Here is a 57,671-nt window from a genome sequence, read left to right as displayed (position 1 = left end):
TCCAAGTAAAGCTTTAGATCTTTCTTCAATGCTGTTTAGACCTCTCCCTTTTCTAATAGAAATCTTGTCAAATCCACATCCATCATCTTCTACTGTCATAGATATTTCATTGTTTTTTGTGATCATCATTACTTTTACTTCTGTACAATGACTATATTTTAAAGCATTATTTAATGCTTCTTTAAAAGAGAGATAAAAAACTTTCTTGGCATCCTGATTTAAGATTAAGTCTTTTTTCATATTCTGTTCCTGGAAACTAAACATCACTTGTTTTGCTTCACATAATTTTCTTCCGGTTGAATTTATCTTATCTATCAATTGACCCATGCTTTCTTCATTATTGTGCATTGTCCATACAATATCGCGCAGAGATTCTGTTGCTTCTTTGGCATTTTTATTTATTGTCTCCAACAAAGATTTTATTTGGTCATCTTGTTTTGCTTTTTTTATCGCAAAATCGGAATAAAACCCTATACTTGTAATAGTAGAGGCAATGTCATCATGCAAGTCATTGGCAACTTTATTCTTTAGATTCTGTATCCTAATAAGTTCGTTTATCTTAATTTTATAATAAGCATAAAACAAGCTCAGAAGAAATAAAAGCACTATTGTTTTAAACCACCAGGTCTGCATATAGTGTTTGTTGATTCTAAACTTTAAATTTTCTTTTGCCATCAAATACTCTCCTTTGTTGTTGATGGTTCTCAAAGAAAATGTATATTCACCCGGTTGCAGGGCTCTCAATTGAATAGGCTGTAATGATTGTAATACATGCCAACCCGTGTCTTGTTTATTCCATGTTAGTTGATACTCTAATTTCATAGATTGCATGGGGTCCCAATTCAGAAGTGAGGGAGTTATTTCAATATTATTTTCCTGATATCCAAATTGTAGGGGTCCCTTATAATTATTTGGCGAAATCCATCGGTTGTTCACAAACAAATCCGAAATAAATGCTTGATATAATATGGTGTTAGAGGCCAGTGAATCTGGATGAAATAATAGAATTCCATTTTTTACACCTGTGAGAATTGATCCATCCTCCATGACAACCAGCTGAGATGTCCCGTCAGTAAAATCTATACCATAGTGAGCATCAAACGAAGATAGCCTGTTATTATACGAATCAAAAATAAATAACTGCTGACTGTTTCTAAGGATGAGCTTTCCCTTCGGCAATGTCTCAAAATCCAAAAAAATGGTAGATACAATAGGTTCTTCTTTCGAAAAATTTAGAACCGCATGATCCTTAGTAAAACACCAAAGTCCATTTGGTCTGGTGATCATCCACAAATTTCCATTTTCATCTCTTTTAATGCGGAATATCAGTGAAGAGCTAGAAATTGAATCATGAGAAATATCTAATACAGCTGATTTTTGTTTTGAGACAAGATTAAATTGATAAATGACAGAACTATGATCACAGATAAGTAAGTTCTCATTTTCTAATATAATGTCTGTGATATCAGATGCCTTATGAAGTGTATCTTGTTTTATTATTTCAAATTTATCATAGTCAAAATCAAGTCTCAATAATCCCACGTCAAAAACGCCGCAATATATTTTTCCTTTTGAATCTACAATCATGGAGGTAAAGAAGAGTTTCCGTTTAGAAAAATATTTTGACATATCAAAAACAAAACACTGTGTTCTGGTATCAAATAGTACCAGGCGTGTGGCAGAATATATCCATAGAAATCTCTGATATGGAATAATTTTACTAGAGTATTCCATATCAACAGCGGATGGACATGTCATTTCATACAACTTAGCAGTTGGAACTTGATAGCAATAGAATGACCCTTTCTGTTTACATGCAAAATATATATTCTGATGGAGAGAGTCTTTATAGATTGCTGTAATATTTTTTTCCTTAAGATCAATATGCAACTTTTGAATACATTGGAATCTGGGATCCAATTTCCACATTCCATTCAATCCGCCAAGCCACATTACTTCATCATCTCCCTTAAAAATATTAAAAATCATCCAGTTTGGATTGTGTTCATCGTGACTTACAAAATCATTTAATAAAGTGCTTTTATGGTTGTCTAGATTGTATTCAATTAAGCCTACAGAGCTTGCGACCCAAAGTTTCCTGTCTCCAAATGGAAGAATAGACCATCTTTTATGATCATCAGATAATACATTGGATAGTGGACTTGCTTTATGGTATTCCCATTGCTTTGTGTCAAGATGATAAATTGCAAATCCATCTCCGGTAGTATTAAGAAATACAGATTTCTTATCTTGACAATATAAATCAGAAAATTCTATAGGTGAATTCCAATTAATGTTCTTGTGATAATGCGAAAATTGTTTGGTTATTTTATGATAACTATACAAACCAACATTACTGCAAATCCATATTTCATCCTTACTTTTATTTTTGATGGTATTAACACAATTATACTTTCTCACATCAAGATTATTTTCTATAATATACTGCTTCCACCCTATAGAAATAAATGTATCTTGACTCTCATCATAGTACAATGGGTCTCTATTGTCAAGACCTACCCAAATAGTTTTATCAGAATCTTCAAATATATGATTGGTTACAGATGTAGATAGTTCTGGATAATTTGCTGGAAGAAAATGTTTGAATGTGTCTTGAATCGGATCTAATACACTAATTCCATCCGCAGTCGCAATCCATACTTTATTTTTATAACTTATACAAAGGTCATTTATTATAGGGGAAACGGGATTTTTATCACTCTTTCTATAAGAATATTGTTTATAGTTTTGACCATCATATCTAAACAATCCGCCCTCGGTTCCTACCCATAAGTAAGAATTTGATTGCTGCACTATAGATTTAATTTTATGCTTTGAAAAAGCGAGGTTAACTTTCTGAAAATTGTAAGAGATTTGGGTATTGGTTTGGCAGAATAGTTTTTTGCCTATGATCAATAGTATGCATATAATTATTCTTACAACAAAACTATTAAAATGGTACACAGTGCAAGGTAGAAAAATTTTGCAAATTGAGGAACTTATATTTAGTTTGGCATTAATCCATTTATCCAATTTATTTCTTTGAGTGGCTTGGACGGATTACCCTGCATTCTGTATGGGCCATTTTCTACTAGAAGAGAAGGAGAAATTGAATCAAAATGGGTATACAATCCTGCCAGTAATCACTTTATCAAGTTTCGCATATCTTATGAAGCCAATTTGATATTGGTTTTTAGGTATTTATTATCAAAATCAGGACTTGATAACTTTTCTTCTAAAATGCCATAAATGTCGATCTCCAAAATCTAAATTAAGATATCAAGTGATTGTTCTAACATCCAATATATTCTGTCCATAATATGTGAGGAATTGATATTTCTGACAATCTTCCGAAATTGTCGTCTATTGGATTGATATTTATTCAGGGGCTTAGTGCTACTTAATATATTGTATGTAATTATAAGGTTCGTAGTATCTGCTATATTTGCATCAAAATCTACGCTTTGGGATCCACCCAATTTTAAGTGTTGCTTAGACTTTTTGTTAAACTTTTCAATACTCCAGCGGAATTTATAAATATTAAATGCTTTTACAGCATCAATAGAGCAATAAGTTGTTATGAGCATTTGATACTAGGCCGACTTGGGTGATTTATAGAAAAAGATCTTAACAGGTATATTATAAAGATTTATACCACCAACAGTAATTCCACATTTTTTGATTCCTTCATTAAGCATTGTTAGGTATCATTTTGTGAATCAGATGGTTAGCCTTGTAAAACTTGTCATTCAATTCAAATTGTGGTTTTCATAATTTGGCCAGGCCTATATAGTGCAAGCCTTGATTTTTATATAACAGCATGGATTAATTCTACACAAGTAAATCAATTGTCAGATGATAAGTAATTCGCTGATATACTTCGCTTTTATGGAGCCTTTTGTATTTGTATAGCCAAACTGATTTTGGTCTTTATCAACTCCTATTTCTTATGATATCTGTGCTAGAGTACACTCTTTAATTCCTATATTATTTCCTTTGTAGGACCTTACTTAACCCGCGACGCTTGATTATAATTAATATACCTTATTTATGGGATTGTGGGGAATTTTGTTTAGTATGATCTTTGTGCTATTAATTAAAAATATTAAATTGTAATTATGAAAAATTTATTAGTTTCTTTTCTTTTCTTATTATCTAATCTTTTTGCAATTGAAAATTATGCAGGTGATCTTAGGTTTAAATCGATCAAACCTATTACTGAAAATACCAATTATGCTATCACAAGTATGAGTTATAATGTCAGCATAGAAAACATTGGTACGGCAGTCGGATCCTTTGTAATATATGGCTATATTTCTAAAACACAAAACACGAGTGACGGAATTCCTGTTTATTCTAGAACGATAAACTCTATGGCACAAAATTCAAATTATTCTGATGTCATAACTCTAGATATTCCATGCAACCAAAAAGCTGGAGCTTATTATTTACTGATTAAAATAGATGCAAATAATCAAATCACCGAGACCAACGAATCCAATAATCTTTATAATCAAGCATTTAAGTTGCATCCCACCCTTAAAGTAGATAAAATGATCCATAGAATTAGTGGGGCGAGTCAATACATTAGTTTAGTAATGAATTCTGATAGTGCAGTGACCTTAACCAAATCCGTTAGCTGGATTCAATTTCCAAATGGACAAAATTCGCAGACTTTTAATTTTTGTCAATCGATCAATATAGGGATCAGTTCGTATATAAGTAAGAGATCTGCAGAGATAGTAATGAAAAGAGGAAATATTACCAAAAAAATGACTATATATCAAGATGGTAGTCTTGCTCCTTGTTTTTCTTCAGTTAATGATCTGACATATTCGTCAACTTCAGATGCAATTACTGTTCAATTTAGCAATTTAAATCAAGATATAAAAATAGAATATAGGCCACATTGGTCATCCGAATGGAAGTCTATGATAGTGAATTCTAGCCCTGCTGTTTTATCTAATCTTGCACAAGGTTCTCAATACTTCTTGAGATTATCTGCAAAGTGTCCAAACAGTCAATCTTATGGTAACCTAAAGTATATTACTGTGGCAACGAAGGTGGGTTATCAGAAACACAAATCCATGGTGTATACAGAACCACATGCAAGTCTTACAAGGGATGTCAATACATGGTATTTGGGGACCAGTATAGAGCCCGTTACTACAAATACAATAGGAAGTGCTGATCTATTTTTCAAGTATAAATGTGTTAATTTTCCGGGCTACATGGAAGTCAATACAATAAGTGGTGAAGTGACGGATGCCGTAATGGAAATCTATGAGGAGACAGCAAGTGGTTTAACTCTTGTAAAAACGATAGATGACGGATTATTTGGTAGTAAAATGCCTTACGTAAAACTAGTCACGCCAGAATACAAAGCAAATATAAATTATGTGGTTCGGATTTGGAGTAAAGGTCAGCCGGGTGGATTTCAAATAAAACAAACAGCAGTTTTGCCTTTGCAAGATAATGCAGATTCAAGATCAAACAGCATGGATTTAATTGAAGAAAAAAACGTCCACCTAGATTATTGTACCAATCCTGTAGAAAACCTCCTCAGCATTTCATTTTCGTCAACTTACCAAGACTTTATTCCATTGAAAATAATTTCATTGAATGGCGATTTATTATGGCAAGAAACACTGCAAATGATAAAAGGTGAAAATCGAGCAGAAGTAGATGTGTCTAGTTTAGCTTCGGGAATTTACTTAGTGAGAATAGGGGACAAGACTAAGAAATTTATAAAGTCCTAGAAAAACATGCTATTGTTTCATCCACTCCTCAAAATTGTGCTCAAATGATAGTTGTTGAGGGGTGGTAGGAACAATATCCCTCGTTTATGGTATTGCAGGGGAGAAGTATTCAAAAGACCTTTGTGTAGAAAAATAAATTAAAAAAATGAAAAACTTATTTGTATTCTTCTTATTTATAATGGGACTTGCTTTAAAGTCTCAATCTTTTGTAGTTGGATTTGATATTCTAAAGAAAGTAGAATGTGAAGGTGCCAGCAATGGATCAATCAAAGCTAAACCTATCAATGTTTCAGGGTCATTTATTTCTTACACTTACAAATGGGAAAACAATGAAACAACACAAACTCTATCTAATCTTGTCCCGGGTTTTTATAAAGTCACTGTTACAGGAATAAGGATTGCCCAGCCATATACTGTAGTCAAAACTGGGATTTGTTACTTGCAATACACTCCAAAAATTGCTTTTACTACTAATGTTACCAAAACATGTGGATATAATATGGATGGATCTGTTAAGATAAATTCAAGTGGTGGTAAAGCACCATACAAATACAATTGGAGAATTGTAACACCCGTAGGTGATGATTACATAGGTACAACCAATCCGGCTATTGTGCCACATGGTACTTTTAGTTTTACTATTACAGATGACGATGGATGTTTAAGAGTAGGATCCACTTATGTAGGAATGAGACCTGGGATTGTTCCAAAACCTGACATAGATAATGTTAAATGTAATGGAGATAGTACTGGGAATATAAGCTTAACAATATCTCCATTTGGAGTATATAAATATTTATGGTCTAATGGAAAAAATACTCCAAATCTTACAAATATTCCTGCAGGAAATTATAAAGCCACATTAACTGCTATCTCCGGAGAAGCTGCCGGTTGCGCTATTACTACTGATGAATATATTGTGAAACAAGAAACAAAACTCCTTATTAATACTTTTTCAATATCCGATGCAAGTTGTTTCGACAAGTCAGATGGCCATATTGCTTCATATGGTTCTGGAGGTAAGCCTCCGTTTAGTTATTTGTGGAATAACGGAATTACCACTTCATCAAATCTAAATATACCTTCCGGTACATATTCGGTTACTTTAACAGATAGTTATGGATGTAAAGAGAGTAAGAGTTATACAATAGCTGCACCACCAGAGTTTAAAGTAAAATTAGTCAAAATAGATCACCGCAATGGAAATTCAGGGGGTAATATTGATGTAACAAATACAAATGGATTTACTCCAATAGGCTATACTTGGAATGACTCTAATTTAAATATAGTTGGTACTCACGAAGACATATTCAATCAAAAAGCAGGCAAGTATAGAATTTCTATGAGGGATAGTAAAAATTGCGGGGCAACACAGACTTATGAAATCCTCCAATTTACAGCAATTGATAAAACTCTACTCGAAAAAATAAGGGCATTTTATTCTTATTCAGATCAAAAAGTGCATATAAAATATAATGATCAAATAGAAATAAGTAACATTAGTCTCTATAATCTCCAAGGAAATCAAATCATGAATATATCTTATCCCCATCGAGATCAAGAACTTGATCTGGCACATTTGCCTATGGGAATATATGTCTTGCAACTGGAAACAGAACTAGGACATGCGTCGATTAAAATAAATAAAATAGACATAAATTAATGAGTAGTTAGTTTGTGTAAAAGAATGGGTTTGTTCAGGATAATAAGTTGAATACCATTTTTATTAGTGAGGATTAAAAGCATTGTTACAAACTTTGCTGCAATGCTCATCTTAAATAGAATGAAAATAAATTAATACATTTGCTGATAATTTATAGATAATGATCAAAGTTGCATTGTTTGAAGATAACAGACATCTGCGAGAGAGTATCCAGCTGGTGATCAATGATGGTGATAGCATGTGCTGTGTTGGTGCATATCCAGATTGTTCCAATCTAATGAAAGACATTTTGAAGTCTAATCCAGATGTAATCCTCATGGATATTGAGATGCCTGGAATAAACGGAATTGAAGCAAGTAAAATTATCTCATCACAATTTCCACATATCAAAATCTTGATTCAAACAGTCTTTGAAGATGCAGATAGAATTTTTCAGGCAATAAAAGCCGGAGCAGCAGGATATATGCTCAAGAGTTCCAATTCAGATACTATCATTAGTTTTATAAAAGATATTATGGATGGGGGCGCCCCTATGAGTCCGCTAGTGGCAAGAAAAGTACTCACTATGATCAAGTCCCCTTGCAGTGGATCAACTACAGCATCCAATTTTTCTTTGACAGAACGTGAGAAGGAAATACTGCAACTATTGGTAGAGGGTGAATCTTATAAGATCGTTGCTGATAGACTTTATATTAGTTTTTTTACCGTACAAACCCATATAAAACATATTTACGAAAAACTTCATGTAAACTCCAAAACTGAAGCCGTCACCAAGGCATTAAAAGAAAATTTGGTATAGTGTATTTTATAAAAATCAACCATGAAAAGATTAATATTGTATTTTCTAATTTTCCCTTTTATTTTACTTGCGCAAGTAGATCAGTTTAAATCCATCGGAATTGGTGGTGGCGGTGCTTTGTTTTTTCCATCATTGAATCCAAATAACGAACATGAAGTGTACATCTCTTGTGACCTGTCAAGCATGTATCACAGCGATCAGGATGGATTGAACTGGAAGCTCATCGACCATCGACAGATTCAAGGAGGAAACTACAGTAAAGTTTGTTTTACCAAGGAGGATCTCATCAGATATGCGATCTCGTACAAGCCTGATGGATATGAAGACAGAGCAGCACCGGTCAAATCCGTAGATGGAGGAAAAACCTGGCATAAATGCCCGGGAAATCCAGATCCTTATGAATTTTTGGACGCCATTTATTCCAATTACGACTCACCTCAACAAATTGTCATTTCTCAAAAATCCCAAATGTATATTTCGCAAGACGGAGGGGATCATTTTAAGCTCATCTATACCTCAAAAAAAGCGGATTTGGGACTACAGTCAGGAGGCGCATTTTTCGATGGAAATAATATTTACATTGCTACTCTTGACGGTATCGTCAGGTCAACGGATGGAGGAAATTCATTCTCTCTTTGGACTACCACAGGGATTCCGGCAGGAACCGGAATTGTATCGTTTTGTGGAGCAAAATCAGGAAGTACGATGCGATTTTTTGCTCTTGCAGGAAAGTTGAACTTGCTCGATGGCGAAGATTATAACGATCTTTTTGTATTTGACAATTTAGTGAGTGCCGTACTATCAATGGACAATGCATCTGGGAATTGGACCCAAATGAATTCAGGGATACAGTTTGCAAATCATCATGGAAAATTTATCTCAATGGCAGAGAATGACATCAATACAGTTTACATTGGTGGCTTGCAGTACGCCAACGGGGATTCTCAGAATCGTCATCCCATGATTTTAAAAACTTCAAATGCTGGACAATTGTGGACTAGCGTATTGAAAACATTGAATAATGAAAACATTCAAACGGCATATAGCGGGGATCGTGGAGACAAGGGTTGGTGGTTTGGTGAGTTTGTATTGGGGATGTCGGTGCACCCTCGCAATCCGGAGATATGTTATTTTTCAGATCTGGGCTTTGTCCATGCTACATTTGATGGCGGTAGCTTATGGAAACAACTGTATGTGAATCCCTCTCAAAGCAATCCACAGAATACACTGATCAATAAAGGAACTTACTATGCCAGCAATGGGGATCTCAATCAGGTATCCGCCTGGCAGACATACTGGGCAGATGAAAATACGGTATGGACCTGTCAGTCAGATATTAATGGTACGCGGTCTATTGATGGAGGGAATAACTGGTCTTTTGATTATACCGGCCATACGGACAATTCGTCTTACAGAATGGTCAGTTCAAATGACAAGAAAACCTTGTACATGGCCACTTCCAGCGTGCATGATTTGTATCAAAGCACTTACCTCACTGACGGCTTGCTGGATCGGGCTTCAAACACAGGTGAGGTCAAGTTCAGCAAAGACAAAGGGAAGACCTGGACTGCTATGACGCAGTTTAGCGATGTGGTAGCAACGGTTGCGGCGCATCCCAAAGAAGACAACACTCTCTATGCTGCTCGTGTCAACAGCAACGTCGGAATCGGAGGAATTTGGCAAACAAAAAATGCAAATCTTGGAGTTTCTGCAACATGGACAAAACTTCCCGATCCTCCTCGCACAGAAGGCCATCCCTATAATATTGTAGTGCTCAACGACGGTAAAATTTTGGTCAGCTATTCCGGTCATCGGGATCCGGCTTTTACAGCCAGCAGTGGTGTTTTTCTATATGACCCTTCGACAAATTCCTGGTCAGACAGATCGCATCCGGGAATGTATTACTGGACTAAAGATGTGATTGTTGACCCACATGATCCAAGCCAGAATACTTGGTATGCCGGAGTTTTTGCAGGTTGGGGAGTGTCCGCATCAAAAGGTGTAGGAGGACTCTATAAGACAAAAGACCGGGGATTGAACTGGACACGTATTTTCGACCACGAACGTGTGGAGTCCGCTGCGATATCTCCTGTAAATCCTAATGAAATGTATGTGAGTACTGAAACCGGAGGACTTTTTTATACTGCGGAGTTGAATCAATCGACGCCGGTATTTACATTGACCGATTATCCACATCGCCATCCTATGCGGTTGTTTTTTCATCCCTATAAAACGGGAGAATTGTGGATCACGAGTTTTGGTCAGGGAGTAATGATTGGAACGAAGAAAGCGCCGAATGCTGTAATTCAAAAACCGGAAATTTCTCCGATTCAAATTTTCCCGAATCCAGGAGGAGCATCCATATTAGTTATCACAAAAGATAAGCCGGGTCGAATTCAAATCATCAATGCATTGGGTGAGGAAATGAAGATTGACACTATATCCAAAGATGAGAATCATTTTCAATTGGATGTCGAAAAATTGACTCCCGGTCTCTATTGGATACAATGTGGAAAGCAATGCCAAGCTTGGATAAAGAAGTAAGAGCTGAAAACAAAGTTTCTAAATTCAGCGGAATAAAAAATCATTCCTAAATCAATTTGTAAAGTGGTTAAAACTTTATCTGAACTTTATTTATTGTCTATTTGATTCTTATTGCGATCCCCTTCTGTGAAATCTGATTCAATACAATGTGAACGATTGAAATACTGAATTCATCAATATTCGATATTTTTAAGTCAAATTTTCGCATATGAAGTTTCAGCTCCTGTTGTTCGTCTTTGCATTGAATTTGGGAGGAGGTTTAGTTCGTGCTCAAGTGGAATGTGTTTTTTTACCAACAGAACAGGAAGATAAATCTCCTGAGTTGCTGGAAAAACACCTCGAATTTGAAAAACTGTGGCAATTGGGGGCAAATGATGAGTCTCAAAGACGTGCGGTTGAGTTCATACCCGTAGTTATACATATTATACATGATCAAGGGATAGGCGACATATCCGATGCACAAGTACTCAAAGCAATTGATTTTCTCAACCAAGGATTTTCTAATCAAGGAGAATATTATCATAAAGCAGGAACTCCTGTGGAGATCCAATTTTGTCTTGCAGAGCAAGATCCTCAAGGACAACCTACTTCAGGGATAACGCGGACTAACTCTTCACTTTCTACCCTTATTGCTGAGGAACAAGATGCGAAGTTGAAAAACCTGATCCATTGGGATGCCAGTTGCTATGCAAATGTGTATATCGTCAATGAAATAATTTCTTCAATATCTGGTAGAGGTGTTCTAGGTTATGCCAACGGCCCAATACTTCATGGGAGTCCTTTAGATGGGCTTGTTGTCGAGTCAGCTCTGACAGGTAGAAACCCTGAAAACACATCTACATTGATCCATGAGATGGGACATTATCTCGGCTTGCTTCACACTTTTGAAGGAGGCTGTAAAAACGATGACTGTATGGTGGACGGTGACAAGGTTTGTGATACTCCTCCGGATGCCTCAACAGCACCGGTAGATTGTAACCAAAATGTCAATACATGCACTACAGATACCCGATCTGGGTTCACCCAAGATCAACCCGATCAAGTGATCAACTTTATGGATTATGGTAGTGGACTGTGTAAAATAGTATTTACCCAAGGTCAAAAAAGTCGTATGAAGCTAAGTCTAAGTAATCTTAGAAAAAGTCTTCTTTTTTGTTCTTCTTGTCTAGATCCATGCCCAAATCCTGTGGATGTCAGAATAGTGTATGATAGTTTAAATTCAGCAGTATCCATTCCATTTCACTTAAGATCTAATACTTCTCAAGGAGCATACCAATGGGAGTGGTATGATAATGGAATTTTGATTAGTAGTACCGCTGACTTTTTTTATCCATTCTATCAGGAAGGTAAACATACGATCAAACTTGTGGTAAAAGGTAATGATGCAAAATGCATATTTAAGGACTCGATAATGATCAACGTTAATTGTAACATTGATTTTATTCATAATCTTCGTGATACATTTTGTATTCCATTAAACAGCATTCTTCCACTATATATCATGAGTCAAGATCCAGGGCACACGACAACATGGTATATTGATGGCAATGTAGCTTTTATTGGAGATCAATTTAATTGGCAAAACACTAAAATTGGAACTCATAAAATTCATGTTGTTGTAGAAAATAAAGACTGCAAGAAAAGCACCAATAAATTTATTTACACTGTTGGCTGCATAGAAATTTGTGGCAATCTCATGGATGATGATGGAGATGAATTAATAGATGGTTTTGATCCTGACTGCTGTGATGAGATCAATGACTTTTATTTTGATCCTTGTGATGAATCATGTCCTCGCCAACTCAAGAACTCATTTGCTTCGATTAAAACAAAATGGAGGACAGATACTTCATATAATTGGTTTGAAACAAATATTCCATACGCAGGAGATATTGACAATGACGGCAATATTGAAATAATAGGATGTACTCAATATATTGATGCAAATGGTCAAAAATACAGTAATAATGTGATTGTATTAGATGGTAAAACAGGAACTAGAGAAGCATTAATCCCAATCACAGGAGGTACTTTCGCAAGAAGTATTGGCATAGCAGATGTAGATCAAAATGGTTATGGAGACATATTTAGCTCCATTGGTTTTCTGGAAAGAATAGAGTACCTAGGAAATTCAAACTATGTAAGAAAGTATCGGGTTCCAATAGCAACATATAGTCAACAACCAAGCTTTGCCGATTTTAACCAGGATGGAGTTCCTGAGATATATATTAACAATGCAATATGGAATGCAGTGACTGGTGTAAAATATATTGATCAGGATTTAAATAAAAATTTGGGCAAATCTCCAATTACAGTAGGAAATTCTGGATCAATTGCCGTGGATATATTACCCGATAATATGTGCCCAACATGTGATGGCCTTGAGCTTGTCACTGCCAACCAAGTATATGCGGTTGATTTGAATATCAACACCCCACAACTTTCAAATCTGACTCTGGTACAAGAAGTTCCAAATGAAAAAGATGGATATTCCGCTATTGCGGATTTCGATTTAGATGGTGACCAAGATGCATTTGTAATTAGTACTCCACCTGGTATTAATATTCGAGGTCAAGTGAGTTTTTATGTGTGGGATGTCCAAACCAATAATGTGATTTCTCCGCGAGGCAGTGTGTATAGTTTTTTAGGTTCCTTTGCAACCCCTGCAATAGGGTATCTGAATACTGACAATAGCCCTGATGTGGTGTTTAACACTAGAGATTCAATTTATGCATTTGCTTATAGTGCTAATCAATGGAGTAGAATATTTCAGATCGCCAATATGGATATGTCTGGAATGGCAGGTCTCTCGGTTTATGATTTTAATGGCGACGGCAGAGACGAAGTATTGATTAGAAATGAACAGTTTTTTTGGATATTGAATGGTGAGACAGGTGCAATAATTTTTAGTTACCCCTGTCCAACAGGTACAGGATATGAGTATCCAACCGTAGCAGATATTGACGGAGATTTGGAGGCAGAACTATTGTTTAGTTGCGATGGTCAGCTGATTTGTTTGGAAGCTGCCCCCGGATCTTGGACCTTTACAAGACCCGTATGGAATCAACTCATCTATAACAATGTTAATGTAAATGATGATCTCACCATTCCTCAATATCAACAAAAAAGCCATTTGCCTCAGAATCATAATAAATTTCTGAATCAATATTCTTATCTTCAAAAAAGCGGATCAGACATTGCATTTATCAATAGTTCCACAAAATGTAGTGCTGACTCTTTAATCCTTCACGTTTCCATATGCAATCAAGGACCATCCAATGTAAATGACAGTTTATATATTTCAGTATTTGACCAAAATCCATTTAGCACTTCATGCAATTTGATTGCAAGAATCAATTCTGGATTTATTCAATTAGGAAAAGACAGTTGTAAAGAGATCATCTTACAATTAATTAAACCCCTTGCGAATCAAGTTTTTTTAGTATTGAATACACAATTATTCTCAGTGACACCATTTCCACCAAACGATTTGGATGCTTATTTTGTGATTAATGAATGTAATTATAGAAACAATCTATTTGTGATCCAAACTCCTCAAGATCCAATAATTGATCTTGGGCCTGATAAACAAATCTGTGATTTTGAAAGTGTGAGACTTGTTGCTTCGCCTGAGTTTAGCTCATATAAATGGATTGATGGATCAATTGATAGTATTTTTACTGTGTTGGCTCCGGGAACTTATTGGGTAGAGGTACAGGATCAATGTGGTAATGTAGTAAGAGATTCAATTACCTTTACTCTACTCGTCGCTAGTAAAATAGAATTGGGTCATGATATTGAAGTATGCAAAGGGGATAGCCTAACATTTACTGTGCAATTTCAACAATTATTATGGAAGGGGAATTTTGACTTGAATTGTGATACATGCAATACAATTCACTTCTTGCCGGATAGTTCTGGCAAGCTAGAAATTTACGGAAAATATAATGATCATTGTTACTCTTACGATTCAATTAATATTTTCGTAAAGGAAAAGCACAAAATAAAGAAATTTGATTTTTTATGTCGTGGAGAATCTATTTCAATCAATGGTGTCAACATCGATCGTGACAGTATGCTTATCTATTCTTATGGTATTGGTGGTGCATGTGATACTATTGTAGAACATTTTATTAGCATCGACACAAGTCGCCTAGATTTGGGAAATGACAAATTTATTTGTCCTGGAAATTCTGTTCAATTATCTGTAAATTTAGCGGGAAATGTAAAATGGCGCAATTCGCCAGATTTGTCTTGTCTGAATTGTCCTAATCCTTTTGTTAGCCCCACACGTTTTCCTGAAAGTTTTTTCGTTACTGTAACCACTGATTCGATGTGTATTTTCCATGATAGTATCCTTTTGCTTGAACTTCCGACATCTTTTACCAAGTTGGATAAAACTATCTGTGAAGGGGACTCTATTCGTATTGGCAAACAATGGATAAAAAATCAAGGAATATACGCAGATAGTCTTCAAAATACATACTCTTGTGATTCAATTGTCGAATATCAGATTCGATATGATAATTCAAAATTGGAATTACCTGATTTTCTACCAATTTGTGAGGGAGATAGTATATCTTTCCAGTTAACTGGATTTTTAGATTACAATTGGGAAAATTCTGCAGACATTAGATGTGATACTTGCGCTCAAGTATTGATTAAACCTAGTAATACAAAAAATCAGTATATCCTTAATGCACTGACCCAATCCCAGTGTTGGGTTGTGGATACTTTAACATTAGATGTTCTATCAGCCTATCAAAAAAGAGATACGTTCCATGCTTGCAATGGTGACTCCGTTTTTTGGTTTGGAAAATGGAGAAAACCAGGACAGGTATACTTACATTCTATAAAAAGCCAGTTATCCTGTGATTCCTTGTATTACCTGCATCTTATTACATTTCCACTGGCTCCTGTAGATTTAGGTGGAGACAAAAAGCAATGTAAAGGTGATATTCTCAATTTTTCTGCAACTGGAAGTAATAATAGAATTTGGCAATCTAATGTAAAATTGGCATGTGATACCTGTTTAGACCTTAAAATCATTTGCGAGCAAAATCAATGGTTACAATTAAGCGCTTGGGATATGAACAATTGCCTGACCAATGATAGTATTTGGATAGAAGTTAAACCAAGTTTTCATGATTTTCGTGAAGTATTCTTGTGTTCAGGAGATAGTATAAAAATCGGAATGCAATGGATTAAAGAACCTTTAACTTATACTGAGTCACTAGAATCAGTGGATAATTGTGATAGTCTTTTAATTACTCATTTAATATTTTATACTTCAATTCTACCGAAAATTCCGGATACAATTTACGCAATTGAAGGAGAGAGTTTGAAACTAAATTACCTCTCCGAAAATGAAGTTTCTCAGGTTTTGTGGACTTCGGATTTAAGCTTATCCTGCGATAATTGTATTCATACTGAGCTTGTAGCAGATCGTCCGGGGATGATCCATCTAGTTGTACAAGATAAAAATGGGTGTGAACAAGAATTCGATTTGGTTGTGCTCATAAAGCAAGAAAATTTTCAGGTTTTTATTCCAAATGTCTTTTCACCAAATGGCGACCAACTCAATGATTTTTTAGATATATATTCAGAGTCTGAGGATATTTTTATTAACCATATCCAAATTTTTGACAGATGGGGTGAACTGGTTTACGAGACTAAGGAGAAGAAATTTTCAGATTATATTCCTTGGGATGGAACTTTCAGATCGAAGGATTGTCCGGTTGCAGTTTATGTACTGGATGCTGTGTTCACTTTAAAATCAGGGAAAAAGTTAAAACGAACAACTGATATTCAATTGATAAGATAAATTCTTGAAATAAATTAAAGCAAAATCAAGTATATTTGGAGATACTATCCATAGCTATTGATTTTTAGTTCAACAGCTATGGATAGATGTAGAATTTACTTTCAGAAATCGGGGTTAAAGTTTGACTAGTTTGAATATCTTTTTGTCCACTTTCAATATATAGATACCAACAGAAATTCCTTCTAATTCCACTATAGCATCATTACCTTTGAGCATGATTCTCCCACGCAAATCATGCAAAGACCATTCAGAAAAATTGCCTTCGATTTTTACTTCCGAATAACTTGGATTTGGATAAATCTTCATTAACCCTTCTAGATTTTCTTCTTGAATTGAAGTATTTGGACTACAAAAATGTTCCATGAACTGCAATGTCCTGTAGTTGATATCCGCCTTGAATTTGTGTTCTGCGTTGGTGACTTCAATTTGACTTTGCACGGCTTCCTTCTGCTCTGCTGACAAAGCGATAATGACAGGAAATGCACCTGGGTTATTTTGCACTGCCGCTAGCAGTTGTGAAAACAATCCTTTGAAATAATTATTTTCATCCAAAAGATTGTTTTTTTGAATTTCCCTGAAAATTTCTCTCGATAGTCCAATGTCAATCATATTGGAGCGATCGAATCTTTCAGGATAAAGTGGAGCTTTCAGTTGCTCATGAAGTTGCGCGCATGCACCTCTGTTTTTATAATTTTCAATGTTTTGTTTTGCTTCGAGATTTCCTTGAGCGCCAACGTTCGGGTTATTGTCATTTTCATTGATTGAGATGAGAAAAGGGACTTGCACCTGCGAATTTAGTGAAAGGGCTGTACTTCCACTTGAAGTGTGATTGATGGCAGTATTCCATCCAAGCGTGTTTGAAATAAATTCGGTGAACGCTCCACCGGCAGACCAGCCCACTGCATATTGAGCCAGTTTTGAATCAATCAGTTTTCGGTTGATCAAACTATCTCTGATGGCACGGACATTGGCGATATCGATCAATGTCGAATCGATTCCATAAGACCACCTATAGTAACCATCATTGTTCATATCGATGTTGAACTCACTTTCTTCGCTGGTCAATGCCACGATAGCATACTGATTGACCATCAGTAAATTGATCATCTGTTTGGTTTCCGGATCTGAGGTAAAATTTTCCGCGGATCCATTGGTTCCATGAAAAAACCACACCAAACCTTTAGTAGATTTCAAGTCTGGCGGAATATAAAAATATACCAATTTATTTCTCTCAGCGGCCTGTACATTGAATGATTTCATGACCATGTTTGGGCTGAGTTTTGCAAATTGTGCGGTCACTCTGATATTTTTATTTGGAATGCTCACTTTGGAGTGATATTCATTAGGAGATTCCAAATACTGCACATCTCCGGTCCATTGTGTAAACACCTGATCATCTCTCTGCTCAGACCAAATATGTACTTGGTCTCCTTCATCGTAATTACCTCCTCCGTAACCATTTTCAGTAATGAGAGTAAATTGGGAATTTCCTGATTGATCCAATGTGTATTTTTTCAACCATTTCCAGTGTTCTGCCGGAGCCCAATTGGGGTAACTGTGACCCAGGCCTTTGACGAATATATATTTGAATTCATGGTTGGCCGTACTGTCTTGTGGGAGATAGGTGGCGACCAATGCTAAATTCGAGTCACCGACGATACTGTGGTTTTCCCGCAATTGGAAATTTCTGATATGATTTTGTGCTATTAATTGAAGTTTGCCGTTGCGGTAATTTAACCTAGGTGTGGAGATCAAAGAGTCAAAATAGAGCATAGGCGCTTCAGGTCCATCATTTCCCGGGCCATAATCTTTGTTTCCCACTTGATATAAAGTAGGTAAAATTCGATTGGGAACATAAACCGTATCCAGATGAAATGAGCCTGCATTTTCACATACTGCTGCCACAATGTCACTCATTTCTATGGTGCATTTTGCTGCCATCGCGCCTCCATTGCTGAAACCGTTGAGGTAAATTCGCTTGGTATCTATCCGATAATTACCTATCATTTCCTGGATGACTTTTTTCAAAAATTTAATGTCATCTTTACCGACTTCACCGGGTTGGAATGTCCATTCTGCATCAGGAGTTGTATTCCATTTTGTGGTTATTTTCAGGCTGTCTGTGTCAATGATTTTATAACGCATAGAGCTGGGAAATGCCGCAATAAAATTTTCTTTTTCGGCAAGTTCTGCCCATCCTGAAATGTCATACATTTTTTCACCATCACCTCCTGTACCGTGGAGCATAAATACCAATGGAACATCAGTTTTCCCATCGTAACTACTTGGAATATGTAGGAAATACTCCCTGTTTTCACCTTCTACCAGGGTTGTCATGCGCAGTTTCATGCCAGCTTGTGCATAAAGTAACACTGTAGCGCAAAAAAACAGTGCCGTAATAAATAATTTTTTCATTTTAATTGGTTTTTTCCAAAGATATGGACAATTTGAAAATCAATTGTTTGAATTGCCAAATTATTGCACTATGAAAATATGAATGGCAGTATTCTGATCAATTTATTTTTTGCTCCCAATTATTGCATTTGAGATTCGTGGTGGGAATCAAGCGAGAAGCAACCCCAAATTCTAGTGAGGAAGAGCGATTATACCATTTCCATGAATTAAATTGTCTAAAATATTTCAATATTTATAATTCTGTTCCAGACGCAAAACGGAACTGGTGTAGGTCACATCAGGGAGGATTTGTAACAAAGAAGAGGCTTTTAAAGAAGGGGAAAATTGGGCTATTTAATATTTGGTACTATGTACCAAATTGGCTACAAAATCAATGATTTGGAATAAGAACGGAGCATTTAGAAAATATGCTCGTTATCGAATTTCAGTTAGGAGCAATCAAAGATATTAACTTGGGAATTGCAACACATTTATTCAAAGATCTATACCAGGAGTTTTGGTGCAGAATTGACTTGTTATGACTCAAGTACAAAGTCTCCTTACAGTGATTCGTAAAGTAAAAGGACAGTCATTCCGGTAAGAATAATTTCATTGATAAAATTATTCCTCGACTACCTGCTTGCGATAATACATTTTGGTCGCGATATCCCAGCGGAAATATTGTTGAGCGACTCTTTGTATATCTTCTTTTGTCAAGGCAAGATACCTTTCAAGCTCATCATTGATCAGATCCGGCTTGCCCAACCATTCCGCATACGACAAATTAAGCGCTTGGTTGACAACACCCATTTGCGAAAATTGGTAAGCTGTCTCGTTTTTGGTGCGGTATTTGGCCCATTGCCTGTCACTGATCAGCTCTGACTTGTAGCGATCTATGACGCGCATGATTTCACGTTCACCCGTTTCAATGTCAACTCCCTCTACTAATTTTCCTTCTATGATGATCAGTCCCGGATCAGCTGATGCCGTGAGATAACAATCTATTGAGGTAAAAATCTGAAGTTCTTTTTTTAACTCCCGGAATAATATGGAGCTCTTACCTTCAGACAACAGATCAGTTAAAAAATCGAGTGCGTAAAAATCATCTTCCAGTCTGGCTGGTGCAGGAAGTGCGATGAAAATAGCTTCTTCGGGTATGTCTTCATAGTAATTGACCATCTGAATTTCAGTACGAGGATCTTCTTGTGGATAAACAGCATGGTTTTGTGGTCCCGGAGATAGGTGGGCAAAATGTTTTTTCACCAATCCGATCACCTGGTCCGGATCTACATCCCCACATATGGTCATAATCGCATTGGAAGCATTGTAATACCTTGAGTAAAATGCCTTGACATCATCCATAGTTGCAGCTTCAATATGCTCAGGAGTCATGCCTATGACAGCCCATCTGTAGGGATGTTTTTTGTAGGCAAGGGCCATAAGCCTGTGCGAAAACATGCCGTAGGGATTGTTGAGATAATGCTCGCTGAATTCTTCCACGACCACCTTTTGTTGTGTGGCGAGCTCCTTGGGAGGTACCTGAAATCCGGACATCCGAGTCGCTTCAAGCTGAAGCAGCAGCTCCAGATGTTGAGCAGGGGCCACATCGAAATACTGCGTTGTATCTGTATTTGTAAAGGCATTGCTGTCACCACCTGCGCTTTGAATAATCTCATCAAATTCAATGTCCTTGCCGCAATTTGAAAACATAAGATGTTCGAACAAGTGAGCTAAGCCCGTTTTGTCTGCATGCTCATCTCTGGATCCGACACAATACAAAATGCACAGCGATGCCATCCGTGTCGTAGTGTCCGGTTTGACAAGGACACGCATGCCATTGTCAAGTTCAAACCTGGAGTAATTCTTCAAGCCCAATTAGTTTGATTGAATTTGGCCAACCATTTCATCCGGTTTCACCCAGTTATCAAACTCCTCTGAAGTAAGGTAACCCAGGTCTACAGCTGTTTGCTTGAGTGTCTTGCCTTGTTTGTGCGCCGTTTGAGCTATTTCTGCTGCTTTGTAGTATCCGATCCTGGTATTAAGTGCCGTGACTAGCATCAGAGAGTTGTCGAGATTTTTGCGAATATTATCATGTAAAGGAGCGATACCTACTGCACATTTGTCGTTGAAAGACTGACATACCTCACCAATTAGTCTTGCTGAGTGAATGAAGTTATAAATCATCATAGGTTTAAACACGTTCAACTCAAAATGACCGGTTGCTCCACCAATGTTGATCGCTACGTCATTGCCGAGTACCTGAGCCGCTACCATCGTCATGGCTTCGCATTGTGTTGGGTTAACTTTCCCTGGCATGATAGACGAACCGGGTTCATTGTCAGGTATGTATAGTTCGCCGATTCCACATCTCGGTCCTGAAGCGAGCAGCCTGATATCATTTGCAATTTTCATCAAACTACAAGCTACAGTTTTGAGAGCACCATGAGATTCTACGATAGCATCATGTGCTGCCAGAGCTTCAAATTTATTGGGAGCTGTGACAAACGGAAGCCCTGTCAATAAGGCGATATGTGCTGCTACTTTTTCAGCATAATGGGGAGGCGTATTGATTCCTGTGCCTACAGCAGTACCTCCCAACGCCAATTCAGACAAATGCGACAACGAATTTTTAATAGCCTTGATGCCATGATCCAATTGGGCAACATATCCCGATAGCTCTTGTCCAAGAGTAAGCGGAGTCGCATCCATGAGATGGGTGCGTCCGATTTTGACTATGGACATGAATTCATTGCTTTTGACGCGTAGGGTATTGCGCAGCGTTTCCAATCCGGGAATGGTATTTTCTATCAGTACTTTGTACGCCGCGATATGCATGGCGGTAGGAAAAGTATCATTGGAGGACTGGGACTTGTTGACGTCATCATTGGGGTGGATAGCTTTTTTCTCATCGAGTAGAGATCCTCCTTGGAGTACATGTGCTCTATAAGCCACAACTTCGTTTACATTCATATTGGATTGAGTGCCTGAGCCGGTTTGCCAGACTACCAAAGGAAATTGATCCTGAAGCCTTCCTGCCAATATTTCGTCGCATACTTTACAGATCAGATCACATTTGTCCTGGGCTAGCACTCCCAGGTCTCTATTGGTCAAGGCGGCTGCTTTTTTTAGGTAGGCGAAAGCTTGGATAATTTCTGCGGGCATTTTATTGATATCCCTCGCGATTTTGAAGTTTTCTATGGAGCGCTGCGTTTGTGCACCCCAATATACGTCAGAAGGCACCTGTACTGTGCCCATGGTGTCCTTTTCTATCCTGAATGACATGTTTGTAGATTTGATTGGCCGCAAAATTACAATGAAATGAAGCCAATTTATGTATTTCGCAAGGAATGAATACTGAAATGTAGAAGAGGAAATCTAGCGTGCCAGAAAATCTTCTACGAGCACCGATATCATTTTTTGGGCGAGCTCCAAGCGGTCGTTGGTGATCACATAGTCGAAATACTTGGCATATTCAAGTTCTTCTTTCGCTTTGAATAGCCTCTTTTCTATACTTTCTGAAGATTCCGTTCCTCTTGCAATTAACCGCTGTCTCAGCACGTCAAGGCTCGAAGTTTTGATATAAACTGAAAGTACGTTTGGCAAATTAGATTGTTCCAGATTATAAGCTCCCTTGACGTCTATGTCAAACAGAGCAGTCTTGCCGGCTGAGCAGATCCGATCTACCTCAGCATTCAGCGTGCCGTAGAATTGGCCCGGGTACACTTCCTGGTATTCCAGCAATTTACCTTCGGTGATCAGCTGTTGAAATTCATTTTTATTGTAGAAATAATAGTTTATACCATTGGCCTCATGTTGTCTGGGAGCGCGCGTTGTGGCGGAAACCGAAAAATCCAGTTCCGGGTATTTGGCTAACAGGTATTGAGCCAGTGTGGTCTTCCCTGATCCGGAAGGTGCCGTGAGGATGATGATTTTGGGAGATGGACTTTGCATGGTTTAAAGCGCATTATTCAGTTGCTCTTTGATTTTTTCGAGTTCATCCTTCATGAGAACGACGTGTTTTTGGATCAAACTATGTTGAGCTTTCGCACCCAATGTGTTGATCTCACGGCCTATTTCCTGGCTGATGAATCCTAGTTTTTTGGACTTGGAATTTTCATTTTGACTGAGTTCAGAAAGAAAGTAGTCACAATGTTGCTTGAGCCTTACTTTCTCTTCCGTAAAATCTAATCGTTCCAGATAAAAAATGAGCTCCTGTTCAAATCTATTCTTGTCTATTTGCTCGTTGTTAAAATTGAGTTCAAATGCTTTTCGTAATTTGTCTTTAACCTGCCTGTCTCGCTCTAACTCATACTGTTCAACTTGCTTGAGGTGGTCCAGGATAAGTGACAGCCGGAGCGCCATATCCTTACTGATGATACTCCCTTCAATCGTGCGAAAATCATTGAGCTGTTCTATGGCTTCAAGGAGTAATCCTACCACGAACTTGAATTCATCGTCCGATATGAGGGTTTCTTGAGATTCGATGACGTTGGGAAATTTCAAAATAGCATTCAGGATATCTGATGAGCTAAGATCGATTTCATCGGACAGGCTTTTGAGTTGTCTGGCATAGTTGCGGAACAGCTTGTCATTGATGGAGAAATCTTCTTCTTCTGTATCTTGATCGGCATAAATGTTGACATCCAGCTTGCCACGGATCACTTTTTCATTCAGGATCTTCCTGAGTTCCAGTTCTTTCTGACGATAGGACGTAGGCATTTTTAATCTGAAGTCATTGACTTTGGAGTTGAGACAGCGGATTTCTATAGCAATTTCTTTGTCGCCGAAATGTCCCTTGGCATTGCCAAAACCTGTCATGGATAGAAGCATATCTTTTTATTTAAATGTGGCAACGAAGGTAGTTAATATCCCAATGGGAGGTAGGCATTATGTCCTGAGGAAAGTTAAATTTCTTAAAATTTATTGCTTTCTCCTTTCAAATGGAGACTATTCTATTTTGGGATCAGCTGTTGTAGATATCAGCCAGGCAAACCAAATTTGATAAACGCAAAATTTCATTTGCACTTTAAAATGAAATATTCGGTAAAACATGTTTTACTATTTTGTTTTCTTCTGTTTGAGTTAGCCTTGTTTTCGCTCCTGAATCAGCTCATTTATTGTATTGCTTCAGGAAAAGCAGGATAAAATGTTAAGGCAAAGAGCTTAAGTCATTGTATATCAAGTAGGTATTAAGGTCCAATGAAATGTATAGCTTGGACTCAAAAAATTGAACTATATTTGGACAGGATGCGAGAGAAATGAATTAGAGAAACTGAACCTCTGGAATATCTTACCTTTTTGAAATTCAGCTGGAAATAAAAGCTTGAAGTAAAGGCAATCTATAAATTCGATTTTTCACAATAAATTTAAAAAAATAAAAAGGATAGACTTTTTAAAAGGAGCAGGTATTGGCTTTGCCTTACCTATAGAAAAAATTTCAGCATTTTCAAAAAACCGACAAGAATTAATGGAAGCTTGTGTCTTAATTTCAAGCGAAACGGCAGGGCCATTTCCATTGGATTTGACAGAAAACCAAACTTTCTTTCGGCAAGATGTCAGAGAATCTGAACAAGGTGTAAAATTGAACCTAAAATTGAAAATTTTCGGTCTGAATAATTGTGAGCCAATGAGAAACCTAAGAGTAAATATCTGGCATTGCGATAAGAATGGTGTTTATTCTGGATACAATACCGGCAATAATCCTGGAAATCCAAATGGAACTCAACTGCGAGGATATCAATTTACTGATGCCAATGGAGAAGTGGAATTCATTACAATATTTCCCGGGTGGTATAATGGCCGTATATGTCACATTCACTTTCAAGTTTATGTTAGTTCATCCTATTCGGCAATTTCTCAGCTTACCTTTCCACTTTCGGTAAAAAATGAATTAAATTCAAGTAATTCCTCACTTTACCCCAAGGGTGCCAATCCTTTGAGTTTTGCTCAGGACAATATATTTGCAGACGGTCATGTGTATCAGCTCACCACACTTGAGGAGAATTCAAATACAGGAGAGTATCACTCGTTTCTTGAAGTAAGTGTGCAGGGCAATGGAACCACAGGGATTGGGCATATCGAAAGAGAGACTTTCAAAGTTTTTGAGTTAGAGCAAAATTTCCCTAATCCTTATCAGACCAAAACACTGATTCCGTTCCGATTGAAACAAGCATCTCATGTGAAATTGGAGTTGTGGGATCTAAATGGAAGGAAGGTCGCAACTTTACTCAATGAAAGGAAAGAGTCTGGAGATTACCAAATTGAAGTAAATCCGAGTAAGTTGAATATCCCAAACGGAAATTATGTTTACCAACTCGAGGCAGTAAATTCAAATGGTGTATTTCGACTGCCAAAGATGATGACGCAGCAGAAATAGATGGAAGTGAATTGGAGCTAAACTTCAAGACCAAAAATTATGGACAAGGTGTTTGATTATCTGAATAGTATTAATTGTATTCTAAAAACTAGCTTAGACAAATTCCGGAGATAGAAAAGAATAATTTAGTATTAGTTTCAAATGAATGGGTGTATATTATCTAAAAGTGAACTTTACCTTACCACATTCCAATTTTTATGGCGAAATGCCTTTCGATGATGGATCAGTAATCTTCTATATTTTACTTGAAGTAGATTGTATTCTGTTTGTATTCACTTGTCAGATGAATTTGATCCAACTATCAAAACATAGTTTTATATTTAAATTGATTTTATTTCTGAGAGTATACAAGCGTTTGAATCAATTCGGGACACTAGTAAAAAGCATTTTTCCGGTGGTTATGATATTAAACTATCTCTTCCACTTTTGAATTGGTCCTACCATATATTTGCCCCTATTATCTCAGTTTAATTTGAAGCAATACTAATGATGGTTTATTTTTTCTTCAATTCTGTAGCCAAGTGAATAAGCTCGTTTGTTGTCTTCCAGTTTCTGCTGGTATTTACGACTTTAAGGATTTTATCAAGAGTATTGGAGGAGTATTTTGTGTTTCCATATCCTTCTGGGCAATACAGGTATATTACTTTTTGCTTGATGATGATTTCATCTGGTGGGGATTTGATTTCTAAGAGTTTAGTTTGATTTTCCGTTTCAGGTAATTGCTTTAGAAAGCTGATGTGCATCTTCGATGTTGATTTCAATGGGTCGATTAAAAATGGATTTTCGTCTCTGGCTTTTTCCAGATCGTTCAATTTAAGGGTGATGACTGGAACTTCAAATTTATAATTGTTAAAAATTGTTTTTTCAATAATTCCGTTCAGACTTTCTATGTTTCTTTCTGAGGATTGATAGACGAGATTTCCACTTTGGATATATGTCTTAATTTGTAGAAGTCCTGCTTGAGTCAGTAAATTTCTCAGATCTTCCATTTTGATCAAATGCTTTCCACTGACATTGATTCCCCGCAAAAGGGAAATATAAGTCTCCATGATCTTTCTGTTTTTATACAAATTACAACAAATGGCGGTTTTAGATTATGATTTTTAAAGATATCGCACTGGGTTTTAATCAAAAAGGCGTAATTTTAAAGAATTGATTTAAATGGGCTACGACTGAGTTATAGACAGTTTTGGGTGCTGGAAGAATTCGAGCAGATCAAGAAAGCTTACTTTAAAAGGTTCTAGTGCAAGAATACTGAGCTTAACGTGTGTGCATGAGGCAGTTTTTAGAAGTAATTTTCTGTCACTTTTGGGACAGTTTGCAGTATTAATGGAAGCCAAAAAGGAAGCCGATGGTGCCCGGATCCGCTGCCTATCTGCTTGATATAGAAAAAGTTATAATGACTTTTTACTAGAAAAAAGCTGAAAAAATTTTGTAAACTCGATAAAATTGCGAAATTTGCACCTCTCTTTGGGGAAGCTTTTTATAACTTGTTAAAAATCAAGCGAATGAGAAAGGCAGACTTAGTGTCTTTAATATCTGATAAATCTGGAGTTCCAAAAGTGGACGTTTTAGTCTCTATGGAAATGTTCTTTAAAGAAGTTAAAAATTCCTTGGCCCAGGGAGAAAATGTGTATATCAGAGGGTTTGGCTCATTTATCGTTAAAAAAAGAGCTAAGAAAATCGGTCGTCACATCAAAAAGAATGTGGCAATAGAAATTCCGGAGCATTTTATCCCATCCTTCAAACCTGCAAAGGTGTTTGTGGACCATGTCAAGTTGGGAAAGGAGCCGGAAGGAGCAGATTACGATGATGAGATAGAGGATTAATATGAAGCCTTGGGTACTCGCTACCATTTGCTTCATCTTCTTGGTGTTGAGCGCGGTTTTTCTCCGCATGAAACCTGATCAACCTGCTAAGCCCAAAGTACCAAAAGTTTCTCAGACTGAGAAGCCGGAGTTACAGATAGAGCAGTATAAACTGCCGCGAATTCAGAATGCTGAATTCATTAGACTAGAAAAATTGTGGAGTGAATCCACTGCGGGAACGGCTGTTTGGCAGGAACGTGGCTGGGAAGTCTCTAACTGGCTGAATAAAAACGGGATGCAAGTAGAAGCAGCTCTCTTCGCTGCAAGAATTGCTTCAACCCAAGCCAATGAACAGAACTGGCAGAAAGTCACTGAGTACGGATTGCAGTATTTTATGTCTGCAAAGCCGGATCTCAGGCAAGATACTTTGACATTGTTGTCAGAGATCGCTTCAAAAAAAGGCCTGGAGTTGAATTCTAAAAATCCGGCGTTTCGAACAGCGATTGTTATGCAGGATTTTGAAAAGAATCCAATGATAGCCGTGACAGCGCTTAAGTCTATAGAGACTGAGTTTCCGGACTACGATCCGGTCCAAAAAATACTGGTGTCGCTGTCATTGCGCTCCGGACAATGGGATAAGGCAGAAAAAAGGTTGCAAAATCTGATGCGCAAACTTCCAAAGGACCCGATTGTAAATTGCCTCATGGTTGATTTGTTGGAAATGACAAATCGATCCTCTGAAGCAGAATCATATTTGATAAATTGTTTTAAAAAATAAAAATTATGCCTTGCGGTAAAAAAAGAAAAAGACACAAAATCGCTACACACAAGCGTAAAAAGCGCCTAAGAAAAAATAGGCACAAAAAGAAGAACAGATAAAATCATTTGCGGGACGAAAGTGCCTCTTCAGATTTAGGCGCTGGGACAGTATATTACCGTATATGGCCTTCCCAAGTAATCCCGCGGCAATTCCGACTTGCCTCTCTTCTGATTCATGAAGTCTGGCTGTCTAAGGTATTGCTGCTTTTTCGATATCAATCGATCTTGACCCAAAACCGATAAGAAATATCAACTTGGGATTTCAATCCTCTGTTCTGTCACCTATTTACTGAAAGAATCACCTCAGGCCCGCAAGAAAGCCAGGTGCATGGAAAAAGAACTAATCATTTCCGTTTATAATTCTGTCGTAGAAATAGCCCTTCTCGAAGATAAAATGCTTGTCGAATTGCACAAGCAGAAATCTAACACGCAGTTCAATGTAGGTGATATATTTCTGGGCCAAATCAGAAAACTGATGCCCGGACTGAATGCTGCTTTTGTGGATATTGGGCACAAAAAAGAATCATTCCTGCATTATACAGACATGGGCCCCCAGATGAGTTCAGTATTGCATTATACCTCATTAGTCACTAATGGGTCTTATTCCAGCCCCATGCTGGATCAATTTGAACTCCAACCGGAGATTAACAAGAATGGGAAAGTAGCCCAAGTCGTAGACAAAAGAAATACAGCATTGGTCCAGATTTTAAAAGAACCAATTTCCACCAAAGGTCACAGGCTCAGCTGTGAAATCACAATTCCAGGTAGATACCTGGTCTTGACCCCTTTCATGAACAGTATTGCCATCTCCAAGAAAATTGCAAATACCGAAGAACGAAACCGACTTTTCCACCTGATTGAAAGCATCAGACCTAAGAATTTTGGTGTTGTTGTCCGTACAGCTGCAGAAGGAAAAAAAGTTGCTGAACTGCATGAAGAAGTGAATGCTTTGGTTGAAAAATGGAAGACCATCCATGAGCAATTGTTCAAAGCAAAACCTCCTGTAAAGCTCCTGAGCGAACTCGACAAAACGAGCAGTCTTATTCGCGACCTTCTTAATAAAAGCTTTTCCAGAATAGTAGTGAATGACAAAGATATGCACGACAGCATCTCGCACTATTTGGAAGCTAATATGCCGGAAAAATCAGGGATTCTTCAATACTACAAAGGACCAAGACCCATTTTTGATGCCTATGGGATAAAAAAACAAATCAAGTCCTCATTCGGCCAAACATCCACTTTGCCCAGCGGTGCTTATATCGTTTTGGAGCATACCGAAGCCATGCATGTCATAGATGTCAATTCAGGACCCAAAAGTCAGCGCCTCGATCAGGAAACCGCTGCCCTCCAGGTCAACACTGAAGCTGCAGCTGAAATCGCCAGACAGCTGAGGCTTAGAGACATTGGTGGATTAATTATCATTGATTTCATCGATATGAAGAACAATGACAGCAAGGCCACTCTCTACAACAAAATGAGGGAGTTTATGGAAGCCGATAGATCCCAACATACCATACTTCCTCTCAGTAAATTTGGTCTCATGCAAATCACCAGGCAACGCGAAAAACCTGAGATGAAGATCAATACTGCCGAGACCTGCCCTTCTTGTGCTGGTACTGGGAAAATAAATCCAAGTATTCTCATTCTCGATCAGATAGAGCGAGATCTGGACTTCATTCTGAATACAAGACCACCTAAAAGCTTGATCCTGAAAGTACATCCTTTCATATATGCCTATCTCACAAAAGGCATCTTCAATTATAAATGGAAATGGTATCGAAAGTACCACAAATGGATCAAAATTGTAGAAGATAATGATTTGCCGATGATCCAGTTTAGCTTTTTTGATGGCCCTGATGATGAAATCAAACTAAATACCTAGTAGACTCGTTTATCAACAATTGATCTCCAAGAAATGAAAAAATATATCATCATCGCAAGTGTAGTCCTGGCAGGATTGATGGGATTTATCATACTCAATTTATCTTCTCCCTCAACATACAAAACTGAAAAAGAGATTAAAGTATCAGGAAACTATGCACTCGCATATATTATCCTCAATGGTGTCAACGATTGGCCAAAATGGTATAGTTGGCAAAAAGAGGATCCGGCTATGAGTTTTACTCCTGGAGGTCGAGATGTCAATGTTGGCGCAAGTTTTAATTTTAAGGGCCCGGTTATAGGTGAAGGAACCACAATTATCCAGGAATCTTTGAAGGACTCTTTGATTACCGCTAAAATAAGCTCAAACAGACTGCCTTCTGATTTGCTTTGCAGTTGGAGCATTTTGCCTGAAAACAATGCTTCAGTTTATGTGACATTTCGGGCAAGACTAGCTAAGCCAATACCTTTTTATAAGAGATATTTCTATAAAAGTCTGGACAAACAACTGGAAAAGAGATTTGACAGAGATCTTGCAGGTATGAAAGATTATATGGAGGGATTGATCAAAACTCAGTTTGGAATGAGCAGGGAAGCTTATGATGAGAAATACTACGTTGGAATACGTGAACCTATAGTCAACAGTAAAATACCTTCTTTTTATGCACGAGTTTACCCAAAAATTTATGCTTATCTGGATAGCTTGAACATTACGCCAACTGGACCTCCGGTTGGATTGACCTATGATTGGGATGGCGAGAACAATTATGTCTATATCATGGCAGCTCTTCCTGTACCCAATAAAATAAAAGTTAGACCGGGATTCGAATGTGAAAAGGTAGGTGGGACACAGTGTATTAAACTCGCCCATTACGGATTCTATAGTACACTTCGCAATGCTCACGTTAAGCTGGACTACATTGTTCGAAACCTGAACTTACAATTGGATGCTCCAATTATTGAAGAATATGTGACCAGCCCTTCTCAGGAACCTGACACAAGCAAGTGGCTCACGAATATCTATTATTTGATCAATTCTAATCCTGGCAATACCAAAGCTTTCCAAAACAGAAGCTACGAAGACATGATCAAAATGCAAGAGCGTGAGAGACAACAAAAACTCGAGGAGTACAATAGACATCCGCAGTAGTGAACTGCGATTGTTGATAAATAGTATCGTGAATGAATCGGATCGGACGATGGATTACTGCATTAATATTGCTAGTCGGGCTGTGCATGCCAAGTTCCGGATTTGAATTATTGATTATGCAAAAAGAGGTAGATCACCAAATCATTACAGGGCGTTTTGATCCAGCCACAGAAGAGGGATTCGTAGCCATAGATTCAAAATATTCGATTGAGCGGAGATATATGCAGGAAGAAGCTTACAAAGCTTTCGCTATGATGGCTGAAGCTGCAGAAAAAGATAGTATCATCCTGACTATCGTATCCGCTACACGCAATTTTGATAAGCAAAAGGAACTATGGGAGAACAAATGGTATGGACGGACCAAAGTCGAGGATCTCAAACTTACGAGGAGCCATCCAGATCCCATAGATCGGGCATACAAAATTCTGGAATACACTGCGCCTCCAGGTTTTTCCAGGCATCACTGGGGTACCGATATAGATATCAATTCCGTAGAGTCGGAATATTTTGAAACTGATGAAGGAAAAAACGTTTACTTCTGGCTGATCAAGAACGCTGCAAAGTTCGGATTTAGTCAAACTTATTTACCCAAAGGTATTCACACACGGGAACATGGCTTTAATGAAGAGAAATGGCACTGGTCTTATTTACCTTTAGCGATAAAATATTGGGCTCAACTGATAGATTCCTATAAACCTGAAATGTTACATGGTTTCCAAGGTTGCGAATCGGTGAGAAGAATTCCATTGATAGAACATTACATTATTTCTGTAAACCAAGCTTATTTTCACGATTATGTCCCTGACGGATTCTAATATGCTTGCTCTGGGCACGACGGCCCCAACTTTTCATCTGCCCTTTCCAATGGAAGACAATAATGTTTTAGATTTTCCGGAATGTGTGCAAAAAGTGCCAGTGGTAGTGATGTTTATTTGCAACCATTGCCCTTACGTAATTCATGTCATTGAAGAAATCGTTCAAATAGCGCATGAATTTCAGAAAAAGGGCGTAGCATTTATTGGAATCAATTCAAATGATATTGAGTCATATCCGGCAGATTCTCCGGAAAAAATGATTGAATTTACTGCGCACTACCAACTCCCGTTTCCTTATCTGTTCGATGAGACACAGGAAGTTGCTAAAGCATACCAAGCAGCTTGTACTCCTGATATATACGTTTTTGATAGTGACCACAAATTGGTGTATCGAGGCAGATTGGATTCATCTCGTCCGGGTAACGACATTCCGGTTGACGGAAAGGATTTGCGTTTGGCCCTGAATCAACTCTTGGAAAGGAAACAAATCTCGGAAATACAATATCCTAGTGCCGGATGCAATATAAAATGGAAAAAAACCTGAGATTTTCTGTTTAGTTGCTCACTAATGTACCAATCTTTTCGCCTTTCATCAGACGCAACAAATTGTCTGGTTGGTTGACGTCAAATACTACAATCGGCATATTGTTTTCTTGACACATGGTAAATGCCGTCATATCCATCACTTTCAAATTCTTTCGGATGACATCATCAAAACTGAGCTTGTCATAGAGAATGGCATCCTTATTTTTTTCCGGATCTGCAGAATAAATTCCGTTCACTCTTGTCCCTTTCAAAATCACTTCTGCACCAATCTCGCTGGCACGTAGTGAAGCAGCTGAGTCAGTGGTGAAATATGGATTTCCGGTTCCTGCTGAGAAAATGACCACTCGGTTTTTTTCTAGGTGTCGGATACACCTCCTCCTGATATAAGGTTCAGCAATTTGTCTCATCTCAATAGCAGAAATTAGCCTTGTATAGACTCCTTTTGACTCAAGAGCGCTTTGTAAAGCCATGCCGTTGATACAAGTAGCCAACATGCCCATGTAGTCTCCCTGAACCCTCTCCACACCACTGTTGTGATCATCCAGTCCTCTGAATATGTTGCCCCCTCCAATGACTACTGCGATTTGAACACCCTCTGAAGACAAAGAATGAATCTGGTCCGCATAATATCTAAGCATAGTCGGATCAATACCAAACTGTTGAGTACCCATCAGTGACTCGCCACTTAGTTTTAGTAAAATGCGTTTGTAGATGAAAGCCATAATTGGTAAATAGATGGGAATGACATTATTGTCCTGTCTGCAAATCTACATATAAAACAGACGGCAATGTGCCCATACAAGTTTTCTGCTATAGAATACGACAAGCGACTTCAAGCAGGCAGGGCGATTCAAGGAAAAAATATTTTTAAAAATTATTTTGTCAGACCACACCAAAGAACTTGAATCATTCCTTAAAAGACCAATTCCTTGGAGACCAAATTCAATACACAATATGAAAACACAAGATTCAATAGGTCGTTCCAAGCGCCTAATGTCTAAATTGGATCTATTTGGACTCGCACAAACTAGAATTGAAACCGCACGGGAGGCGAGAAGTCTGGAGGTTATCCTGTCCTCTTGACAAGTTATTTTTTGTAGTAGATAAATTATGGATCTTGGAGACATTTTAAGTAAGCCAAACATCCATGCATCAAAATATTTTATTTTAATCTACGCAGGACAATTATACTGAGGTGCTTGCTGTACTATTTTTTTCAGAGAATGACTGATAGGCATGAAAAAATTTGGCAATAAATTAATTTTATATTGTGCATTATAGTGAGCCCAATCAAAAATCTATTTGCTCAGGACCTTCCTGAGAAGTTCATTTATATATCTACATTTGTGCCCTAAAATTGGAATATTTATTTGCCGTTGTTTATGAAAAGAAGGAAGTTTTTAAAGAAGAATGTCACTGGATTACCCGCAATCTTTTTCGCACCATCCCTCTTATTGAATGCTTGCAAAAGCAGTGAAGATTTGATTGTCACAGACAAAACAGTAATTGTTATCGGAGCAGGAATTTCGGGTTTGGCTGCTGCCAAAAAGTTAAAGGAAAGAGGAGTAAACGTCACTGTCTTAGAATCACAGGATAAAGTTGGAGGAAGATTAAGAACTGATAGAAGCCTTGGTATAGCATTTGACGAGGGGGCAAGCTGGATACATGGCATCAATGGCAATCCCATCACCAACCTAGCACAGCAGTCAGGGATGACCACTTTTGAGACCATAGATGAAAGTAGGATAAGCTTTGATCTAGGCGGGTTAAAAAGAAATGCCTCGGAGTATGATGATGTGGAAGAAGAGTATTATCAAATGTTGGAAGATTTGGTAAAAAGCGGAAACACAAATCAAAGTTTTGAAGCTGTATTTCAAAATATTTATCCGGCTCGATATCAAGACAGATTGTGGAAATTTTTCTTGAGCACTTATCTGACATTTGATACTGGTGATCTCGATAAATTATCGTCATTATTATATGATGAAGGAGAAGTGTTTGGAGGTGTAGAAAAAATCTCTACAAATGGTTATGATAGAATTGCTCTTTACTTGGCAAAGGACATCGACCTCAGACTGAATCAAAGAGTGTCCAAAATTGATTACAACAATGGGAAAATTAAGGTAACGCACAATTCAGCAATATCCGAGGCTGATTTTGTGATCGTAACGGTTCCCTTGGGCGTTCTCAAATCAAAATCGATAGAGTTTAATCCCTCTCTTTCTTCTGTCAAGCAAACGGCAATAGATAAGATTGGTATGAATTGCGTCAATAAGTTCTTGCTCACATGGGAACGCACTTTTTGGGACGATGTTCAATACATTTCTTATACACCGGATGTGAGGGACAAATTCAATTATTTTGTCAACGTGAACAAGTTCCATCCCGGTTCACATGCATTGATGACCTTTGCTTATGCTGAATATGGCCGCTTGACCGAGAAGATGACGGATCAGGAGGTGACCTCACAGATTATGACTCATCTTCGCGATATGTATGGTAGTGCAGTACCTGATCCGACTCAAATGTTGCGCACCAAATGGTCAGGCAATCCAAATGCCTGCGGCTCATATTCATACACTGCGGTGGAAACGAAAATGAGTTATTTTGAGGATATGGCTGAAGAAGTTGATGACAAGCTTTTTTTTGCTGGAGAGCATACAGAAGTAGATTATTTCTCGACTGTACATGGAGCTTACCTGAGTGGGATCAGAGAAGCGGACAAAATTATAGCACTACTCTAAGATGGAAGACAAGATACCTTCATTTAGACAACCAATGGTTACTGCCACCGGCATAATCCTGGGATTTTTACTCAATTTTTCTTCCACTTTTGTGAAAACTGAAAGTGAGACTAGCGAGACTATGTCCTATTTTATTGGGCTGTGTATCTTATTGGGTATTTTGAGTTTGATTTACACTTTGTATAGAATGCTTTCTTTAGATTATCCCAAGGACAATTCGGAGCAGTATTACCGTAAGACTTTGGCATTGTTCATTTTTGGGGTAAGTGTTTCTTTTGTGGGGGTGTTAATGGACATGTTTGGACATTTTATGTCTGAATGAGAAGCTAATAATACCAACACTTTATTTAAGTTTAGTGCCGGAAGTTTTTGATGGTGCACAATAGATTGGTTTTCGGGCTGTATAAAGTTGAGAATTAAATAATATATTATAATATTATTTAATATATTAAGAATTTTATTTATATTTGTTCCCCCATTTCGCTATAGTCAAGCGCAACCTTTATTTGTAATCAAATTAAATCAACATATGAAACAAATTCATTTTTTATCTGGACTTGTCCTGCTCATCTCAATAACGCTGAGTTGCAGTAAGGATAGCGACTCCAGTCAAGACTGTTCTAATTTTCCTGTATTGTCTCAAAGTATTACGTTAAATGGGACTTTATCTAAGCTATCGGTAGCACGCTTTTTACTTAACTCATTAGCGGGTTATGATAGATACGCCATGAGTATTTCATGCCTGAGTAGCGATTGTAATAAACAAACTACTTTTAGTCTCAATATCGTCATACCTTCAGGTACCAAGCTTAATGGGACTTATCCTATTTATGACTATGTCTCAGCTGATATTCAAGAATTTAGCGGGTCGTACGTGACACAGGCTGTTAACCCTATAAGCCAAAGTAGCTTAAATTTGGATTCAGGTACCATAAAAGTTGTGGATAAAGGTTCAAAGCTCTATAATTTTGACCTTTCTGCTGCTCTTGAAGGAATCGGTGAAAGGGTTACTTTAAAAGGAGATGTGCAATTTTAAACTGTTGTTTCTTTGAGTTTGTAAATCATTTGATTCGGCATAGAATTTTAGCTACAAAATTTGGCTAAAATAAGAATGCGATAAAAGAGTCTGTACTCTCATCAAAGATTTGACTGCTTAAGGGAAGTAAAATACAAAGTAAAAAAGGGCTAAATTAATTTAGCCCTTTTTTTATTCTGATATAAAAAATTAATCTCTGTTTAAATCAAAACAGCGTGATCTCTACGTTTCTTAACCAAGCATAACATGTTTGAAACCGATAACTGACAAATCCTTGTCCACTGATTTCAAATAGCTTGAGATGGTTTGTCCGCCATCTTTCACAAATTGTTGATTAAGCAAAGTAGATTCTTTGTAGAATTTTTCCAATTTTCCTAAAGCGATTTTTTCAAGCATTGCTTCAGGTTTTCCTTCAGCTCTTGCTTGTTCTTTTCCAATCTCAATTTCTTTTTCAATAGTATGAGCATCAACATCGGATTTATCCAAAGCTACGGGTTTCATAGCAGCTACCTGCATGGCAACGTCTTTTCCTGCGCTGGAAAATTGATCTCCTGATTTATTCAAGCCAACCAGAACTCCAGCTTTATTGCCCATATGGATGTAGTATTCTACTTGCGGCGCTTCAATTCGCTCGTAATTGGTCAACTCAATTTTCTCACCGATGGCAGCTACAAGATCAGTAACTTTTTCTCCTATGCTTGTATTCCCTTCGTAAGATAAATTAAGTAGTGCTTCTAAATTTGCCGGAAAATGATTTAGTGCAATTGAAGCAATTTTTTTTGTAGTATTGATAAAGTCTTCATTTTTTGAAACAAAGTCTGTCTCTGAGGCCAACTTCACGACAATACCTTTGGTTTTGTCATCACTTACCATAGCGATTACTACACCTTCTTTGGCATCGCGCTCTGCTCTTTTCACAGAGAGTTTTTGTCCTTTTTTGCGCAATACTTCTATTGCTTTTTCAAAGTCGCCTTCTGCTTCGGCTAGAGCTGCTTTGCAGTCCATCATACCTGCGCCTGTAGCATCGCGCAGATTTTTTACATCACTTGCAGAAATTACGTAACTCATTTTATTAGTTTTAGATCAGTGTAAAATAATTTGTTTAAGCTTGCTCTGCTTCTTTGTTAGCCATTTCTTCACTCTTCTCTGAAAGTCCGGATTTGATTGCTTCAGTCATGTACTTTGTAATCAAAGCAATGGATTTGGAAGAGTCATCATTAGCAGGGATAGGAAAATCCACTTTGTTAGGATCAGAGTTAGTATCTACCATAGCAAAGGTGCGAATTCCTAGCTTTTGGGCTTCCTCAAGAGCGAGATGTTCATGAAGGATATCTACGATAAAAACTGCTGCCGGCAATCTGTTCAAATTAGCCACACCACCGAGTACACGCTCCATTTTGTTGCGCTCACGAGTAAGCGTCAATCTTTCTTTCTTCGTGATATTGGTAATGTTGGCATCAGTCAACATTCTGTCAATATTGTTCAACTTTTTGACAGACTTTCGGATCGTAGAAAAGTTGGTCATCATTCCTCCCAACCACCTATCTACGACATAAGGCATATTTACACTGGTTGCTGCTTGCGAAACAATGTCTCGAGCTTGTTTCTTTGTAGCAACAAACATGATTTTCTTACCGGACTTTGCTATTTGCTTCATCGCAAGAGCAGCTTTTTCTACACAGTCTGAAGTCCTGTTTAGGTCGATAAGATGTACACCTTTATGCTCCTTAAAAATGTAAGGACGCATTTTGGGATTCCACTTTTTGCGCAGATGACCAAAGTGTACACCCGCTTCCAACATTTGATTATATGTAGGTTTTTCCATTTTTCAAATTTGATAATACAATGAATAAAATAATGTACCGGATTAACGCTTGCTGAACTGAGAACTTCTTCTCGCTTTGCGCAAACCGAATTTTTTCCGCTCCACCTCTCTGGCATCTCTGGTAAGGAATTTCTTGTCTTTCAATGGCTTGCGGTTATCAATATTGACTTTGCAAAGTGCTCTTGAAATAGCCATTCGCAATGCTTCAGCCTGTCCTTTTAGTCCACCTCCATTGAGTGTAGCGTGAATACTGTAATCTACAGTAGAATCCACCTCTTTGGCGGTTTGGATCGGATCCAATACTTTCTGAGCGATGTCTTTGATCGGGAAGTATTCGTCAAGAGTCCTTCCGTTTATTTTGATCTCTACAGCTCCGCTGGCTTTCTTGAGATAAACTCTGGCGATCGCTGCTTTACGTCTTCCGACTGCATTAATGATTTCCATAGATCGATTTAAAATTTGATGGTTTCAGGTTTTTGAGCAGCATGTTGATGCTCTGGTCCTGCGTAAACGAATAATTTTCTGTACATGGCGTCACCCAATTTATTCTTCGGTAACATCTTCTTGATCGCATTTTCTACGACTCTTGTAGGAAATTTCTGCATGACTTCTCTAGGAGTAGCCAATTTTTGACCGCCAGGATATCCACTATAAGTAGAGTAAATCTTATCAGTCATTTTTTTGCCTGTAAATCTAACCTTGTCAGCATTGATGACGATCACGTAGTCCCCACAATCCACATGAGGGGTGTAGCTCACTTTATGCTTTCCTCTCAGTATATGAGCAATCTTCGAACTCATACGACCTACAACCTCACCTTCTGCATCGACTACATACCATTTGCGCACTATATCCTCTTTGCGCGCATGTACGGTTTTGTAACTTAATGTATTCACGATTTAATTTTTTGATTGAACGATAGCTTTTTCAAAAGCGGACGCAAATGTAATTCAGAGGGATCACATTTTCCAAATTATTTTAGAAAAAAATTTTATAACTCATTGAAAAAGAGCCCAATTTTGGCACAATTGTGAAAATGAACGACTTAAAGGCCTTTTCTTCCACTCACTTAAAGTGCAGAATTCAAATTGCCTTGCGTTTCACCATAGTCAAGATAGTTGCTAAAGCCACCATTTCTCCGGCTTCGTCGCTTACCTCAACCAACCATCTTACAATTCCTTTTGGGATGTCATCATCGTTTTTCTTTTCCTGGGCGGTTTTCTCTTTGACCGTCAATCTTACTCCTATGGTCATGCCCGGGTAAACCGGTTTTGTGAATCGGCATTCGTCCAAGCCGTAATTGAGCAAAACAGGACCTTTTCTGGCATCGACAAATAGCCCCGCTGCCTTAGACAATATATAATATCCGTGAGCAACCCTGCCAGTAAAAATGGTTCCGTCTAAACTGGTCACATCCGTGTGAGCATAAAAATGATCACCGCTGATGTTTGCAAAATTGACAATGTCCGCTTCAGTTACAGTGTGTTTTGCAGTGAGCATAGAATCTCCAATATTCAATTCGTCAAAATACATCTGAAAGAGGTGCTTGTCATATTCACTCGTTTTTGCACCTGCTTGGTACACCTGAGTGATCTCTGACAACATGGATGGAGATCCCTGAATCGCAGTACGTTGCATATAGTGTTTTACACCTCGCAGACCTCCCATTTCTTCGCCTCCACCAGCTCGCCCCGGACCTCCATGTACAAGTAATGGCATAGGCGAACCATGCCCGGTACTTTCTTTAGCATAGCTGGCATTTAATACAAGGATTCTACCGTGATATGCTGCTGCTCCGAGAACATACCGTTTGGCAATTTGCGGATCTGATGTAATCACAGAGCTTACAAGGGATCCTTTCCCAAGTTTTGATATCTTCACGGCGTCATGAATATCACTATATGGCATAATGGTACTCACAGGACCGAAAGCTTCAATTTCATGAGACTCCAAATGGATATGTGGTTTTTCATTGAGCAGCAATACGGGAGACATGAAGGCACCTTTTGAATGTTCTGCTCCCAAAATTGGAGTATTTGCTCCCTTATCATATATCACGGACGATCCTCGTTTTAATTTTTCCAATTGGTCCATTACCTCTTTGAGTTGGGTTTTTCCTGCCAATGCGCCCATCCTGACTTCTGCCTGAACTGGATTGCCTATCGGCGTCTGATCCAATCGTTTCTCAAGTGCAGCGTGTACCGGCCCAACCATTTGCTCAGGTACGATTATTCTTCTGATTGCGGTGCACTTTTGGCCGCATTTGGCAGTCATTTCACGATGTACCTCTTTGATAAAAACATCAAAATCCGGGCTGGCTTGCTGGACATCCTCACCCAATATACAGCAATTCAATGAGTCTGCCTCCATGTTAAATGGAACAGCTTCAGCCAAAATTCTGGGATGCGATTTGAGCTTTCTTCCTGTGGATGCTGATCCAGTGAACGTCACCACATCCTGTGATTCCACATGATCCAAAATATTGTGTGCTGAGCCACAGATAAGCTGGAGCGAACCTTCCGGTAGAATACCAGAAGCCACAATATCTCTTACCATAGCTTCAGTAAGAAAGCTAGAAATGGTGGCAGGCTTTACAATGGCGGGCATTCCTGCGAGGAGATTTACAGATATTTTTTCAAGCATTCCCCATATCGGAAAATTGAAAGCATTGATATGTATGGCCACTCCTTCTTTTGGTACCATAATATGGTGACCGGCGAAATTTCCCGATTTGCTCAATCCGGCCAGCTCACCATCCACAAAAAAACTTTGATCGGGAAACTTGCGTCTTAAGCTCGCATAGGCAAACAAAGTACCTATACCACCGTCGATATCAATCCAACTATCTGATTTTGTAGCTCCAGTCCGATAGGATATTGGATAATATTTTTCTTTTATTTCCGTAAGTTTGAGAGCCAGTGCTTTCAACATCAATCCGCGCTCTTGAAACGTCATCTCGCGAAGCGCAGGACCGCCAACGCTTCTCGCGAAATCAAACATTCCTGAAAGATCTAGTCCTTCGCTTCCCGCGATTCCGACGATGCTCCCGTCGACAGCATCGAACAATTTCTGGCCTTCACCAATCCCTGATACCCATTGACCTTTTGCATAATTCTGAAGCTGTAACATATTGAGTTGATTTAGATGCAAAATTACTCCATCCCATCTTTCAGTCTGCATATTGCCAGGATTTTTGTTGATCTACAAAAATTCTTAAAAACAGTATTTGTCTTTGAATCAGGTGTTAACTAAAAATATTCGGAACTATATCATCTAACCTGCAAAATTTAGGTCTAGTCTAATTTTTTGATTTTTTCCAACACCCATTGAAGAGCTTCTATTTTTTGTTTGACCTGGATACCTTGATGGATTAAATGATTGGAAGCTATAATCAAATATTCCAAATGGTTGAGATGGGAAGATTTCTCATAAAATGTACCGGATGTTTTCCAGGCCGATATGAAATTCTCTAATAACTTTACCTTCAGTTTTTGAATAGATGATTGCTTCGTGGAAAGAAGTAATTCAATTTCAAGAGGGAAAGAGCTAACAATTTTACTCCACAAATTTGATGATTCATCTTGCTCTTTCATACTGTAAGCAAGAGCTTTTTTTGACATCATGCCTGTATCTTCAGGTAATTTTTGATCAAGAAAAACAACCGTAATCAGATAATTGAAATATGGATAATAATTTACTTCTCCAGTTTTTTTGAACATTAGCATAAAGGCTCCATAATAATGTTTCTTCACCAGTTCTAGCAAATCCCGGCTTGGTCTATAAATGAACATTCGTTTATATATTCCCGATATCAGGCATTGTCTGTTGACCGTGTTTGCCTCTTTCGCCAATCCAATCAGCTTATCCAAAAATGGTCTGCATGCTTGGATAAATTCTTTTTTATTTTTATACGGCTTTTGATTTTCCAGATGCTCAATGCTCAACAAATAATACTTCTCTACACTTTTTAAACTGTAATCGGCATCCTCACTTAAAAATACTTGTTCATAAGCACGAAGGCAATTTTCCAGATCACCTATAGAGCTATACAATTCGGCAATCAGTTCAAGTACTCTCGGGTGATTTTGTAGAAATTCAGGAATTTGCGTCAGATCTTCTTTGATTTGGAGCTTGAATGAATCAGAAATCATTTTTCCGGATCTGATATTACCGGTGAGTGACAAAACGTATGAAACTGCTTCATCTACATCAAGAATTAAAACCTTTTTATGGCTTGGATTCTGTTTAGTTTTCAATGCGAAATAAGGATCACCATAACATTGATATGCTCCCCAGGTATTTGTAGTGGGATGCCTATCGTAGCAAACCCTGCGAGCTTGTTTTACTGCGTCTCCGAACGTGTTGCCCGAAATGAATGATTGATAAAATTCTTGTGAAAAACTTGACGAAGCATTGTCATTAACCTCCCAGCCTGCTACGATCACACCCTTAGCTCCCATATTGATAAAATGGCAACCTAAGCTTGCTGCGACCTCATATTTGGCTTGGAGCTGGATTTCCTCCTCGGCATAAATTTTACCGAGCTCACAACAATTAATAAAAACAAGTTGAGGTACTTGTTTCATCTGGCTGATCACAGCTGTAGTTAGGATTTCATTTTGACCGATGATGATACCGGTTTTACCTGTTTTTTCTTCAGAATAAATTCCATGTGCTGCAATGTGCAATATTTGGTATGAGCCACTTATAATTTCAGGAAGGATTTCATCGTGTTTTTTATGGATTAATTTCGTTATGGTATAATCATTTTGACCGAGAAGCTGCATGATGGATTCGGCCTCACTGTATGAATGATCTAATGATTGGTATTTTCCATTCGTGTCGGGATCAGCTATAATCAATGCGTAATTACCTTCTTCATACTTGATCTGCGTCTTATAGTTTGAGGTAGTCAATTGACGTAACATTCCTGAATTATAGATTATTGGAAGAATTTCTTCTCTCGATGGCTTTATCAGTAATTCCCAAGGGATTCTTGCCGAGTATTTGTCTACGATAAGGATTAAATTTCTCTCATCCGATAAATACGTTTTAAAATCGGTAGGAATCAACAATTGAAAAAGTGTACTGCATAGTTTTTGGTCAAAGTAGTTTTCTATGGCAGTTATCTTTATTAAAGATTCAACTATGTCAAGATCTGCTGGTATGACTTTTTCTTCTGCATAGGATTTGTCCGTGATTGAAGTGAATACCAAAGGTGCAATATTGCCAAGATTTTTTTCCTGCAACTGGTTTTGCTGAGATATTTTGATGCGATGCCACCAATCTGGATTAAATTCATTGGGTACTTCATTTCGAGCGCCGCTCACTTTTTTAATTTGATTATTATAATCTAGGTGTTGGAAAGATTTTTCATACCTGATTTTGTGTATTAGTCTGCCGGCTTGGATGACCTTGTGCCGGTGAATTTCGATGATTTCTATTTCATTTATACTTGGAAGATGGTGAATGCCGGATTGTTGATTTTGCTCTTGAATTTTAGTATTTACATCAGTCACTGCAGTAAATAGAGCACGTAAAAATGATTGTATACTCAATCCACCATATCCAGTACAGATCATTACTGTACTCAGTTTGCAGGTTGTAGCATTAAATTTTTCTCTGCTTTTAAAACAGTACTCTATAAGGGCAAAATGGATGCTCTCCCTTAAGGTAAATTCATTCAGTGTTCCAAAATTTCCTAAGCCTATAACCAATCCACCTAAGAGACTGGATTGATTGTTGAATAATATTATACTTTCTCCTACCTCTTCTGCATAATTACCGATTGAATAGTATTGGGTTAATTGTCCATTGAGTTGTCCGTCAAGTACTTTTTCAGCTTGCAATATGCTGTCGCCCTTAAAATGGCCTACCATCACCGGATGCCTTGCATGAATTAAATTTCCATGTGTAAGTGTGATGTTTATCTTTTGTAGTGGATTTTCCATTCTGGCTGATAGCCCTGCATCTTTAACTCTTGAGTTGTATTCATCTTCAGGGTAAGCAATTATCCTTTCTGTTGCATCGATTTTTTGAAGTTCGGTAGTTCTTGTTGTGCCTGAATTGAAAGCTGTGGTGCTCAGTTTGTTGGTTTTACCATTGACTAGAATTTCCGAAACAGCCTCAAAAATTTTATGGTCACTCGGGATCATCATATGTGATGAGAAACAGAAGTAAGCTCTGTCATCTCTAATCATTTCTAAAGGGATATTTTCCCATAATGAGCGTCCGTCTCCATTGGAGTTTATTTTTAGAATGACTTTTTTATTTTCTAAGATCATTCCGGATAATGTTTGCTTAGCACTTCCGGCTATATAAAATAAATTCTTTTGGGTCCAATCGATTTTTTTTAGTTCACTATATAAGTTATGATTTAGCTTTATTAAATTTTTAGCTGGAGGGTTTACATTTAATCCTGAATTCCAAATATTTTTGTCTATTCGGTTGATAGCATCTTCAGGTAGTAATTGAATAATTCCCGGAAAACTACTGAACAGATCTGAAATTTGCTCACTTTGATTGTAAATATCCTTCTGGCAAATTTCACTTGTAATTGTGTCTTTGCAGTTCAGAATTTGAAAAGTAGAATACATGCCTTTGAATGCCGTACCCATGAAGATCGCCTTATTTTTTTTGGAGCTGAGAACATGTTTTTGTGAAGGTGGGTGGATACTCATCGAGGTGGCGAGCAGAAGACCCCCTGTAGAATGGGCAATTATATGACATTGTGGGTGATTATTGTTGACGCTGTGAATGTATTTGTTGAATTTATAAGCTTCGTCCAAAATGTCATTTCTCCAATCATAAGCATACGTAAAGACATGGTATTGTTTTGATATTAAAAATTGAATGATATCGTAGTAGTACATAGCTTGGACACCATCTACCTCGACATTTTTGTCTAGGCCAAGTTGCAGTATTTTTCCTTTGCCGATGCTGACCGGATCTCGCCAGATACTTTGACCATTAATTCTTAAATTACTTGACAATAATCCGGGCAAGAGAACAACCGCAGGGCGATTTGATTTTTTAGAAGTCCTTGTTACAGAAGTGGGCAGATCAATCTTTGAATTGATTTCAAGAGATTTGAATCCGTGATTTTCAGAATCATTTTCAAGAGCTCCAATGATAGCTTTACAGCTGGATTGATTCCTAAAATATTCAAAATGGCTAACCTCTCCATCATGTAGCCAGAATTGAGAGCTTTTCAGGCGTAGGGTTCCTTTAGTGGTGGAAGAACATTGCACGACCAAATCATTCGCCTCTGAAAAGTAAATATCCACAAAAAAGTTGCGGATCATTTTAAAAATGTTTCTTGTGCTGGCATCTCCTGTGATCGTGAAGAGCTGCTGATTGAGCTTCTTGTCAGGAAGGTTCAGCAATCTCAATATTGGTGATTCAGGAATCATAGCGGCTAATCCAGGTAGAGTCTCCGCTTGAGTTCTCTCATGCACAAGGGCTTTGGTGAAATCTGAGATTAATGAAAGGCCCACACTGCCGGAGATGCTTGGTATTAATTTTAGTCCGTTGAAAAATAAATTGACCCAACAGTCCAGTCTGGAACCAAGAAGGATGGTACCGTTAGCGGGACATGCTACTCTAATAAATTTGTCTATTTTTATTTTCTTTTCTTGAAGAACTGATTCCAGTTTTTCAATCATGTTCAGGTCATCTTGAAAATCCTTTGAAATTTTCTTTTTCTGTATATCCTGAGAGAAAAATTTTCCTCCTTCCATTCGCGATAGAATTTCTCCAATGATTCCACCTCTTGAGTGTGAGATGACATCAATTTGAATTTCAGATGGCAAACTTTGGATAAGTTTCAAAGTATTTTCCCAAGGGCTTTCAGTTAGGGTTCTATGCTCAAAGGCCAATATTCTTTTTGGATACGCGGCCAGCAGTTTTTTCCAGAGGTCCGGATTTTCTGTACTTAAATATTTAAATGATCCTTTAGTAGACGAGGCAGTGCCATGAATGAATAGTAAATATTTTTGATCTGACCACTGAGAAGGTAACCGTCCGAATTCAAAATTGTCATTGATTGTGTGTAAGCCCAGATCCAAATTTTCTATTTTAGAAGCAATTTGGACGACCACATTTTTTGCAGCCCATTCCTTCCAGTGCGTGATTTTCCTGATTTCAGAAAGTACATTTTTTGTTCTATTGTCTGAGCCTGAATCAATACCAGGTTCGATTACTATAATATTTGAACTATCATTTGAGCTTGATCTGGTACCCCGTCTAATTGACCTGTATTTGATGTAATCCTCTGGTCTAAAGAAGATCTCATGCTCTTTTTCGGTAACTATTCCTATGACATCATTCTCATCTGCAACAAATTCTAACTCTTGGCCGCCCGATCTCGTTCTTGAAATCAAAAATTGATCAACGGCTACATCTACACCTTGGGTTAATTCCGATTCTCCTGTGAACAAATCTTCCTTTGTGCCATATATTTTGAATGTATAGGTTTTTGCCATTGGATATTGATTTTGTTAGAAAACGAATCAAGTCATATTTCTTAGCTTATTCTTTTTACTGTGATTTCTATTACGCCTTTATTGTTTGAATATGCAGCTTTTGACTTTACATCATTTACAAAAAAGCATAACTCTTCAGTATAACCGCACTGGTGTACAACAATCTGAGATCCAATTGGAAAAATTTCCAGGTCACCCTGACCCACAGACCCCATCAGCAGAAAACATTTTTTATTTTTGACTCTGTTTTTCAAAAACCAGTTGATGGGATTGTTAAATCCGTCTAATTCAGTATTTACAAACCAATCTTTTAGTTTGTGTATTATTCTTCCCGAAATTTCATACGATTCCTGAGGCTCAACTTTGATACCGGATCTAAAACATGGATTGCAGCTTTCAAAACTGAATTTTAGTATTTCCTGTGGTAACATGCAGTTATTTTTTTAAATCAAACTGGAATACATCTCAATAAAATTTAGGATCAATAGATCATGAACCTTTGCTGGTGCAGCTTTATGCTCATCTTTCACTTTCACGAAATTTTCAAGCGCGGTTCGAGCTTGGAGGATACCATTTCCATAATATCTTTTAGATTGCGGAATGCGCTTACCATCTGCAGATTGAAACAGTGCACGGCGGACGGATTCTGCTTGTCGCCACGTTCCGGCGTAATTATTTGCTATCAGTTCGTTGCGGAATTTTACAATATAGAGCGCAGCTGCCGCAGCAATTTGAGGTGTAGCACTCGAAGTACCTCCGCCTCTCCTTGAGAAGGAATAAGAATAGGGTTGTTCGTTTATATTGACATAAGCCCAGGGTACATTAGGAGTAAAAGCAGCAACTGCATGCCTCATGACTTCCGGAGGATTTGAATTCCCCTGCATTTGTTCTCCATTGACAAAATTTTTTGCATTGTACTGGGCATCAAAGTCATAAGGAAAAAAATTGGCAGTAGCGCCCACTGCTGTGATGACTCGATCGAATCTCGACGGATAAACTACTTCTTCCGGAACTAAAATATCTCCGGGTACATTGAAATTATTACCTGCTGCTGCAACTACAACAATACCCTTTTCGTATGCCTTATTGATCACTTCTGCCATTTTTCTCGAAGGTGCGCCACCCATTGAAATGCTGATGACGTCGCAATCTAGCTGGATTGCATATTCTACTGCTTGTGCGAATGCTTCTAGCTTTCCAAGAATCAATACCACATCATCAGCGATCCTTATAGGTATGATTTCTGCAAAAGGAATTGCACCAACTTCTCCAGAATTTTGGTCGTATCTACCCTGTTGCCGTGTTACATTGCCACCTGCAAGAAGAATACCAGTCGCCAGGCCATGAAAGTTAGCTTTGCCATTTTTGATGCGTACTTTCGGATCTTTGGTTTCTCCTTTTACAAATGAATTCCCAAGATTTGTATTGAGATTAACGGGACTGGCAGGATGATCAGGCCAGCAGCCGGTATCAATATGGGCTATCCTCACATTGCGCAGAGGTTCATCCACTGTTTCTTTGACATGTTGTAGTGCAGATTCAAGTTGTGTATAATTGTCTTTTTTGTACCAATCAAATATATTGGACGTAGGATGTGGCCAACTTTTTAAAAATTCATTGGGATTGGCTTCCCTTACAGATTTTACATGATCATCAGGTTCTTTGATTTCAAAATCGGGCTCTACGTATGCATAATCCATTTTTTTTGTGTTTAATATTCTTTTGATTGATTTTAGTTTTTTATCCACGGCAGCGCGATCTTTTTCCGTTTCCTTACCAAAATCTAAAGAGACTGATTTAATACTTTCAGAAAGAATTTTCACTTCAGTATCAAACCATTTAGAACCTTGCTTAAGAAGTTTTGATTTAGCTTCTTTTGATTTTAACTCAATATTGTAAATGTGGATTCCGAATGAGTTAAACTTTGGCTTTTCATTTTCTGATTGAAATAAACTTATTAGCGGAATTTTTGCAATTTCATTAGTTCTGACTGTTGGCGTTTGTTTCCTGAGAACCAAGGGATCTTTTTGAATGCTTTTAGCAATTGAGTTGAGGTTGGATTCAGGTGAGCTTTTTATGGCTCGCAATAAGGAAGCTGTGAAAACGCTATTTGGATTTCCTGTAAAGGAATATTGATCATCCTGGCAGGCACCCATAAAGAATAAATTAGCTTTACGTGCAGATGATGGTAAGATTTTGATATTTTGATAAATGTCTTTATGCATTGTTTGGAAGCGTTCGGCTTCTTTGAAATATTTTGCATTCGGAGGCGTGGATCTGCTGGCAGCAACGCCTCGATTTACAGTACCACTGTGACAACTGTCAGAGAAGAAAATAAGATTCACACCTTTTTTGAATTTGCAAAAACAGTTGTGGATTTCGTCATCCAGCAACATCCTGTCGTAAAGACAAATGGTTTCGTCAAATTTGTTAGCCCTGAATTCATCTCTGTTCAAATCTAACACTTGACCGCCATGTCCCGAAAAATATAAAACCAATGTATCGCCTTTTTTGAGTTTTCGAGCATATTGTGCCATTTTAAAGTAAAAGAAGTCAGTGGTGCATGAGGATGATGCATTATATTCTGCATTTTTAATATTGTAATATTGCTGAAAAGTTTTGCAGACTGATTCAGCGTCGTATTCACAACAATCTAAAGGAGTTGTGTAATTGCCTTCTGTTCTATCTACGCCAAGGGCAAATAAGTAAGTTGTAGCCATGATTTTATTTTGATTAATTTATTGTTGATGGAAGGAACTTCGACCGTTTTGGATTTGATATAAACTGTCTATTGCAGATTGTTTAGCTAGAATGAGTTGAAGTAGAGAATCTTGGATGCTTTGAATCTTGTACTGACTTTCTAGTTTTTGTTTATTCAAAGTATCCAGATTTTTATCATATACTCTGCTATAAATGTGAGCATCTTTTTTATATAAAATATTTTTATTGATGTCAATTTTCAATTTTTGGTTTTCTTCAATTTTAGCATCGATCGATTGAAGGTCAGATCTGCTGTACTCGAGTTTTGCTTGCAGACTTTCTTCAGTCTGGGACATTTGATTAATATTTTGATTGAAGTGTTCTATTTTTTTTCTCTTTTCTCTTCTTGTTTCAAAGTAATCCGTTACAGCATTGTAAATAAAATAGGCAAGAATGGAAAAAGTCACAACAATAACTGCTGTTTTTAAATTGGAGGAATCCTTTTTTAGGTTATTTTCGGTATCCGCTTTATTTTCTTGTTTTAAAGGCCTTTTTTCAAAAAAATGACTGACGTCATCCAAACCATATTTGAGTAATAATGCAATGTTCTCGTATGCGTAACCAATGTTTGTTGGGTCATTGGTACCTTCCTCAATGACAGGGAGTTTTTCACCAAAACTAAAATATGATTTGTATGGGATTTTTATCATTTCGAGGAACGCATATCTATTGTATTTTGCCGGTAACCAGTCATCCATTAATGATGCCGTTTTTTGTGCAATAACACTTAACCAATGAGTGGCGAGTTTAAATTCCGAAATGGAGTCGTATCTGGATGGAACTGGTAGAAATAAGAGCCTTTTTTTGTCAAATGGCAACGTACTCCGCACTTCACAGGTGCGTTTTGCCACATCCACTATACCTTCCAAACCTTGAAGTGTAGCAGTAAAGAGCAACACCAAGATATCGGGTAATTGTATCGTTGTTATTCCGCCGATCTCTGTTATTCCTGTACGACTGTCTATGAGCACAAAGTCGTATTCTTTTTTCCACAATTCGGCAAGTTTTTCTATACTTTGTGCACCGCCGTTTTCATAATAATGATCTACATTAAATTTTCTGACTTGTGCAAAATAGTTTTCATCTCTCCTTCCTGAACTGATCATGTCAAGCCGGATTCCTTTTTTGATATTGACATGGAAAATTGCAGAAGTATTTGCGTTTTCTAATTCAGACTTTGAAGTATTCAGTAAATCGATAACACCTATTTGTTTCTTGACTTCCAATTTGGTTTGTCCGGATAGATAAGGCTGATAAAAATTTTCCAGGCCTGGTGCTTCAAGATCCCAGTCTATGGCTAGAATTTTATATCCCCAATCTGCTAATACTGCAGCTACATTAGCCAGACACATGCTCCGACCAACTCCTCCTTTGTAAGAATAGAATGTAATTATTTTTCCCATCCTAATATAATTTAGGTGCTGCCACAGCTTGAGGAATATTCACTTTTGCAATGAAATTTGCATCTTCCGGAAGATTTAATATATCAATGGCTGTTTCATCAAATATTTCAATTTCAAGAATTTTTTCGGCTAAAGCAGCGGCAAAATTTTTCACATTTTCTTCCAGCTGCAAAAACTTTGGAGACTCAACAAAAGCTTTTCCGGATTGGTAAAAATCCCGTAAATCGGTCATTTGATAACCGTAAACTGACTTAGGGTAATGAGCCCCATCGCCCAGTCTTACAGGTATTATCATGTCGTAATTGATTTTCTTCATTTTCAATTTATCCAACCTTAAAGTGAAGTAATTATGCTCTCGGATACACCATTCTGATTGAAAGTATTCAGCTGTATATATTGGTACCAAAGTTTTTGAATATTTCAGACCATCTTTTAAGCGTTCTACCCATTGTTCACCATAGTCGATTTCTTCCCGGTCTACAAAGAGATTTGGATGATAACCCAATTCTTCTGTAAGATATTTGTCAAGAAGTCTGATAAATATCTGGTCTAGCCACTCAACGATCTCTGGCCTCCTCTTATAGCTGATAAAAATGTCATATCTGTATGCCATTGGGTATGTAGTCTTGATACTCTTAGTATTGGTGTCATGAAATCTAAAAATGTTACCTTGCTTTATAGTTTGTGAGAATACTTTACAATTTTTGGAAATTGTCGTTTTATCCTCATCAGATGGATTAATTTCTATAGATGTTTGATCAATTTGATGATTTTTAAGTATGGTTTATTCCAATTTTGGTCATTTTGAAAGTCAATTCCAAGAGAATTAGAAGATTGATGCGTGTAATGACGATATATCCTATCTATCCAAAGCCCAATCTGAGCAAGTTAGGCAGAGCCGAGTACATATATCCATTTCTATTAAGAAATAGGAAGGCTGAGCGACCTAATCAAGTATGAGCTATTGATATAAGCTATATTCCGATGGAAAAAAGATTTAAGTATATCACAGTAATCATCGATGTATATAACAGATTTATCATCAACTGGTCATTATCCAATGCAATAGAAGCGGAAACACAAACTAAACTAGTCAGTGAATCTTTAGAAATCTTTGCAGCGCCAAGGATCATAAATAGCGACCAAGGAAGCCAATATACATCCCAAGTCTGGGTGGATTGCCTCAACTATTATAGGATTCAAATTAGTATGGGTGGTAAAGGTATGGCAACCGATAATGCATTCATTGAAAGATTCTTTAGAACCATAAAGCAAGAATATATCTATGTCAATCCAAAGAAAGAAGTCATTGATTTATACCAAGGAATAGAACAATATATTGGGTATTACAATCATAAAAGACCACATCAGGGAATCAATCAACACATTCCTGTTGAACTTTATAAAGAAGACAATACACAAATATCAATAGGAAAAATTCAAATCCCTGCGGGGCTTTCTTCAGTTGAAAAAAAAGATTTTCTTACAATGAAAATTTATAAATAAAATTGTTAACAAATTGGTCTACTAAATGGGGAGTGCTTCATTTTTGGTTAGTTAAGCTTGACCAAGATACAATCTTTATGATTAGGCATTATTTTTAGTATTAAATTTTTAAATAATATTATTTATACGACTAAACTATATACAAAAACATAAAATACAATAATATACATATAAAAAAACATATAATTTCTATTTGTCGATTAATCTTAAAGCCAATACAATTGAGTTTGAAGAATAAGTTGTATTGTTGGCCTTCTAAATGAATTCAGAAATTTAATAGGATCAAAAAATCCAAATGGTCGTAATCATTTGGATTTTTGAATTGTTTATTGTAATACGATTGCGTTTTCTTCCATAAGCTTGCGGATGTTAATGAGGGCATACCGCATCCTGCCCAAGGCGGTATTGATGCTGACCCTAGTGATTTGAGCGATTTCCTTGAAGCTCAAATCAGCATAGTGGCGGAGTACAACCACTTCTCTTTGTTCTTGGGGAAGCATGTCAACAAGTTGCCTTATCTTACCATGTGTCTCACTCATAATCATTTCATCCTCGCGATTATCATCCGGAAGTTCTAAAACATCAAAAATATCAAATTCATCGGTCGAATTCACTTTGCTTCTTTTACGTCCACGACGGAAATGATCTACACAGAGATTGTATGCAATACGTGTAGCCCATTGCGAAAACTTACCTTCATGACTGTAAGTTCCTTTGCGTAAAGTGTCAATAATTTTAATGAAAACTTCCTGAAACAGGTCTTCAGCAAGGTCTCTGTCCTTGACAAATAGATAAATTGAAGTATAGATTTTTTGTTGGTGGCGCTCTAACAGAACTTGAAAAGCTTTTTCATTTCCACTTAGATACAAATCTATCAAAGCCTGATCGCTTAATGCAGCTACTTGCATACCCTAATATTTTTAAATGGTTAAAAATTAGTGTAGAAGTTTCTGATCGATAGATTGATATTTTAAAGTGAAAAAAAATTTTATGTCGTAAAGATAAACTCAAACCATATAATTATGCAAACTTACAGGGCTTTTAACGTTTTTTTAACCCCTTCATTTTCATTGTAAATTATATATCGCAAGAATCAGACCAAAAGTATGCATTACCTACAAAATAATCTAGAAAATGCTCAACTTCTTGAACTATCCAAAATTCAAATCTTGAATCTCGGTAAAGCAACTTGGAATCTCGTATTTTTGCGCCCTTAGAATATGACCAAATCCAATACAGTATCCCGCAAACGTCAAGCTTCTCCTCAATCTTTTCCTGTGATTGAAATTAAAGGAGCGAGGTCCAACAACCTCAAAAATCTTGACGTTAAACTTCCTAAGAACCAACTGATTGTGGTCACCGGAGTGTCGGGATCTGGAAAATCTTCTCTCATCATTGATACACTCTATGCAGAAGGGCAGAGAAGGTATGTAGAAAGTTTGTCTGCTTACGCTAGACAGTTTCTCAACCGGATGAAAAAACCGGATGTCGATTATATAAAAGGCTTATGCCCTGCAATTGCCATTGAACAAAGAGTCATCTCAGCCAATGCAAGGTCGACTGTCGGGTCTCTGACAGAGATATACGACTACATGCGCTTATTATTTGCCAAGGTAGGCAGGACTTTTTCGCCACTTACAGGAGAAGAAGTCCGAAAGCATGAAGTGAGTGATATTGTCGATGCGATTTTTGAGCAACCTGCTCAGACCGAATTGAGGATAACATTCCATCCTCCGGCAGCTTTTCAATCAAAAAATCTCGGCCAGTATCTCGATTATATACTCCAAAAAGGATTTACTAGGCTGAGTCGCAAAAGTGCGTTGATCAACATTGAAGAACTATTGGCAGACAAATCCTGGAAGGACAAAACAAAAACCCTTACCTCTCCCCAAGCTCAAGATTATTTAGTGCTCGTTGATCGGCTTATGCTTCCTTCTGATCCGGATGAAGAATTCCGTAAGCGTATAGCTGACTCTGTCCAGACTGCACTTAGCGAAGGAGCCGGAGAATGCACCATCCTCTTCGGAAATGAGGTCGAAAAGACTTTTTCCGTAAGATTCGAATCTGAAGGCATCAATTTTATTGAACCTTCACTGGCTCTGTTTAATTACAACAATTCCTTTGGGGCTTGTCCACACTGTGAAGGTTATGGAAGAACAATAGGTATTGATGAAAATAAAGTCATCGGAGACAAATCCAGATCCGTTTATGATGGAGCCATATCTTGCTGGAAAGATCCGGAAGAAAGGGCAGAATATTTGCAGCCCTTGCTCCAGATTGCTGGTGAAATTAAGTTTCCGATCCACAAACCTTATAATGACCTGAATGAATCTGAAAAGGACGTATTGTGGAATGGCAAAGCGAAGTACCAAGGAATTTATGCTTATTTTCAATCACTGGAAAAAGCATTTTATAAAATTCAAAATAGGATTAAACTAGCCCGTTACAGAGGTAGAACAACCTGTCATGTCTGCAAAGGCATGCGTCTGCGAATTGAAGCCAGCTATGTGCGCGTCGCCGGGAAGAGATTCGGTGACTTGATGTTTATTCCGGTAGATGAGCTGATGGAATTTTTTCGGAATATCCAAATCACTGATCAGGAAAGATCCATTGCATCCAGAATTCTGATGGAGATTGGTTTTCGACTAGAAGTGCTGTCCAAAATCGGCCTTTCTTACCTGCATTTAGACAGATTGGCATCAACCTTGAGCGGAGGAGAGTCCCAAAGGATACATTTGACTCGTACACTCGGCTCTAATCTGAGCTCTTCTATGTACATTCTGGATGAACCAAGTATAGGTTTGCATCCCAAGGATACAAGTTTGCTCGTAGAAGCCATTCTGGGCTTAAGAAATATGGGAAACACGGTCATAGTGATAGAGCATGAAGAGGAAGTCATCCGAAAGGCAGACTACATTCTTGACATTGGTCCCCATGCTGGAATCCATGGTGGGGAAATTTGTTTTTCAGGGAGTTATCCAGATTTTTTGAAAGCCAAATCAAACTTAACCGCAGATTATTTGACCGGCAAGAATCAAATCCCGCTTCCTGGTAGAAGAAGACAAACTATTGATTTTATTCAGTTGGACAAGGTTTGGTTGCATAATCTTCAAGGTGTTTCAGTAAAATTTCCAGTTCATGCATTTTCATGTGTCAGCGGTGTGTCAGGCTCCGGGAAGACAAGCTTGATCAAGCATGTATTGTATCCTTTGCTCCAAAACGTTGTAGAGGACACCGTGCGTGATGAACATTTGTCCGGAATCATACTCGATGGCGCTTTACGTAAAATAAAAGCTATTGAACTGGTGGGCCAGCAAGGAATTGGAAGGTCATCGAGATCAAATCCGGCGACTTATGTAAAAGCTTTCGACGAGATCAGAGATATTTTTAAAAATCAACAACTTTCCAAAATCAGAAACTATCAGCCACGACATTTTTCATTCAATGTCGAAGGTGGCAGATGCGAACAATGCAAAGGAGATGGAGAGATTGTAGTAGAGATGCAATTCCTAGCAGATGTTGTGTTGCCTTGTGAGGATTGTGGGGGCAAGAGGTTCAAAAACGAAATCTTGGAGGTTCGTTATAAGGAGAAAAATATCAGTGAGGTATTACAATTTAGTGTGGAAGAGGCACTAGATTTTTTTTCCGACAAAAAAGACATTGTCAACAAGCTAAAACCCCTAGTAGATATAGGCTTAGGTTATTTGAAACTTGGACAATCTTCCTCAACCTTATCAGGAGGAGAGGCGCAAAGATTGAAATTAGCATACTATTTGGGTCTGGAAAATAACAGCCAGCATGTCTTTTTCATTTTTGATGAACCTACCACTGGCTTGCACTTTGAGGATATTAAAAAATTGCTGGTAGCGCTACAAGCATTGGTCGAAAAAGGACATACTGTCTTGGTGATTGAACACAATCCAGAAGTGTTGAAATGCGCAGATTGGTTAGTAGATTTGGGACCAGGTGGGGGAAAACATGGTGGTAAAGTGATTTTTCAAGGTTCACCCGAAGGAATCCTCTCCCTAAAAGAATCAGCCACAGCAAAATATTTGGCACCAAAATTTCAATCTTGAAAAGAATGCAGTCATCCTCTTCAAATACACGAACTACTGGAAAACAAAGCAGCTATAAGCAAGTTTTGGTATTCCTGTGTATGGTGCTCGTCCTTAAAGTAAGCGCTCAAGATGCAGCTTTTGCTTATCAAATGGTACAACAAGGGAATTATAGGGCTGCCGTTGAGGATTACCAAAAGTTGATCTCAGTTGATGCAAAAGGCCACAAACTATATCACAATTTAGCAGCTTCATATCTTAAATTAGCTCGACCAGATAGTGCTATTCTTTACGCGGTAAAAGCATTAAGGTGGAGTCCTAACGAAGAAACTACCAAAACAATCTTGGCAGAAGCCAGAGAAATGGCAGGTATAGTCCATGTAGAATTGCCACAAAGCAATCTCATGAAGAGCTTCTGGTATATAATCAATAGCCTACAGTCTAGAGTTTGGTTTTGGATTTCCGTTTTTTTGTTACTGATAGCTGTCCTATTGCTCAAATTTGCACAAAGACCATCACATGTCAGAATTAAATCCAGCTATATATTGGCATTGATTGCCACTGGTTTCATCTTATTGTTGTTCACATGGGTGAGACACCAACATGATTATAATACTGACGAGTTCATTGTGATGAAACCTACCAAAGCCTTCCGATCGGCAGATGAAAATAGTGATTCTATTAAGACTTTGAAGAGTGGTGAAAAAGTCACCAAATCAGATCAAATCGGCCCTTGGATCAAAACAATATTGGATGATGGCACTCCTGTCTGGCTCAGACAGAATGACTTGATACAAATAAAACTGTGAGGAATCAATAAAAAGCCCGTCAAAGAGCTCAGAATCTTACTAGTCGTTCTGTGAAGTAAAAGCTATCACATCAACTACATTGCGATCTAATCTAGTTTTCTTAAATTGAACTACACCATCAGCAAGAGCATATAGTGTAAAATCTTTTCCAATGCCTACATTTTTGCCGGCATGGAACTGCGTGCCCCTTTGGCGAACAATGATATTGCCGGATTTAGCCAATTGGCCTCCAAATAATTTTACTCCAAGACGCTTACTGTTACTATCGCGTCCGTTACTGGTACTACCTTCACCTTTCTTATGAGCCATGACAGTTAGAGATTTAAATGATTAAGCTATGATGGAGTTGATTTGAATCTGAGTAAAAGCCTGACGATGGCCATTCTTTTTTTCGTATCCTTTTCTTCTTTTCTTTTTATACACGATGACCTTGTCTCCTTGAACATGGTTCATTACAGTGGCTTCAACACTTGCGCTTGTAACCACAGGAGTTCCCAATGTGCAGTTGTCATCTGAAAGCAAAGCCAATACTTCATTGAAGCTTAACTTGTCACCTTTTGCGGCATCAAGACGGTGAACGTAAATTTGTTGTCCGGACTTTACTTTAAATTGTTGTCCGGCGATGGATACAATAGCTAGCATAAATTGCTTTTTTAAAACGGACTGCAAAGA

Annotated in this window: 39 protein-coding genes (1 of these 39 cut by a window edge); 18 read left to right on the top strand and 21 right to left on the bottom strand. The window is 37.8% G+C overall.

The features are described from left to right. On the bottom strand, positions 1 to 2,814 hold the 5' portion of the coding sequence (locus IPI99_03380; protein ID MBK7339554.1) for a hypothetical protein. Its footprint begins 78 nt before the window's first position; 2,814 of the gene's 2,892 nt are visible here — the first part of the coding sequence; it begins with the start codon at positions 2,812 to 2,814; its stop codon lies off the left edge, out of view. Positions 2,815 to 4,118: 1,304 nt separating this feature from the next. Between IPI99_03380 and IPI99_03375 the strand changes: the two genes are divergently transcribed. The 5 genes from IPI99_03375 (at position 4,119) to IPI99_03355 (ending at position 16,589) form a co-directional block, all read left to right on the top strand. After that, a complete protein-coding gene (locus IPI99_03375; protein MBK7339553.1) occupies positions 4,119 to 5,759 on the top strand; it encodes a T9SS type A sorting domain-containing protein in 1,641 nt (546 codons plus the stop codon). A 145-nt stretch (positions 5,760 to 5,904) separates the two neighbouring features. Further along, positions 5,905 to 7,422 carry a T9SS type A sorting domain-containing protein gene (locus IPI99_03370; GenBank protein ID MBK7339552.1) on the top strand — a complete coding sequence of 506 codons (1,518 nt, stop codon included), beginning with the start codon at positions 5,905 to 5,907 and terminating at the stop codon, positions 7,420 to 7,422. Between the two features lie 160 nt (positions 7,423 to 7,582). Beyond that, a complete protein-coding gene (locus IPI99_03365) occupies positions 7,583 to 8,221 on the top strand; it encodes a response regulator transcription factor (GenBank protein ID MBK7339551.1) in 639 nt (212 codons plus the stop codon). A gap of 21 nt (positions 8,222 to 8,242) precedes the next feature. Then, complete coding sequence (locus IPI99_03360) at positions 8,243 to 10,765, top strand: hypothetical protein (GenBank protein MBK7339550.1); 2,523 nt, start codon at positions 8,243 to 8,245, stop codon at positions 10,763 to 10,765. Positions 10,766 to 10,973: 208 nt separating this feature from the next. Beyond that, positions 10,974 to 16,589 carry a gliding motility-associated C-terminal domain-containing protein gene (locus IPI99_03355; protein MBK7339549.1) on the top strand — a complete coding sequence of 1,872 codons (5,616 nt, stop codon included), beginning with the start codon at positions 10,974 to 10,976 and terminating at the stop codon, positions 16,587 to 16,589. Between the two features lie 114 nt (positions 16,590 to 16,703). On the opposite strand, the gene IPI99_03350 is transcribed toward IPI99_03355, so the two are convergent. From IPI99_03350 to IPI99_03330, 5 genes are all read right to left on the bottom strand, one after another. Then, the gene (locus tag IPI99_03350) at positions 16,704 to 19,004 is read right to left on the bottom strand and encodes a hypothetical protein (GenBank protein MBK7339548.1); all 2,301 of its coding nucleotides are present in this window, start codon (positions 19,002 to 19,004) and stop codon (positions 16,704 to 16,706) included. A gap of 600 nt (positions 19,005 to 19,604) precedes the next feature. Further along, entirely contained in the window at positions 19,605 to 20,858 is a 1,254-nt protein-coding gene (locus IPI99_03345; protein MBK7339547.1) for an insulinase family protein, read from the bottom strand. Further along, complete coding sequence (gene fumC, locus IPI99_03340; protein MBK7339546.1) at positions 20,859 to 22,265, bottom strand: class II fumarate hydratase; 1,407 nt, start codon at positions 22,263 to 22,265, stop codon at positions 20,859 to 20,861. A gap of 93 nt (positions 22,266 to 22,358) precedes the next feature. Continuing rightward, positions 22,359 to 22,934, bottom strand: coding sequence for a guanylate kinase (gene gmk / locus IPI99_03335; protein MBK7339545.1), 576 nt, complete (start codon positions 22,932 to 22,934; stop codon positions 22,359 to 22,361). Between the two features lie 3 nt (positions 22,935 to 22,937). Then, entirely contained in the window at positions 22,938 to 23,813 is an 876-nt protein-coding gene (locus IPI99_03330; protein MBK7339544.1) for a YicC family protein, read from the bottom strand. Between the two features lie 637 nt (positions 23,814 to 24,450). On the opposite strand from IPI99_03330, the gene IPI99_03325 reads away from it, so the two are divergent. Continuing rightward, complete coding sequence (locus IPI99_03325; protein MBK7339543.1) at positions 24,451 to 25,359, top strand: T9SS type A sorting domain-containing protein; 909 nt, start codon at positions 24,451 to 24,453, stop codon at positions 25,357 to 25,359. A 494-nt stretch (positions 25,360 to 25,853) separates the two neighbouring features. Here the strand turns inward: IPI99_03325 and IPI99_03320 are convergent, their stop codons facing one another. Beyond that, positions 25,854 to 26,408, bottom strand: coding sequence for a DUF1697 domain-containing protein (locus IPI99_03320; GenBank protein ID MBK7339542.1), 555 nt, complete (start codon positions 26,406 to 26,408; stop codon positions 25,854 to 25,856). A 459-nt stretch (positions 26,409 to 26,867) separates the two neighbouring features. Between IPI99_03320 and IPI99_03315 the strand changes: the two genes are divergently transcribed. The 6 genes from IPI99_03315 (at position 26,868) to IPI99_03290 (ending at position 32,376) form a co-directional block, all read left to right on the top strand. Further along, positions 26,868 to 27,188: an integration host factor subunit beta gene (locus IPI99_03315; GenBank protein ID MBK7339541.1), complete on the top strand. Its 321-nt coding sequence runs from the start codon at positions 26,868 to 26,870 to the stop codon at positions 27,186 to 27,188. 1 nt (position 27,189) lies between these two features. After that, on the top strand, positions 27,190 to 27,945 hold the full coding sequence (locus IPI99_03310; GenBank protein ID MBK7339540.1) for a hypothetical protein: 756 nt from the start codon (positions 27,190 to 27,192) through the stop codon (positions 27,943 to 27,945). Positions 27,946 to 28,314: 369 nt separating this feature from the next. After that, positions 28,315 to 29,868 carry an Rne/Rng family ribonuclease gene (locus IPI99_03305; GenBank protein MBK7339539.1) on the top strand — a complete coding sequence of 518 codons (1,554 nt, stop codon included), beginning with the start codon at positions 28,315 to 28,317 and terminating at the stop codon, positions 29,866 to 29,868. Positions 29,869 to 29,901: 33 nt separating this feature from the next. Then, positions 29,902 to 31,017 carry a hypothetical protein gene (locus IPI99_03300; protein ID MBK7339538.1) on the top strand — a complete coding sequence of 372 codons (1,116 nt, stop codon included), beginning with the start codon at positions 29,902 to 29,904 and terminating at the stop codon, positions 31,015 to 31,017. Positions 31,018 to 31,049: 32 nt separating this feature from the next. Next, positions 31,050 to 31,832, top strand: coding sequence for a M15 family metallopeptidase (locus IPI99_03295; GenBank protein ID MBK7339537.1), 783 nt, complete (start codon positions 31,050 to 31,052; stop codon positions 31,830 to 31,832). Then, positions 31,813 to 32,376: a thioredoxin family protein gene (locus IPI99_03290; GenBank protein ID MBK7339536.1), complete on the top strand. Its 564-nt coding sequence runs from the start codon at positions 31,813 to 31,815 to the stop codon at positions 32,374 to 32,376. Before IPI99_03295 ends, IPI99_03290 begins: the two co-directional genes overlap by 20 nt. 10 nt (positions 32,377 to 32,386) lie before the next feature. Here the strand turns inward: IPI99_03290 and IPI99_03285 are convergent, their stop codons facing one another. Continuing rightward, on the bottom strand, positions 32,387 to 33,100 hold the full coding sequence (locus IPI99_03285; protein ID MBK7339535.1) for a UMP kinase: 714 nt from the start codon (positions 33,098 to 33,100) through the stop codon (positions 32,387 to 32,389). 660 nt (positions 33,101 to 33,760) lie between these two features. On the opposite strand from IPI99_03285, the gene IPI99_03280 reads away from it, so the two are divergent. The 3 genes from IPI99_03280 (at position 33,761) to IPI99_03270 (ending at position 36,158) form a co-directional block, all read left to right on the top strand. Continuing rightward, positions 33,761 to 35,122, top strand: a complete 1,362-nt coding sequence (locus IPI99_03280; GenBank protein MBK7339534.1) for an FAD-dependent oxidoreductase — start codon at positions 33,761 to 33,763, stop codon at positions 35,120 to 35,122. Between the two features lies 1 nt (position 35,123). Further along, positions 35,124 to 35,444: a hypothetical protein gene (locus IPI99_03275; protein ID MBK7339533.1), complete on the top strand. Its 321-nt coding sequence runs from the start codon at positions 35,124 to 35,126 to the stop codon at positions 35,442 to 35,444. A gap of 405 nt (positions 35,445 to 35,849) precedes the next feature. Beyond that, on the top strand, positions 35,850 to 36,158 hold the full coding sequence (locus IPI99_03270; GenBank protein ID MBK7339532.1) for a hypothetical protein: 309 nt from the start codon (positions 35,850 to 35,852) through the stop codon (positions 36,156 to 36,158). Positions 36,159 to 36,389: 231 nt separating this feature from the next. Here IPI99_03270 and IPI99_03265 read toward each other — a convergent pair whose 3' ends face one another. From IPI99_03265 to IPI99_03220, 10 genes are all read right to left on the bottom strand, one after another. Next, complete coding sequence (locus IPI99_03265; GenBank protein ID MBK7339531.1) at positions 36,390 to 37,226, bottom strand: elongation factor Ts; 837 nt, start codon at positions 37,224 to 37,226, stop codon at positions 36,390 to 36,392. A 34-nt stretch (positions 37,227 to 37,260) separates the two neighbouring features. After that, positions 37,261 to 37,983 (bottom strand): 30S ribosomal protein S2, encoded by a 723-nt coding sequence (gene rpsB / locus IPI99_03260; GenBank protein MBK7339530.1) that lies wholly within the window; start codon positions 37,981 to 37,983, stop codon positions 37,261 to 37,263. A gap of 42 nt (positions 37,984 to 38,025) precedes the next feature. Next, positions 38,026 to 38,427 (bottom strand): 30S ribosomal protein S9, encoded by a 402-nt coding sequence (gene rpsI / locus IPI99_03255; protein ID MBK7339529.1) that lies wholly within the window; start codon positions 38,425 to 38,427, stop codon positions 38,026 to 38,028. Between the two features lie 8 nt (positions 38,428 to 38,435). After that, complete coding sequence (gene rplM / locus IPI99_03250) at positions 38,436 to 38,879, bottom strand: 50S ribosomal protein L13 (protein MBK7339528.1); 444 nt, start codon at positions 38,877 to 38,879, stop codon at positions 38,436 to 38,438. Positions 38,880 to 39,066: 187 nt separating this feature from the next. Continuing rightward, positions 39,067 to 41,112, bottom strand: a complete 2,046-nt coding sequence (gene paaZ / locus IPI99_03245; GenBank protein MBK7339527.1) for a phenylacetic acid degradation bifunctional protein PaaZ — start codon at positions 41,110 to 41,112, stop codon at positions 39,067 to 39,069. A 164-nt stretch (positions 41,113 to 41,276) separates the two neighbouring features. Beyond that, positions 41,277 to 46,466: a CHAT domain-containing protein gene (locus IPI99_03240; GenBank protein MBK7339526.1), complete on the bottom strand. Its 5,190-nt coding sequence runs from the start codon at positions 46,464 to 46,466 to the stop codon at positions 41,277 to 41,279. 41 nt (positions 46,467 to 46,507) lie between these two features. Then, positions 46,508 to 46,897: a hypothetical protein gene (locus IPI99_03235; GenBank protein ID MBK7339525.1), complete on the bottom strand. Its 390-nt coding sequence runs from the start codon at positions 46,895 to 46,897 to the stop codon at positions 46,508 to 46,510. 12 nt (positions 46,898 to 46,909) lie between these two features. Then, the gene (locus tag IPI99_03230) at positions 46,910 to 49,186 is read right to left on the bottom strand and encodes a caspase family protein (protein MBK7339524.1); all 2,277 of its coding nucleotides are present in this window, start codon (positions 49,184 to 49,186) and stop codon (positions 46,910 to 46,912) included. Positions 49,187 to 49,204: 18 nt separating this feature from the next. Beyond that, on the bottom strand, positions 49,205 to 50,629 hold the full coding sequence (locus IPI99_03225) for an AAA family ATPase (GenBank protein MBK7339523.1): 1,425 nt from the start codon (positions 50,627 to 50,629) through the stop codon (positions 49,205 to 49,207). 1 nt (position 50,630) lies between these two features. After that, positions 50,631 to 51,242, bottom strand: coding sequence for a toll/interleukin-1 receptor domain-containing protein (locus IPI99_03220; protein ID MBK7339522.1), 612 nt, complete (start codon positions 51,240 to 51,242; stop codon positions 50,631 to 50,633). A 371-nt stretch (positions 51,243 to 51,613) separates the two neighbouring features. Between IPI99_03220 and IPI99_03215 the strand changes: the two genes are divergently transcribed. Further along, positions 51,614 to 52,135 carry a DDE-type integrase/transposase/recombinase gene (locus tag IPI99_03215; protein MBK7339521.1) on the top strand — a complete coding sequence of 174 codons (522 nt, stop codon included), beginning with the start codon at positions 51,614 to 51,616 and terminating at the stop codon, positions 52,133 to 52,135. 326 nt (positions 52,136 to 52,461) lie between these two features. On the opposite strand, the gene IPI99_03210 is transcribed toward IPI99_03215, so the two are convergent. After that, positions 52,462 to 53,043 carry a sigma-70 family RNA polymerase sigma factor gene (locus IPI99_03210; GenBank protein ID MBK7339520.1) on the bottom strand — a complete coding sequence of 194 codons (582 nt, stop codon included), beginning with the start codon at positions 53,041 to 53,043 and terminating at the stop codon, positions 52,462 to 52,464. A gap of 312 nt (positions 53,044 to 53,355) precedes the next feature. Between IPI99_03210 and uvrA the strand changes: the two genes are divergently transcribed. Both uvrA and IPI99_03200 read left to right on the top strand, forming a co-directional pair. Next, positions 53,356 to 56,211, top strand: coding sequence for an excinuclease ABC subunit UvrA (uvrA, locus tag IPI99_03205; protein MBK7339519.1), 2,856 nt, complete (start codon positions 53,356 to 53,358; stop codon positions 56,209 to 56,211). Further along, positions 56,208 to 56,999, top strand: a complete 792-nt coding sequence (locus tag IPI99_03200) for a hypothetical protein (GenBank protein ID MBK7339518.1) — start codon at positions 56,208 to 56,210, stop codon at positions 56,997 to 56,999. The genes uvrA and IPI99_03200 overlap by 4 nt, the downstream gene beginning before the upstream one ends. A 39-nt stretch (positions 57,000 to 57,038) precedes the next feature. Here IPI99_03200 and rpmA read toward each other — a convergent pair whose 3' ends face one another. Continuing rightward, positions 57,039 to 57,308: a 50S ribosomal protein L27 gene (rpmA, locus tag IPI99_03195; protein ID MBK7339517.1), complete on the bottom strand. Its 270-nt coding sequence runs from the start codon at positions 57,306 to 57,308 to the stop codon at positions 57,039 to 57,041. 21 nt (positions 57,309 to 57,329) lie between these two features. Then, positions 57,330 to 57,641 (bottom strand): 50S ribosomal protein L21, encoded by a 312-nt coding sequence (rplU, locus tag IPI99_03190; protein ID MBK7339516.1) that lies wholly within the window; start codon positions 57,639 to 57,641, stop codon positions 57,330 to 57,332. Positions 57,642 to 57,671: the final 30 nt, after the last annotated feature.

This window comes from Saprospiraceae bacterium (assembly GCA_016710235.1).
GTDB lineage: Bacteria > Bacteroidota > Bacteroidia > Chitinophagales > Saprospiraceae > Vicinibacter.
The sequence above is the reverse complement of the archived record's forward strand: the minus strand, read 5'-3'. Positions and strand labels throughout refer to the sequence as shown.

What these genes read in the sequence shown, in the direction of transcription:
- IPI99_03375 (MBK7339553.1), top strand. Translation starts at nt 4,119, where the DNA reads ATGAAAAATTTATTAGTTTCTTTTCTTTTCTTATTATCTAATCTTTTT.
- IPI99_03370 (MBK7339552.1), top strand. Translation starts at nt 5,905, where the DNA reads ATGAAAAACTTATTTGTATTCTTCTTATTTATAATGGGACTTGCTTTA.
- IPI99_03365 (MBK7339551.1), top strand. Translation starts at nt 7,583, where the DNA reads ATGATCAAAGTTGCATTGTTTGAAGATAACAGACATCTGCGAGAGAGT.
- IPI99_03360 (MBK7339550.1), top strand. Translation starts at nt 8,243, where the DNA reads ATGAAAAGATTAATATTGTATTTTCTAATTTTCCCTTTTATTTTACTT.
- IPI99_03355 (MBK7339549.1), top strand. Translation starts at nt 10,974, where the DNA reads ATGAAGTTTCAGCTCCTGTTGTTCGTCTTTGCATTGAATTTGGGAGGA.
- IPI99_03350 (MBK7339548.1), bottom strand. Translation starts at nt 19,004, where the DNA reads ATGAAAAAATTATTTATTACGGCACTGTTTTTTTGCGCTACAGTGTTA.
- fumC (MBK7339546.1), bottom strand. Translation starts at nt 22,265, where the DNA reads ATGTCATTCAGGATAGAAAAGGACACCATGGGCACAGTACAGGTGCCT.
- gmk (MBK7339545.1), bottom strand. Translation starts at nt 22,934, where the DNA reads ATGCAAAGTCCATCTCCCAAAATCATCATCCTCACGGCACCTTCCGGA.
- IPI99_03330 (MBK7339544.1), bottom strand. Translation starts at nt 23,813, where the DNA reads ATGCTTCTATCCATGACAGGTTTTGGCAATGCCAAGGGACATTTCGGC.
- IPI99_03325 (MBK7339543.1), top strand. Translation starts at nt 24,451, where the DNA reads ATGGAAGCTTGTGTCTTAATTTCAAGCGAAACGGCAGGGCCATTTCCA.
- IPI99_03320 (MBK7339542.1), bottom strand. Translation starts at nt 26,408, where the DNA reads ATGGAGACTTATATTTCCCTTTTGCGGGGAATCAATGTCAGTGGAAAG.
- IPI99_03315 (MBK7339541.1), top strand. Translation starts at nt 26,868, where the DNA reads ATGAGAAAGGCAGACTTAGTGTCTTTAATATCTGATAAATCTGGAGTT.
- IPI99_03310 (MBK7339540.1), top strand. Translation starts at nt 27,190, where the DNA reads ATGAAGCCTTGGGTACTCGCTACCATTTGCTTCATCTTCTTGGTGTTG.
- IPI99_03305 (MBK7339539.1), top strand. Translation starts at nt 28,315, where the DNA reads ATGGAAAAAGAACTAATCATTTCCGTTTATAATTCTGTCGTAGAAATA.
- IPI99_03300 (MBK7339538.1), top strand. Translation starts at nt 29,902, where the DNA reads ATGAAAAAATATATCATCATCGCAAGTGTAGTCCTGGCAGGATTGATG.
- IPI99_03295 (MBK7339537.1), top strand. Translation starts at nt 31,050, where the DNA reads ATGAATCGGATCGGACGATGGATTACTGCATTAATATTGCTAGTCGGG.
- IPI99_03290 (MBK7339536.1), top strand. Translation starts at nt 31,813, where the DNA reads ATGTCCCTGACGGATTCTAATATGCTTGCTCTGGGCACGACGGCCCCA.
- IPI99_03285 (MBK7339535.1), bottom strand. Translation starts at nt 33,100, where the DNA reads ATGGCTTTCATCTACAAACGCATTTTACTAAAACTAAGTGGCGAGTCA.
- IPI99_03280 (MBK7339534.1), top strand. Translation starts at nt 33,761, where the DNA reads ATGAAAAGAAGGAAGTTTTTAAAGAAGAATGTCACTGGATTACCCGCA.
- IPI99_03275 (MBK7339533.1), top strand. Translation starts at nt 35,124, where the DNA reads ATGGAAGACAAGATACCTTCATTTAGACAACCAATGGTTACTGCCACC.
- IPI99_03270 (MBK7339532.1), top strand. Translation starts at nt 35,850, where the DNA reads ATGAGTATTTCATGCCTGAGTAGCGATTGTAATAAACAAACTACTTTT.
- IPI99_03265 (MBK7339531.1), bottom strand. Translation starts at nt 37,226, where the DNA reads ATGAGTTACGTAATTTCTGCAAGTGATGTAAAAAATCTGCGCGATGCT.
- rpsB (MBK7339530.1), bottom strand. Translation starts at nt 37,983, where the DNA reads ATGGAAAAACCTACATATAATCAAATGTTGGAAGCGGGTGTACACTTT.
- rpsI (MBK7339529.1), bottom strand. Translation starts at nt 38,427, where the DNA reads ATGGAAATCATTAATGCAGTCGGAAGACGTAAAGCAGCGATCGCCAGA.
- paaZ (MBK7339527.1), bottom strand. Translation starts at nt 41,112, where the DNA reads ATGTTACAGCTTCAGAATTATGCAAAAGGTCAATGGGTATCAGGGATT.
- IPI99_03240 (MBK7339526.1), bottom strand. Translation starts at nt 46,466, where the DNA reads ATGGCAAAAACCTATACATTCAAAATATATGGCACAAAGGAAGATTTG.
- IPI99_03235 (MBK7339525.1), bottom strand. Translation starts at nt 46,897, where the DNA reads ATGTTACCACAGGAAATACTAAAATTCAGTTTTGAAAGCTGCAATCCA.
- IPI99_03230 (MBK7339524.1), bottom strand. Translation starts at nt 49,186, where the DNA reads ATGGCTACAACTTACTTATTTGCCCTTGGCGTAGATAGAACAGAAGGC.
- IPI99_03225 (MBK7339523.1), bottom strand. Translation starts at nt 50,629, where the DNA reads ATGGGAAAAATAATTACATTCTATTCTTACAAAGGAGGAGTTGGTCGG.
- IPI99_03220 (MBK7339522.1), bottom strand. Translation starts at nt 51,242, where the DNA reads ATGGCATACAGATATGACATTTTTATCAGCTATAAGAGGAGGCCAGAG.
- IPI99_03215 (MBK7339521.1), top strand. Translation starts at nt 51,614, where the DNA reads ATGGAAAAAAGATTTAAGTATATCACAGTAATCATCGATGTATATAAC.
- IPI99_03210 (MBK7339520.1), bottom strand. Translation starts at nt 53,043, where the DNA reads ATGCAAGTAGCTGCATTAAGCGATCAGGCTTTGATAGATTTGTATCTA.
- uvrA (MBK7339519.1), top strand. Translation starts at nt 53,356, where the DNA reads ATGACCAAATCCAATACAGTATCCCGCAAACGTCAAGCTTCTCCTCAA.
- rpmA (MBK7339517.1), bottom strand. Translation starts at nt 57,308, where the DNA reads ATGGCTCATAAGAAAGGTGAAGGTAGTACCAGTAACGGACGCGATAGT.
- rplU (MBK7339516.1), bottom strand. Translation starts at nt 57,641, where the DNA reads ATGCTAGCTATTGTATCCATCGCCGGACAACAATTTAAAGTAAAGTCC.